Source organism: Oceanobacillus caeni, assembly GCF_042678465.1.
GTDB classification, from domain to species: Bacteria; Bacillota; Bacilli; order Bacillales; family Amphibacillaceae; genus Oceanobacillus; species Oceanobacillus caeni.
In genome coordinates, this window is record NZ_JBHTKV010000004.1 from 115,344 (window position 1) to 173,014 (window position 57,671).

Sequence of the window (57,671 nt, forward strand, 5' to 3'; positions counted from 1 at the left end):
TAGATGAAATAAGTCAATTTGTTGCGCAAAGTGTTAGTGTACAAATCAAAGCACCACAAGATGGCGCTGCATTAACAGACAGTGGTTGTGGGCATGGTGGAGCATGTGGGTGTAGCTTATAAATTATATAGAATTAGCCTTCAGTTATACTGAAGGTTCGTTATTTATCTCACGTAAACGGGCAAGTAAGACTCCCACCACAAGCCTTCTGAGGAACAAAGAAGGTAGTTGGGAGTCAACTGTGCTCGTAAAGGTCGATAAGTGCAGACTAACCATCAGTGGGGATGAAGGAAATTCCCGCTGATGGAAGTCTTCTTTATTATTTTTTTATACATAATCATAATATTATTTAGTGAGGATCAGAACATGAGGATTAATCGACAAGGTTTAATTGTTTGGTTTCAGCATATGAAAAATTTAAAACAAATTAAAAGACACGGTAATTTAATTTACGCTTCAAAAAAATTAAAATATGCGGTTATTTATGTTGATCAAGCAGATATCGAATATGTTGAAACAAAATTATCAAAACTACCCTTTATATCAAAGGTAGAAAGATCTTATAAGCCATTTGTTCGAACCGATTATGAAAATGCTAAACCTGATAAAGCAAAACAATACGATTACAAGATGGGAATATAGTTTAATAAAAGAGGCTGGGCGTAACAGCTTAAAGTGGTCTTTTTGAAGAAAAGATTAAAAAGCTATATTTCTGCTAAAAAATAAACCTGCAGAAACTCTATGTTCTGCAGGTTCCCTTTGTTTTTCAATGAAAAACAAATAGGCAAAGGGAGAGGAGAAACCGGAGGAAGAACTTATGGGGAAGTTTAAGTCTTCTCCGTGTTTGAAACAACCAATTATTAGTTGTATCAGTATGTATTATGTACATATGAGTTTTATATTATACATGATAAATATAATTTGTTAATTGTTTTCAGGGTGCTATTTTTATGGTAGGATTAAAACGAATAGTTACTAGGTTGTTCTAATAGAGGTGTGTACAACATGAGAGTTGTTGCTGGGAATTATAAAGGAAGGCAGTTAAAAGCTGTTCCAGGTAAATCTACAAGACCAACTACAGACAAGGTAAAAGAAGCTGTTTTTCAAATACTAGGACCCTTTTTTGATGGGGGAAGTGTGTTAGATTTATTTGCGGGAAGTGGATCATTAGGGATAGAGGCTTTAAGTAGAGGGATGACAAAAGGAATTTTTGTAGACAAGCATCCTAAAGCAATACATACAATAAAAGAAAATATTAAGTTATTAAAGTTAGATGATATGGTAGAAATTTACCGTACAGATGCATTTAGAGCGTTGAAAGCAGCGGCAAAAAGAGAATTGGTATTTGATTTAGTCTTATTAGATCCTCCCTATGGAAAAATGGATTATGTGAAATTAATAAATCAGCTATTGGAATACAATTTAATAAATGATAATGGTATTATTTATTGTGAACATGAATGGAATGAAGATTTTTCAGATATAGATTCTTCTTTAGAGATGATAAAACAAGATAATTTTGGTGGAACAATTGGAATAACTATCTATAAAAAAAGATGAAGTAAAAATAATAGGGGGTTATATGATGGGGAAGTTAGCAATTTGTCCGGGGAGTTTTGATCCGATTACTAATGGTCATTTGGACATTATTGAAAGAGCTTCGGGGATTTTTGACCAAGTAATTGTTGCAGTATTTAATAATGAAGCAAAGTCACCGTTGTTTTCAGTGCAAGAGAGAATGGATTTGATAAAAGAATCAACCAGTTATCTACCTAATATTTCTGTCGATTCTTCTAGTCATCTCTTAATGGATTATGCGAAAGAAAAAAATGCAGATGTTGTAATTAGAGGGTTACGAGCGGTAAGTGATTTTGAATATGAAATGCAAATTACATCAATGAATAGAAAGTTAAATCCAGAGGTGGAAACTTTATTTGTGATGACAAATAATCAATACTCCTTCTTAAGTTCCAGTATGGTTAAGGAAATCGCAAAATACCATGGGGATATTTCGGGTTTGATACCTGAAGTTGTACAATCGGCACTAAGAGAAAAATTCAAAAAGGTATGAAAGGATGTTGTGTTCATTTACGCAACATCCTTTTTTGCGCTCCTTTTGAATATGATTAATACTGCAATACCTAAGAATACCAATGTAATAAAGGGACCGGTGTCTTGTATTGTATTATAAACCGTAACCCATACATTATCCGATGCGGCCCCTGATACAGGCATATCTTTCATCTCTACAACTTGTCTATCAAGATAAAGTGGTTTATACAGAATGATAGCAAGTAGACTAGCGATAGTACCGTGGAGAATACGAGCGAAAAAATATGGTGAGAAACTAATATCTGTTTTTGCTAAAATACTAGCTACTTGCGCTTGTATGGAAAATCCGTTAAATCCTAGAATAAAACTGATTAAAATAGCTTGTTGAAATATAGAATCCGTTGTTATTTTAGAAATCATATCAGCACCGATAGTTATTTCAAATAAACCAGATAGAAGGGGTAATCCATAGTCTACCGGTAAAGCAACAATACTTAGTAAACTACCTAAAATACTCGCAATGACGGATGAAACTCCAACAAGAAAAAGAATCTTAATAAGGACAGAGAATAATACGATAAAACCACCGACCATAACTAAGGTTTTAATGGAATTTAAAACCGCGTCCCCTAAGATTTCTCCGAATGGACGCTTGTCCCTTACCCTTGTTCTATGCATTTCTTTAAACGCCTTTTTAAGCGATACGGCTTGTTTCTTATCTCTTGTGTGATGTTTATCATTTCTTTTGTAAAAACGCATGATAAATCCAACTATGGCATTACCGAAATAGTGACAAGTTGCTAATAATATACCTAACTTTGGATCGTGAAAAAAACCAACAGAGAGAGCACCAAAAATAAATAATGGGCTTGAGTTATTCGTAAATGACACAAGTCGTTCTGCTTCCACTTTACTAATTTGGTTTTCTTCTCTTAAGCGTGCTGCTATTTTAGCACCTGTTGGATAACCACTTGCCATTCCCATCATCCAACCAAAACTTCCTACTCCTGGAATGTTGAATAGAGGGCGCATAATGGGTTCAAATAATACACCGACAAATTTTACAACACCGAATGAAATAAGTAATTCTGCAGCAATAAAAAATGGCAAAAGAGAAGGAAAAACCACTTCCCACCACAGATTTAGACCACGGATGCTAGCTTCTAAAGCGGGGTCGGGAAATCTGATTAATGAAAAGGTTATAAAAACTGTTATTCCAGAAAATAATAAAGTTTTAAAGATTGATTTCAAGTATAATCCCCCTAGTTACTTTCCCTTTTGTTGACGGATGGGAAAGTATAAAACTTACTTCCTTAGACGGGAAAGATTTTTATATTTTCCTACCTTCTAAAAAAATGCATAAGCGCAACTTCCACTTTTCTGTACATAAGGATTGGACAGTAGTAGAATAATTCTAAATGAAAATCTTAAAGAGGTTGTTCAAAAAGTCCGTTGAAAAGGACACTTCGTTACTAAGGAGCTTCGACTAAGTTCCGTCACGCCCTTGAAAAAGAAAAGCACTTTTTCCGCGTGGAGTCACAGGACAGGACATTGCGATTTTAGTCGAACTGGGTCCTTTTCATCCTTCTCTTTGAACACGCTCTTAAAGTTTTGAGGTATTGAATTTTAATTTTGTACAAGTCTATACCAATATACGCACATACCTGCCATATTTATGCCATACACTTTTATAAAGAGATTAATTAGGAGATAAAAAAATATAATCTTTTATGGTTAGCATAAGTACAACTAAGGTACTTTTAAGTCTAATCGTGAGTGCCAGGTTTACTGAATAAAAGCAGGTATATATACTTGTGATACGAATGGAAGGGGACAGCCGTTAGAATGAATTTTTCTAGAAAAAATGTTATTAGTTTCATCCTCGTTATTTTAATAGCTTATTTTTTAGCTTCTTATAAACTGCCTTATTATATTCAAAGGCCAGGTGGGGCGGATGCCTTAAACCCAATCGTTAAAGTCGAGGATGGTTATGAAAGTGAAGGGGACATGCATCTGGTTACTGTTAGTGGTCTTCAGGCTACCCCTATTCAGTATGTACTTGCCAAAATCATGCCAAATACTGAAATTCTTCCATTAGATCAGGTCTTTCCAGAAGGGATTTCACAAAAAGAATATATGGAAGCCCAGTTACAAGTGATGGAGAGTTCACAAGAAGCGGCTACAGTAGTTGCTTATACTGCATCTGGAAGTGATATTACGATAGAATACAATGGAGTGTATGTTGTTTCTGTTGTAGAAGGAATGCCGGCGGATGGGGTTCTGCAAATGGGAGATCGTATTATCGGAATAGATAATAAGCCAATTAAGGAGGCAAACGATTTAATTCATTATGTAGAGCAAAAAAAGGAGAATGATGTAGTATCTATAAAATTTGTTCGAGATGATAAAACGTTGACGAAAGACATAACCTTAAAGAATTTTGATCAATTGGATGATAAAGTAGGGGTAGGAATTAGTTTGGTTACAGACCGAAACGTAACAGTAGACCCTGATGTGCACTTTGCTAGTGGAAACATCGGTGGCCCTAGTGCAGGATTAATGTTTTCTTTGGAAATTTACGACCAACTTACGGAAAAAGATTTAACAAAAGGATATCAGATTGCTGGAACCGGAGAAATTGACTATGATGGAAATGTCCATCGAATAGGCGGAATTGATAAGAAAATTGTTGCAGCGGATAGAGAAGGGATTGACATCTTCTTTGCTCCAAATGAACATGGAGCAAAGTATTCTAATTATGAAATTGCTAAGAAAAAAGCAGAAGAAATTGGAACAGATATGAAAATTATTCCAGTTGACACATTCGACGACGCTTTATCTTATCTAGAGAAATTAAAATAAAAAGTAGGCTAACTTTTTGCAGTTAGCCTACTTTTTTAAAATAATTGGTGCAGTAATTTCTTGATGAAATAAACGATTTCTCGGATTTGTTTGTAAAACACTATAATAAGCCCTCGTAGCCCTCTCCTCCATTATGAGCATAGGATCTGTATTTTTTTTAAATCCGAAAATAATAGGTATAGAGATTTCTTTTCTTTTCTCATTTAAATAAGCTTGTCCATTCTTTGTTAATCCAAGAATGCGGATATAAGGAGGAGTGCTATTTAACGATTTTAGAACTTCCTTTTTTGTTGTATTTGTCAAAATGTGCGTAAAAATCCTTTGAATTCGAGTCCAAGTATAGCGTTTAGTTTTAATTAATTCAATCCAATGATGTATTGAGGTTGCCTTGGTAGCTGTTTTCATAATGCGGTGCTCTATCCCTTCGTTGACACCATGGATCTCTTTTAATTCTTCCGATGACATCGTAAGGACACGGTATAGAAGAAGTTGAAAGTAATCTTCCCAAGTATGCCATAAACCAGAACTTTCTTTATATTGGAGAAGCTGTTCAATGGTTGCTTCAGGCATTGTATTTTTCACAGATGAATCGATTTGATTGTTTTCTGTAAGGTTCTTGCGTATACTAGTAGCACTGGCAATTTTATCAGTAATTATTTGATCGTGAAATTCATTTTTTGTTCGTTGAGTGGTGAATGGTTCGATAGCAAGTTTCTGATCCATAATTGTTTTTACATAACTGAATCCTAAAATATTATTTGGCTTCGCTAAATCCAACTCTTTTGTTGTTAAACCAATACGCTGATAAGCCAATTTACTAGCTTCTGGAAATGCTAGCCCTGCACTTAGGCCTAATTTTAATTCCTGCTGAAATATCGGTTCTTTTTCTTTATAGTTTTCATAGGCTTCTATAAAATAAGATATATTACCAGATTCACTTCCAAAACAAATATTAGAAACTCCTATCTCATTTAGTAACTGAACCGCACCACTAGCAAAAATATCACTATTTTGTACAGCGTAGGCATAAGGAAGTTCGATGACAATATCAATACCAGTACGAAGAGCCGCTCTTGTTCGGTGAAATTTATCAATAATTGCGGGTTCCCCACGCTGAAGAAAAGAACCACTCATAACTGTAATCATACAGTCAGATTTTGTAACCTTTTTTGCTTGATCCATGTGATAGACATGACCGTTATGAAAGGGGTTGTATTCGACAATTAAACCGCATGCTTTCATTAATCCCACTCCCGAATAGTTTGATAAACATTGTAACAAAAAAAAATCATTAATGCATCCTTACTCTAATATTCTTTGCTTTTAAAAAAGTGAAGTGATTACATCATTATAAATAGGGAATAATATAATCGGTGTAAAGAAAAACATATTGACAAAATCCTTTTTTTCTTTTAAAATTACTCTTGTTGCCTTGAGGTGAAAAAAATGAAATTTACTTTAGGTGAAATTAGAAAACACGCGAATCAAAAACCTTTCACATTTGATGATCATGTGGATGTTTCCGAACTTAAAACAATGAATAATGATATACGAAATATTGATTCTGTTCATGTTTATGGAGAATGTGTAAGAAGTGGTGGTGAACAATTCATTTTTACCTTTACGATTGAGGGAGAAATGATTTTACCAGATGCTCGTACACTAGTTGATGTTACCTATCCTTTTAATATAAAGGTAACGGAAATATTTACAACAGCTTCATATATCAGTGCAGAAGACGAGGATTTGGAAATCCATCCAATTACGGGAGAGTTGATTAATTTGACTCCGTACATAAAGGAGAACATCTTGTTAGAAACGCCGTATAGGGTTTTTTCTGATCAAGAAGTAGATGATTCTTCTTTAAGTGGAGAAGGATGGGATTTTCTCTCGGAAGATGATGAGAAAAGTAAGGTTGATCCACGTTTTCAAAAATTGCAATCATTACTTGATAAAAAAACGAAAGAAAATTAATTTCTTTTTCCGTTAAAGGAGGTGTAAGTCATGGCAGTACCTAAAAGAAGAACTTCTAAAAAGGTGAAGAATCAACGTCGTACTCATAAAAAATTACACGTACCTGGCATGGTAGAATGCTCAAATTGTGGTGAATTAACAAAACCTCATCATGTTTGCAAGTCTTGTGGACATTATGATGGAAAAGATGTTGTTAATGGCTAATCGTTAAAAAACAGATCACACATCGTGGTCTGTTTTTTATTTTTTGTAAATTTACCATATGAATATGTTATTAAATAAGTTCCATGTTATATGGTATTCTAAACATAATAAATACGCTTTATTTTGGGGGAATACTATATGTTTGTGGAATATCAAAAAAAGAAGGATTATGGTGTAATCTATCTTAATAGACCGGAAAAAAGAAATGCTATATCAAAAGAAATGGCAGCGATGCTCGGTACTATACTTGATAAAGCTAAAAAGGAAGAAATTAAATTTTTGGTTCTGACATCTAAGGATAATAAGATGTTTTGTGCAGGTGGGGATTTAACATATTTACATGGTAACTTAAGTCGGGAAGAAGCTTATGCAAGGTTAAATCCTATGAAAGAAATACTATACAAAATTGCTTTATTTCCTGTACCTGTTATTGCATTATTAAATGGTAACGCTTTAGGCGGGGGATGTGAACTAGCTACGGCTTGTGATATTCGAATTGCGAGAAAGAATACAAAGTTTGGTTTTATTCAAGCAAATTTAGGTATTTTACCTGGATGGGGAGGGGGAACCCTTTTATATCATAAAGTTTCCTCATCATTTGCTTTAGAATGGTTAACAGAAGCAAGAGTAATGGATTGTCATTTATTAGAGAAGAAAGGGTGGATCAATAGAGTAGTTAACGAACATGAAATAGATGATATGGATGTCCTATTAAAAGACTACATTTCCAAATCCTATCGGCAAATGAGATTACTAAAAGATCAACATATTAAAAGTTGGACGAATCGTAATTTATTTTTTGAAATGACAGAAGAAGTTAAGAAAACCGCTATGTTATGGGATTCTGAAGAACATAAACAAGCTGTAGAAAAATTTTTATTACGTAAATAAGCAAACAGTTATTCTAGTACTCCTATTTTTTGCATACATTTTATAGCAAAGAAATAAGGAGGGGTGTTATGAACGAAACACGTCAAGATGCATGGACAAATGATGAAGATATCATTTTAGCGGAAACGGTATTACGTTATATTAGAGAAGGTAAAACACAACTAGAAGCTTTTAAAGAAGTTTCTTCTCAATTATCGCGTACACCTGCAGCGTGCGGGTTTAGATGGAACGCAACGATTCGAAAGCATTATCAAGAAGCGATAGAACAAGCTAAAGAAGAAAGAAAAAATGGTTTAAAAAGCGATGTTTCTTCAGCTAACAAAGGTGAAGAAGATACAATCGAAACCGCTATTTTATTGTTAGAAAAAATGAAAGCGAACTTTCAAACGGAAGATAATGTGGCAAAAGAAAAAAATGAGAAACTTGTAACACAACTAGAAAATGAAAACAGACAATTACGAGAATATCTCAAACGCTATGAGGAAACAATTATCCAATTGGGTAGGATCATTTCTGAAGTTAATACTTTTAGAAATAATAAAATATGACTATATATAAATTAAGACATGAATGGGGTGACATTCATGTCTTAAAAGATTAATTTTCTATTTGTATTTCTCTTTCTTTCCCTTTTTCTTTAACCCCATCTGGTAGCCAAATAAGTGGATTCTCACCTAAATCACGATGCATGTCGTAGTGTGCTTTTTGGAACCCCATTTTCTCCCAAAAACCTTGAGAATTAATTAATGGATTTGTTTTTATTGGTAAATGAAAGCTTTTAGCGAATTCAACTAAAGCTTTACCGTACCCCCTTCCTCTATAATCTGGAAGTACTTCTAATTTCCAAAGTGTAAGATAGTCCTGTGGGGGCTCAAAATAGTGGTCATATTGTTTGTCCATTTCATATAGACACATTCTAGCTGCAAGATTATTCGCATAGTAAATGCCATAAAAAGGTGATTCGATATTATTCTCTATAAATTTATTTTGTAATTCTTCATGCATGGACAATTCCTGATTTCCATATGCCTTAAACCGTTTAAACATATCAAGTGTCTTGTAATTAATTAACAAACGTTCCACCTTAATATTCTCCATAAAACTTCACTCTCCCAGTCGTATTTTATAGGATATTAGAAAATTTCTCGTTATTAGCGCATGCCTTAATCGTAATTATACAGGAGACCGTTTTATTTCCCTGCTAAAATTAAATAGTGATTTATCATGACAATTTGGTGTAATGGCTAGAAAATCCATAGAATTAATTGTAGGGCTTACAGATTGGGTTCTTTATCTAATCCTATACTGTTATTATAATATAAAAGTGTTAATTTTTAAATAAAATTAATAATATAGTAAATTAGCTAAATAGTACGTATCGATAATTTATGAGTTTTTTTTCTTAACTTTTATGATAAAGTATTATCGGGTAATTGAAATAATTATCCCACCTAAACGTGCAGTAAGATTCCCACCTCAAGTTTCTGGGGAAACAAAGAAAGAGGTGGGATCAACTGCCCGTAAAGGTTTGATAAGTGCAACTAACTATCAGTGGGGGATGAAGGAAAATCTCCACTGATGGAAGTCTTCTTTATTTCACGCCTTTACTGAGTGGAAGTTTTGTTGGATGTTCTTGAGGGAAGAGGGTAATCTTATTAATATTATTATATATTTGTTATCATTCTTTATTACGGTTCCAATCATAGCTACTCTGACTTTATACATGATTGTTTTAAAGATACGGCGATCATCTAGAATGGCAGTTCATAAGGCTGTTAGTTGGTCGACCATTTTTTATATATTATCCGTATTTATTCTTATACAATATCTCTTTAATGTTTCTATAACAGGTTTTGTACTCATATTTATGATTATTGTATTAACCATTATTATCATTTATCAATGGAAAACAAATGTGGATATTAAAATAAAGAAGGCTTTTAAAATATTATGGAAAATTTGTTTTCTCCTATTTTTTATCCTTTATATTTCTTTCACTATTATTGGATTAATAATGGAAATCGTATGATAAAAATAAGTTTTATCCCACCAAAACAGGGAGTAAGAACCCTACTGGTGGAAGTCTTCTTTATGGGGTTTTGCATTCTCAAACAGATTAAATGAAAAAGAGTGGAGAATTGGGTAGAATGTATGAAGTGGAATAACTAAAAAAAGGAGAACAATAATCTATGCGGATACATCCAATAAAAAAAATGGGTTCTCAGAATAAGTTAATTTCTGATTATCGATTGGGAAAGCAAGAAATAATGGATTTCTTTGATTATATTCCAAGTGGAGATTTGGAAACTAGAGTAAAAGAATTACGAGAACGAACTTTTCAGAGAGAATCCTTGCAAGAAGTATTACATAAATTGAATAAAGCCTGGGATGCGCCAAATTCCACTTTACATAATATTAATCGATTTTCAAATAAAGATAGTGTTGTTGTTATAGCTGGTCAACAGGCTGGATTATTAACTGGTCCGATGTACACCATTAATAAAGTAATCTCTATTCTACAGTTAGCTAAGCAACAGGAAGAAGAATTAAACATACCTGTAATACCTGTATTTTGGATCGCCGGAGAGGATCATGATTTTGATGAAATTAATCATATATTTATGCAGGAAAAATCCCGTTTAAAAAAACTAAAGGTGGGGCAAGAAAATATAGATAAGTGCTCTGTGTCAGAAATACAATTGGAGAAAAATATAATTCGTAATTGGTTGGATAATGTATTTTCTTATTTAAGGGAAACAGAGAATACAAAGGACTTATATCATTCTATTTTACGATGTCTCGATCAATCAGAAACTTATACAGATTTCTTCGCTCGGTTAATATTTAAACTTTTCCCAAGTGAAGGTCTTGTATTGATTGATTCACACCACCCATTAGTTCGAAATTTAGAAAAAGAATATTTTGAACAAATGATTCTAAAACAACAAGAAATCAGTAGTGGGGTATATGAAATATTAAATAAGTTGAGAAAAAAAGACTATCAAGTTCCGTTAGAAGTAGATTTGAATAGTGGAAATTTATTTTATCATCATGATAAAGAACGAATTTTATTATTTAGAAATAAAAATGGTGGCTGGATTGGAAAACAGAATGAAATTGAATTAACAACTGAGGAATTAATTAATATAGCGACTAGCCAACCGGAAAAACTAAGCAATAATGTCGTGACAAGACCGCTTATGCAGGAATTGCTATTTCCATCTTTAGCGTTTATTGGTGGGCCAGGAGAAATCAGTTACTGGTCTGCACTTAAACCGGTATTCCATGTTTTTGGAATTAAAATGCCACCTGTATTCCCACGGTTATCTTTTACCTATATTGAACCTAAAGTTAGTAAAATGATAGAGCATTATACGATTACTCCTGAAGAAGTAGTGAATAACGGGGTTCAAGATTATAAGAGGAACTTGATTGATTCGCAAACAAATCCTCCGATTCATGAGTTAGCGAAGGATATAAAAGCGACGATTGAAAAGGCACATCGCCCCCTTAGGGATTTAGCTAAGGGAATACGGGCAGATATTGGAGAGTTAGCTGATAAAAATCTTTATTATTTACAAAAAGAAATCTCATTTATAGAGGGTAGAATGGTAAGAGCGGTTGAAGAAAAATATGATAAAGAACTAACGGAACTGGATTATATTAATGTGCATCTTTATCCAGATGGTTTACAAGAACGTATTTGGAATCCACTACCGTTTATTAATAAATTTGGTGTAGATTTTATTAAGAAAACAATAGACAGTCCCTGTTCTTTTTTACATGATCATTACTTAGTTTACCTATAGGTGCATGTTTAAAAAAGAGGATGAAGAGGACCGAGGTCGGCTAAATGCGCAACGTCTTTAGGCTCCGACTGTCAAGATTTGTTGCAACATTGCCCCTACACAGGGGTATGTCATTTTCACTGGATTTTTGAACGACCCCTATAGTGGGAAAATCCCCCCCACTATCCACCACCAAAACCATAAAAAACACTAAAACCTTGTCATTTATTGAAATGACAAGGTTTTTTTATGGTTGGTTTACATGGAATAGCAAGGGGGAGAAAAAATATTTATGATTTTATATAAATTAGGTGGTGAATTGTGGGGGGATGTGGTAATATAAAAAATATGAAAGTGGGGCGTACTATATGTTCATGGGTGAATTCCAACATAACATTGATCCAAAAGGGAGAATTATCGTCCCATCTAAATTTCGTGAGGATCTTGGAGAATCGTTTGTTGTAACCCGTGGACTTGATAAATGTTTATTTGCGTACCCAATGGAAGAATGGAAGGTTTTAGAAGAAAAGTTAAAAAAACTCCCATTAACAAAAAAAGACGCTAGGGCTTTCACTCGTTTTTTCTTTTCAGGAGCGGTTGAATGCGAAGTTGATAAACAGGGAAGAATAAACATTCCACAATCTTTACGGAAATATGCAGCCTTAGAAAAGGAATGTGTAGTCATCGGCGTATCGGACCGTATAGAATTTTGGTCAAATGATAATTGGGAAGAATATGTAACTAATTCTGAGGAATCATTTGGTGAAATTGCCGAAAATCTTATGGACTTTGATATCTGAGTCTTTTTAGATTAGGTTGGGCGAATGCCTTAGTTGACTTATGAAAAGCGGGGGTTACTATGTTTGAACATTATAGTGTATTAAGAGATGAATCTATTAAAGGATTAGCAATTAAAGAAAATGGTACATACATAGATTGTACATTAGGTGGCGGAGGCCATTCAGAACAGATAGCTTCAAGGCTAAGTGAAGAAGGATTGTTAATTGCTTTCGATCAAGATCAGGATGCCCTACAAGCTGCTAAACAGCGATTACAGAAATACCAAAATAGAATATTGTTCATCCATGCAAATTTTAAAGAAATGGAAGAAAAATTAAAAGAGCATCATATTGAACACGTCGATGGTATTTTATTTGATTTAGGTGTATCATCCCCTCAATTAGACAGGGGAGATAGAGGATTTAGCTATCAACAAGATGCAAAGCTAGATATGAGAATGAACCAATCAGCTGAACTTAGTGCCTATGATATCGTTAATTATTGGCCTTATAATCAATTAGTCTCCATTTTCTTTCGTTATGGCGAAGAAAAATTTTCTAAACAAATTGCTCGTAAAATAGAGGAATCTCGTAAAATTAAATCGATTGAAACCACATATGAGTTAGTCGAAATTATAAAAGATGCCATTCCCGCGCCAGCGAGGAGAAAAGGCGGACATCCGGCAAAACGGATTTTTCAAGCTTTGCGAATAGCGGTTAATGATGAGCTAGAAGCGTTTAACAGTGCGATTCATCAAGCTGCAAAAATAATAGATATTGAGGGACGGATTGCGGTTATTACGTTCCATTCATTAGAGGATAGGTTGTGTAAACAAGCATTTAAGAAATGGAGTACTCCGAAACCAACTCCTAGGAATTTACCTATTATTCCGAAAGAATTTGAAGCACCTTTTAAGCTTGTTACTAGAAAACCAATTGTAGCAGGTAACGATGAATTACAAGAAAACAGAAGATCACGTTCAGCTAAACTAAGGGTTGTAGAAAAGGTTAATCCATGGAATGAAGAATTTATATATAAAGAAGGGTGGAAGAAATAAAGATGAGTGCAAATCATGCTCGTAATTGGCAACAATTTAGCCCGCAGCAAACTCCAAATAAGGAACCAAAAACACAAGTAAAAGTTCAGAAAAAGAGTTGGATTACAAAGGGAGAAAAAGTTATTTATTCGATTGTTATCTTATGCTTTATAGTTTCCGGGATTTTTATGGTTTCATTTTCATCCGCCACTGATTCGTTAAACAGAGAAGTAATAGCATTAGAACAAACGGTAAAGCATCAAAAAGTAACAAATGAAGGATTAGTATTTGAAAAGAAAGAACTTAGCCGTCCTGAAAGAATCTTAAAAATTGCAAAAGAAAAAGGATTAAAAATCCAAGACGCAGATGTGAAACAAGCTCAAGCTTTAAACAACTAAGGGGATTTTTATGAAAAGGAATAAAACGACACACTTCATGACCGGCATGTTAATTATTTTTTTTACAATTATATTTATTATCTTGACTGGAAGATTCATGTATATTCAGGCAACAGGTGAAATTGATGGTGTGTCCTTAAAGGAATTTGCTGAACAAAAACGGACTTCTTCTTATACGATTCCTGCAGAAAGAGGGAAAATTTTTGATAAAAATGGTATGACGCTTGCTTATGATATGCCTATCTATCGAATGTACGCTATTGTTCGCAAGGAATACTCCGAGAATTCCAAGGATCCTAAACATGTTGTGGATCCTGAAAAAACTGCAAAAGTTCTAGCTCCGATTTTAGATGTTGATGAAAGCACCATACTTAAACCAATTAAGAACGGAATAGAAAAAAATAAATTCCAAGTAGAATTTGGTAAAGTCGGAAATGAAGTGTCACAACATGTAAAAGAACAAATAGAAAAATTAGATTTACCTGGAATAAATTTTGAAGAACATTCAAAACGCTATTATCCTAATGGTACATTTGCTTCTCATATTATAGGCTTCGCTAGAGAAGAAGAATTTGAAAAGGATGGACAAGTTACTAATGAAATTAAGGGAATAGCTGGAATGGAGCACGAAATGGATGATCTATTGCAGGGGAAAGATGGATATATTTCCTATCAACGTGATAAATATAATAAAAAATTATTAAATCCTAATGAGGTTATCAAGCAACCTGAAAATGGTGATAATGTTTACCTTACAATTGATCAAAAGATCCAAACATTAGTAGAAGATGTATTAACTCAAGTTGAAGAAGAGTATAGTCCTGAGCGAATCACTGCAATAGTCATGAACCCCAAAACTGGTGAGGTACTAGCAATGGGGAATCGACCAAGTTATAACCCAAACAACCCTTCCGATGTTGGAAACTGGTATAATGATGCAGTTTCAACACCTTATGAACCTGGTTCTACTATGAAAATATTTACATGGGCCGCTGCCATTGAGGAAGGCGTTTATAACGGAGAAGAGGGTTTTGCCTCAGGCAGTTATCAAGTAAATAAAAAAACCGCACCTATTAATGACCATAATAACGGTAAAGGTTGGGGAACCATTTCTTATGATGAGGGATTTGCTCGTTCATCTAACGTTGCTGCAGCTAAATTGGCATGGGAAAAAATAGGACCTGATAAGTTTCTGAAATATTTACATGCATTCGATTTTGATAAAAAGACAGATATTGATTTGCCGGGTGAAGTAGCGGGAAAAATACTTTATAACTGGCCACTTGAAAAGATCACGACCGCTTTTGGACAAGGTTCCACTTTAACTCCAATACAGCAAATGAAAGCTGCTACGGCAATTGCTAATGGTGGGAAAATGCTTCAACCATATGTAATTGATAAAATAGTAGATTCTACATCTGGAAAAGTTCTAGAACAGAAGGAGCCAACTGTTGTTGGTCAACCGATATCAGAAGAAACAGCAACAGAAGTTCTATCTTTAATGAATTCTGTGGTCAATAGTGAACATGGTACAGGTGAAAAATTTAAATTAGAAGACTATACAACTGGTGGGAAATCAGGAACTGCTGAAATCCCTAATCCAAATGGTGGTTACCTAAAAGGAAAAAACAATTATATTTTCTCTTTTCTTGGTATGGCACCAATTGATGACCCACAATTAGTAATGTATGTATCGGTGAAACAACCAGAATTAGAACCCCAAGAAGTTGGTTCTGATCCTGTATCATTCATTTACCGAAATGTTATGCAAAACAGTCTACATTATTTAAATATCAATCCTGATAAAGAAACAGAAGAAACAGAAGAATCCTTAATTAAAACGAAGGTTCCAAAAGTAATAGATGAAAATACTAAAGATGTAGAACAAAAATTAGTTGACAGTGGATTGCAGGTGACAGTAGTTGGCGATGGAGATAAAATTGTTTCTGCCAACGTACATGAAGGTGATATGATTATCCCACAAGAAAGGGTAATTTTAGTAACGAACCAACCTAAAATGCCTAATATCACAAACTGGTCCAATCGTGACGTTTCACAACTGGCTGATCTACTTGAACTCAAACTAGAAACCTTTGGCAATGGTTATGCCACATCCCAGAGTATTGAAAAAGGTGCTGAAATAAGTAAAGATGATTATTTAGCTGTAGAATTAAGTCCTCCGGGTCAAGATGAAAACAGTGAGAAACATAAAGAAAAAGAAAATAAAGATACAGAAGAACGAATTGAATAAATATCGTTATTGAACAACATCTTTTAATATGTACAGTGTTCTATTTAGTTTCTTAAAATCATATAGTTGATACAAGCCTACCTATGAAAAGGGGATTTAGAGAAATGAAGCGTGTATCCACTGTAACAGTTAGAAAACGAATAGTCACTGTATTTCTTTTTGCTATTTTCATTTTAACTATTATTGTTATCCGATTAGGTTATGTTCAATTTTTTTTAAGTGATGAATTAGTTGGACAAGCAACGGATTTATGGACAAGGGACATTGTTTTTGAACCGGAAAGAGGATTGATTCTTGATAGCGAAGGGGAAGTTCTGGCCGAAAATGTCACAGCGCCTTCTGTTGTCGTAGTCCCCAGACAGATTGAAGATGCAGATTCTACCGCTGAGAAAATAGCAAGTATTTTAAATATGGATAAAGACACCGTGTATAAATCCATAACTAAAAATGCATCAAGTGTAAATTTACGCCCTGAAGGTATTAAAATATCAACAGAGCAAGAAAAAGCAATCCGTAACCTAAACCTAAGTGGCGTATATCTATCGAAAGATTCAAAACGACATTATCCGTTAGGGGACGATTTATCACATGTTTTAGGATTTGCAGGAATAGACAATCAAGGGCTTATGGGATTAGAACTTTACTATGATGATAAGCTTAGTGGTGAAAAAGGCAATCTTTCTTTTTATTCGGATGCTAAAGGGAGGAGACTAGAGACGTTAGCTGATATATATAGTCCTCCAACAGATGGGTTGCATTTAAAGACAACTATTAATTCTAAGGTACAAACCATTATAGAAAGAGAACTTGATCTTGTAGAAACCAAATATAGCCCGGATTCCGCAATTGCCATAGCAGTTAACCCTAAAACGGGTGGCGTACTGGGAATGTCGTCAAGACCTAACTTTCACCCGGAAAAATATAAAGAAGTAGATCAATCGATATTTAATAGGAACTTACCTGTTTGGTCTACTTATGAACCAGGATCCACTTTCAAAATCATTACATTGGCTGCATCTTTAGAAGAGAAATTAGTTGATTTAGATAAGGATGAATTCAATGATAATGGTTCTGTGGAAGTCGGAGGTGCTACGATTCATTGCTGGAAAAGTGGTGGACATGGCCATCAAACTTATTTAGAAGTGGTACAAAATTCTTGTAACCCTGGTTTTGTAAATTTAGGTCAAAAATTAGGAACAGAACGATTGTTTTCCTATATTAAAGATTTTGGTTTCGGTCAGAAGACTGGAATTGACTTGCAAGGGGAAGCATCAGGTATTTTATTTAAACCAGAGAATGTTGGGCCAGTTGAGTTAGCTACCACTTCATTCGGTCAAGGAGTTTCCGTAACACCTATTCAGCAAGTAATGGCTGTTGCTGCAGCTATAAATGGTGGTTACTTATATGAACCATATATAGCGGATGAATGGATTGATCCTAAAACTGGAAAAGTTGTAGAAAAAAAGGAACCAATTTTAAGAGAACAGGTTATATCCAAGTCTACTTCTGAGGAAGTGCGTCGTGCTTTAGAAAATGTTGTTGCTAAAGGCTCAGGTAGGCCAGCATACGTGGATGGATATCGGGTTGGAGGTAAGACTGGAACAGCGCAAAAAGTAGGTCCAAATGGTGGTTATTTAGAAAACAATTATATTGTGTCTTTTATTGGATTTGCACCAGCTGACGATCCAGAAATAGTAGTTTATGTTGCAGTAGATAATCCTAAAGATACGATTCAATTTGGTGGTGTAGTGGCAGCACCAATAGTTGGAACCATTATTGGTGATAGTTTACGTGCCATGGAAGTAGAACCGCGTACTGGTGGATTAGACAAAGAATATCAGTGGCCTGAAGAACCAGCAGTTGAAGTTCCGGATTTAATTGGGCGTACGAAGGGCGACTTAATGGAAATGATGACTAATCTCTCAATAGAGACGAGTGGTTCTGGAGACGTAATTATTGATCAAGCTCCGAAAGCCGGAACGAAATTAGAACCAGGATCAACAGTTAGGATTTATTTAAGTGATGAGGAAAAAAATCGTGAAGAAGAATAATATTTGTTATAATAAATTAATATGATTTCCCATTTATTTTGTTTTTATTCTTTTTGATTACAATAAATGGTGATAAAATAAATTTTTTAGAGGGTGCCAACACCCTCTAAAAAAATGTATGGAATAACGTACATATATTTGGGATGTTATTATCTCTTACGTAGGATACTAAAACTAAAAAGGATGTTACGAAAAATGGATTTAAAAGATTTGCTCACGACTATACCGTTTTATCAAACAGAAGTTAATATTGATGGTATTGAAATAACAGAAATAGAAATGGATTCTAGAAAAGTGAGTGCTGGGAATTTATTTGTATGTATTTCAGGGTTCACGGTGGATGGACATGACTATGTTGAAGAAGCCGTAAATAATGGTGCAGTTGCAATTATTGCCGAAAAAGAAGTAAAAGCAAATGTACCTATTATTATGGTTAATGATACTGCAAGAGCTTTATCTATGCTTGCGGTTAAGTTTTATCATTATCCAACTACAGGACTTTCACTAATTGGTGTGACAGGAACAAATGGAAAAACTACTGTTACGTATTTACTAGAAAAAATATTTAACCATGACAAGAAGAAAACAGGCATAATCGGAACCATTCAAATGAAAATCGGTGAAAATGCTTTTCCAACTCAAAACACAACACCAAATGCTCTTGAACTCCAACGTTTTTTTAAGAAGATGGTTGATGAAGATGTGAATCAAGCCATTATGGAAGTATCTTCTCATGCACTTGATTTAGGTAGAGTTCATGGTTGTGATTATGATGTTGCCATATTTACTAATTTGTCTCAAGATCATCTTGACTATCACAAAGATATGGATGATTATTTACGCGCAAAAAGTCTCTTGTTTAGTCAACTAGGAAACAACTTTAATCAAGAAAAACAAAAATTTGCCATTATTAACGCGGATGATTCTTCTGCTGAATTATTAAAGAGAAGCACTGCACAACCTATTTTAACCTATAGTTGTCGTCAAGAAGCTGATATAGTTGCTAAAGATATCCAGCTAGATGCAGCGGGTACGTCGTTTTTATTAGTAACTCCGATTGGTGAAGTTGTAATCAAGAGTAAATTAATAGGGATGTTTAATGTCTATAATATGTTAGCTGCTACTGGGGCTGCAATAGCTAAAAATGTTTCTTTAGAAGTGATCAAAGAAGCTTTAGAAAGCATAAATGGAGTCGATGGTCGTTTTGAAGTAGTTGATGCAGGGCAAAACTTTACGGTTATTGTTGACTATGCACATACACCCGATTCATTAGAAAACGTATTACAGACTGTGAAAGAATTTGCGGAAAATGATATATATGTTGTTGTAGGTTGTGGTGGAGACCGTGATCGAACGAAGCGTCCTTTAATGGCCAAGGTTGCCATGGAATACTCAGATTTTGCAATTTTTACATCTGACAATCCAAGAACGGAAGACCCTGTTTCCATATTAAATGATATGACGAAGGGGTTAAACGGTGAAGATGAATATGAAGTCATCGTGGATAGAAAAGAAGCAATTAATAAGGCGATTCAGTATGCGAAGGAAAATGACATTATATTAATTGCTGGAAAAGGCCATGAAACCTATCAACAAATTGGTCATACCAAGTATGATTTTGATGACAGGGTTATAGCAAAAAGCGCAATAATTGCTAAGGGGTAATGCATATGTTGTTTACATTAGAAGATTTGTCCAAATGGTTTCCTAAAAATCAGGGAAACATAAATAAAGAAACAGCTATTAAAGAAATAACAACAGACAGTAGAAAAGAAGTCAAAGATTCCTTGTTTGTCCCGATTGTTGGGGAACACTTTGATGGTCATCAATTCGCAGAACAGGCGGTTGAAAATGGTGCCGTTGCTTTATTTTGGAATGAGGATAGGGATTTACCTTCTACTCTACCTAGAGATTTTCCGGTATTTCTAGTGAAGGATACATTACCTTCTTTACAGAAACTTGCAAGTCTTTACCGTGATCAAATCAATCCAATAGTTGTAGGTATAACGGGTTCGAATGGTAAAACGACCACAAAAGATTTGGTGACAACTGTTTTGAAATCTAAATATATTACTCACTCCACAAAAGGTAACTATAATAATCACATTGGTCTCCCGTTAACTATTCTTTCCATGAGCAGGGATACGGAAGTACTTGTATTAGAAATGGGAATGAGTAATTTTGGTGAAATAGATTTATTATCCCAAATAGCAAGACCTAATTTTGCTGTCATAACGAATATAGGGGAATCCCATATTGAATTCCTCGGTTCTAGGGAAGGTATTGCAAAAGCAAAAATGGAAATTATTAACGGTTTGCAAGATAATGGAACCATCATCATTGATGGTGATGAAGAGCTCCTAAAATCACTACATCAAAAGCCTAAAGTTATTAAATGTGGTTTTAAAGAACGTAATGATTTTAAAATTGAAGATTCCAAAGTAACTTCAAAGGAAACTATATTTAAATTATCAGATGGAGCCACTTACCATATCCCGTTACTAGGGAAGCATCATGCGAAGAATGCATGCTATGCCATTGCATTAGCATACTGTGTTGGAATTAATGCGAAGCAAAGACAACAAGCGTTGAAATTCGTACAACACACTTCTATGCGTTTTGAATTATTAAAAGGTAAAAACGAAGTATCAATTATAAACGATGCTTATAATGCATCCCCAACTTCCATGAAGGCTGCTATTAAAGTTGTCAAGGAATTGAATGGGTTTAAAGATAAGGTTTTAGTTCTTGGGGATGTCCTTGAATTAGGGGAGTTTTCCAAATCGTTACACGAAACTGTAGCGGAAGCAATTGGTGAGCCAATTACTACAGTATTTACTTTTGGTACGATGTCAAAGGTAATTTCAGATAAAGTTAAAAAAGATAAAGGTAATAAAATTAAAACCGCCCATTTTGACACAAAAGAAGAATTAATGGAAGCATTACAACCATTTTTAAATAATCAATCATTAGTATTATTTAAGGCATCAAGAGGATTAAAATTCGAATCCTTTGTAAATGAGTTAATTAATTAATTTTTAAAGTGCGTGTTCAAAAAGAAGGATAAAAAAGACTTCTACGTTGCTTGCGGGACGTGGGCAATCTTAGTAGAATTTCCACTATTGCCAACGGACTTCTTTAAAGGAAGGCTGACTAAAGATGAGCTTTGCGCCCAACTCACGCCTTCCCATTTGCACGAGGCATGTCAATTTCACCAGACTTTTTGAACAACCTCTTAAAGGTAAAAAGATCAAGTTTTAGTTTGGACGGTCCATGTAAGAGGAGGAAACACAATGGATTTAACAGGAATATTTGTAACGATAGCAATAGCATTTCTAATTACCGTCCTTTTATCTCCCATTTTCATCCCATTATTAAGAAGGTTGAAATTTGGCCAAAGTATACGAGAAGAAGGACCTAAATCCCACATGGTAAAGACAGGTACCCCTACAATGGGTGGCGTTATGATTGTATTGGGTATTGTCATAACTTCCATTATTATGGTATATAAAGTACTTGGAAATCATGTTGGTTATGAATTTTGGCTCTTAATTTTTGTATTGCTTGGCTATGGAGTATTAGGTTTTTTGGATGATTTCATTAAAGTTGCGATGAAGCGTAATTTAGGTCTAACTTCGAAACAAAAAATGTTAGGACAAATTGTTATTGCACTTATATTTTTCTTTATACTCAAAGGACAAGGATTTTCTACAGACATTCAAATTCCAGGTACAGACATTCAGTGGGATTTTGGTTGGTTTTATGCAATTTTTATTATTATTATTTTAGTTGGAGCTTCTAATGCTGTAAACTTAACAGATGGATTAGATGGTTTATTAGCGGGTACTGCGGCGATAGCCTTTGGGGCTTATGCAATACTTACACTTATCATAGGTGGATTTACGGAGGTTTCCATTTTTTCTCTAGCAGTTGTTGGAGCACTTCTAGGTTTTCTAGTGTTTAATGCACATCCAGCAAAAGTATTTATGGGTGATACTGGTTCATTAGCATTAGGTGGAGCTATTGGAGCAATTGCTATATTAACAAAAACAGAAATCTTGCTTGTTATTATTGGTGGAATTTTCGTATTAGAAACTTTATCTGTTATTATTCAAGTAATTTCATTTAAAACAACTGGTAAAAGAGTATTTAAAATGAGTCCATTACATCATCATTATGAATTATTAGGCTGGTCCGAATGGAGAGTTGTAACAACATTTTGGTTAGTTGGGCTTGTTTTTGCTGTGCTTGGCGTATATATTGAGGTGGGCTTAAATTGAAAAAAGTATTGGATTTTCCTTATTCAAATATTTTAGTCTTAGGACTTGCAAAAAGTGGAACGGCAGTTGCTAATTTATTGTTGAACCACGATAAAGGTGTTCGTATTAATGATATGAAAACAGAAAAAAATGATCCAATAATAAAGGAATTAAGGAATCTTGGTGCAGAAGTAGTAGTAGGTTCACATCCATTATCCGTATTGGATGGTATAGAAATCATTGTAAAAAATCCAGGAATTCATTATGATAATCCAATTATTGTTGAAGCAAGGAAAAGAAATATTCCTGTAATCACTGAGGTAGAAATTGCGTATATGCTTGCAGGTGATTCTATTATTGGAATTACTGGTTCCAATGGAAAAACGACAACAACAACTTTAATAACTAAAATGTTGGAAGAAAGCAGAAGACCAGTTAAAGTTGCTGGAAATATTGGCGTTGTTGCATGTGAAGTCGCCGAAAACCTTGAGGATGAGGAAACATTAGTATTAGAATTATCATCTTTTCAGCTACAAGGTGTTGAAAAGTTCAAACCAAATATTGCAGTATTATTGAATATATTTGAAGCACATATAGATTATCACAAAACATTTGACAACTATAAACAAGCGAAATTTAATATTTTCAGAAACCAAACAAAAGAGGACTTTTTAGTATATAATGCTGATGATACAATTATTACTTCAGAAGTGAAAAACCTTAAATCTACGCTCGTTCCATTTTCCATAAAAAATAAAATGGAAAATGGGGCATGGCTAGACGATACATTTATTTATTTTAAAAATGAAAAAATAATTTCACGAAATGAAATTGTTTTAGTTGGTGATCATAACCTTGAAAATATTTTAGCTGCAGTCGCGGCTGCGAAACTTAAAGGTGCAACAAATGAAGGAATTATCAAAGTTCTTACTACATTTCAAGGTGTTAGGCATCGATTACAATTTGTAGATAATATTCATGGTCGTTTATTTTATAACGATTCTAAAGCAACCAATATATTAGCTACTCAAAAGGCTTTATCTTCATTCGAGAGGCCTGTCATTTTACTTGCTGGTGGGTTGGACAGAGGAAATGAGTTCGATGATTTAGCTCCCTATTTGAAAAATGTAAAAGCTATGGTTGTATTTGGTCAAACGAAAGATAAATTAAGAAGAATAGCTGAAGAAAATGGCATTTCAACTATTTTACAAGTGGAAGATGTCAAAGAAGCGGTCAGCAAAGCTTTTGAAATTTCAAATGAAAAAGATGTTATACTATTATCACCAGCTTGTGCAAGCTGGGATCAGTATCGAACGTTTGAAGAAAGAGGAGACATGTTTATACAAGCCGTGCATAAACTAGTTTAGAGGGGCTTGTATATTAAATTAATAATAAGAATGTTCAAAAATGCCCCTGTCTATATTTTAGTCAAAGGGGTGTTTTTTTGTTTAAAAAACGTCTAAACGATCAAAGTAAACCAGATTACATTCTATTATGGGTTATTATAGCACTGTTAATTGTCGGTGTAGTGATGGTTTACAGTTCGTCCCATGTTTGGTCAGAGTATAAGTTTGGTGATGGGTTTTTTTACTTAAAACGTCAGTTATTATTTGCTGGTGCGGGAGTTTTCGCTATGTTTTTCTTTATGTTTATACCTTATAGCACTTGGAAAAACTACTCGAAAATTCTATTAATTGTATGCTTTGCTTTACTAATACTTGTATTAATACCAGGAATAGGATTAATTCGTGGTGGAGCGCAAAGTTGGATTGGAGTTGGGGCATTTAGTATACAGCCATCTGAGTTTATGAAACTAGGATTAATTATTTTCTTAGCTAATATGCTTGCCACGAAACAAAAGTACATTACATCTTTTAAAAAAGGCTTCTTACCATCTTTATTATTAGTTTTTACAGCTTTTGGTTTGATTATGCTTCAACCAGATTTAGGGACTGGAATGGTACTGGTCTTAACCTGTATGATTATGATTTTTGTGTCAGGTGCCAGACTATCTCATTTTATTGGACTAGCTGCTTTAGGAGTATTAGGATTGGTTGGATTGATTGCTTCAGCCCCATATCGAATTAATCGAATAACAGCTTTTTTAAATCCTTGGGAAGATCCATTAGGTGATGGGTTTCAGATTATTCAATCCCTCTATGCAATTGGGCCTGGGGGGTTGATGGGACTTGGATTAGGGAATAGTTTGCAAAAATATTTCTATTTACCAGAACCACAAAATGACTTTATTTTTGCTATTGTGGGAGAAGAATTAGGATTTATCGGCGGCACCTTTGTTATTCTATTATTTTTACTCCTTTTATGGAGAGGGATTAAAGTTTCATTAGAAGCTCCAGATCTTTTCGGAAGATTATTAGCTTTAGGAATTGTCTCGATGTTAGCTGTACAAGCAATGATTAATATAAGTGTAGTAATTGGATTAATACCTGTTACAGGTATAACATTACCTTTCCTTAGTTACGGAGGGTCTTCATTAACTTTAACCCTTTGTTCCGTTGGAATATTATTAAACATTAGTATTTATTCTAAAATATAGTGGGAATGGCAAAAATGGAAAATATTACCCATTAAATATGAGAAAAAACTTGCTAATCTAATGCTTGGACACTATATGTTTATCTATATTTTATGATATAATTCATGTAACTGAATAAAGGCGGCATAATTTATGCCGTTTTATTCTTTTAATTTCTGAAAAAGGAAGAAATGGGGATGAGTAATAAAAATATTGTTTCAATTGAGGATCGAATTCCCAAATTAAAACAAGCCCGTAAGAAAAAAGCTAACCGACGTTTGATTTTTTATCTATCAATCTTTTTCTTCTTGATTTCAATTATTGTTTATTTGCAATCACCATTAAGTCATGTTAAAACAATAAATGTTCAAGGTAATGTGCATACAACGGATGAGGAAATAATAAACTTATCTGAAATTACTGCTAAAACGAATATTTGGATGGTTAATTTTGATGCCATTGAAAAGGCAATAAAAACAAATCCTATCGTTAATGAAGTAGAAGTTAATCGTAAGCTTCCTTGGACTGTTTCAATTGAAATAACAGAACATAATGTAGTTGGTTATGTAAAAGAAGAAAGGAAATACTATCCAATTTTAGCTAATGGGGTATCATTGAAGCAAGAAGGACAGGATACATATCATGGTAACTCACCAATGTTAATCGGCTTTACAGAGGATGAGTATTTACAACGGATGGCTGAAGAATTAAATAAATTACCCAAAAATATAACAAATCTCATCTCTGAAATTCATTGGGAACCAACTGACAATAATAAAAATAAAATCCAACTTTTTATGACAGATGGATACATAGTTGATGGAACGATTCGAAATTTTTCTGAGAAAATGGTAGTTTATCCTTCGATAGTTTCTCAATTAGAACCAGGTGTTGATGGGATTATCCATATTGGTGTGGGTGTATATTTTGAATCTTTTAATGATGAGTCTGAAGAAACGGATGAAACAGAAGAATAAGATTCTATTTTGTACACTAAGAATGAGCGATTGTGAGTTTTTCTAAAAAGCCCAAAGTAATTCTAAAAATTTGATTTAACGAATAATCTTTCAATCTATTAAAATATATGTATATAGGAATATTTTTCTTGAAATTTAAAGGAATCCAGTTTTTTTTGTGGAAATAGTACCTATATATATCTATTTTAGTCGAATGAACAAAGGCGGAAGCGCCCGTTTAGCGACGTACGGACTGGACTGAGCCGTAGGAGATAAAGGAAACACGACGAACGGAGTAAGTCGATGTTGACTTTCACCGCAAGGGTATAAGTGCGACTAAGCCTCTGGTTTCACCATCGGCAAGTCTTCTTTATCGTACGGAGGTGAAGGAAGTCTCGCTAGTCGCTGGGCGCTGGAGCCGGACGTGGCTGTTCTTTAACAACTAGTTATCCACAGTCATAAATTTTATAATTTCCTAAGCAATGAAAGTAGGATTGTATGAAATGTACAATTATATGATCCATTTTGTATGGATGTGTTGAATTTGGAGGTGCCTTTCTTTGAATAATAGTGAAATACTAGTAAGTCTTGATATAGGAACATCAAAAATTAAAGTTATAATTGGAGAAGTTTTAAATGATTCTTTAAATATTATTGGTGTAGGTACAGCAAAATCTAATGGAATGAAAAAAGGTGCAATTGTTGATATTGATCAAACAGTGCAATCCATCAGAAATGCTGTCGAACAAGCTGAACGCATGGTTGGCATGCATATCGAAAGGGTTGTTGTTGGTATAAACGGAAACCACATCGATTTACAGCCATGTCATGGTGTTGTAGCGGTTCAAAGTGAAGATCGTGAAATTACGGATGAAGACATTAGAAGAGTAATTGACGGTGCACAAGTAGTTTCCATTCCACCAGAGCGTGAGATTATTGACGTCATACCTAAGCAATTTATAGTAGATGGATTAGACGAGATTACTGATCCAAGAGGGATGATCGGTGTTCGCTTAGAAATGGAAGGAACGATTATTACTTGTTCAAGGACCATTTTACATAACATTCTTAAATGCGTGGAACGTGCTAATTTAGAAGTATTGGATATTTGTTTACAACCTCTTGCCACTGGTACGATAGCACTTTCACCCGATGAAAAAAATATGGGTGTAGCTTTAATCGACGTTGGTGGTGGTTGTTCTACCATTTCCGTTTTTGAAAATGATTATTTACAAGGTTCAAGTGTTGTTAGCCTTGGTGGAAATAATATTACCAAAGATATATCCATTGGTTTACGTACTACGACTGAAGAGGCTGAAGATGTTAAATTAAATTATGGTCATGCCTTTTATGATGATGCACAAGAAGATGAAACTTTTGAGGTTTCTGTGATCGGAAGTAATCAAAGAGAAACATACAATCAGCTGGAAATTTCTGATATGATAGAAGCAAGAATGGAAGAAATTTATGCTTTTGCTGAACGTGAAATTCGTAAAATGGGATATCAGGAACTACCGGGAGGTTACGTGTTAACTGGAGGAACAATGGCAATGCCAGGTGTATTGGAATTAGCTCAGGATTTATTCCATTCTAATGTTCGTATTGCAATTCCGGATTATATCGGTGTTAGAGAACCCCAGTTTACAGCTGGAGTAGGAATTCTACAATTTGCTTACCGAAACGCAAAAATTCAAGGTAAAGAATTATACCCAGCTGTTCGAAATGACATGGACGAGCCTAGTCCTAAACGTCATACGAAGCAAGCAAATACTGAGCAACCGAAAAGGAAAGAGAAAAAAGAAAGTGGGAAAGTTAGTAGTTTATTCAAATGGTTTTTTGATTAAACTCTTGAATGTTTAAATCTATAAAACTCGTGAGATTTGCGTAGAAATTAGGAGGAACGAAAATGTTAGAGTTTGATACAAATATGGATGAATTAGCGACGATAAAAGTTATCGGTGTCGGCGGCGGCGGTAATAACGCTGTTAACCGAATGATTGAACACGGTGTGGAAGGTGTTGAATTTATAGCTGTTAACACAGACTCTCAAGCACTTAATTTATCTAAGGCCGAGTTAAGAATTCAAATTGGCGGTAAACTTACTAGAGGATTAGGAGCGGGTGCGAATCCTGAAGTTGGTAAGAAAGCAGCTGAAGAAAGTAAAGAACAGATCGAGGAAGTTTTACAAGGTGCGGACATGGTATTTGTTACTGCTGGTATGGGTGGTGGAACAGGTACAGGTGCCGCTCCGGTTATTGCACAAGTTGCAAAGGATTTAGGAGCTTTAACGGTTGGAGTTGTAACAAGACCTTTTTCATTTGAAGGCAGAAGACGTTCGACCCAGGCGATTTCTGGTATTGAAGCTCTAAAAAATGCTGTTGATACGTTAATCGTTATTCCAAATGATCGTTTGCTTGAAATTGTTGATAAAAACACACCTATGTTAGAGGCTTTCCGTGAAGCTGACAATGTATTACGACAAGGTGTTCAAGGGATTTCAGATTTAATTGCAAAACCAGGTTTAATTAACGTTGACTTTGCAGATGTAAAAACAATTATGTTCGATAAAGGTTCGGCATTAATGGGGATTGGTATCGCAACAGGAGAAACACGTGCAACAGAGGCTGCGAAAAAAGCAATTTCTTCACCTTTATTAGAAACTTCAATCGATGGGGCACACGGTATTTTAATGAATATTACTGGTGGAACAAACCTAAGCCTATATGAAGTACAAGAGGCCGCTGATTTAGTAACTTCTGCTGCGGATAAGGAAGTAAATGTTATTTTTGGTTCCGTTATTAATGAGAATTTAAATGATGAAATTGTTGTTACAGTAATTGCAACTGGTTTTGATGAGTTGAATAAAAAGCCAGAAATGCCATCTAAGCAACAACGTCCAACCTTAAATCAAAAACAACATGCAGCAACTAAAGAAGAAGCGCCTATCCAACAACAACAGCAACAACAAAGAGAGCAAGTTCAACGTCCAAGAATCCAAGAAGACGATGAACTGGATATACCAACATTCTTAAGAAATCGAAATAGAAATAGAAGATAATTTACCTCTAAAAGCAGACGACTTATACTCGTTTGCTTTTTTTATAAGGAAATTTAGCTTATTAGATCTATTCTTAAGAAATGCCCCGCTCCAGCTCTAGCTCCAGCGACTAGCAAGATTTTCTACACCTACGTACATCCCCTTTGTTCATTCAATAAACTTTCCTTCGACAATTTTTTTATCCCACCGAAACGGTTAGTAAGACTCCCACCTCAAGCTTCTAGGGAAACAAAGAAGGTGGGAGACCGACTCCCCTTGGATGAAGGACCATATGCTCCTTCTAAACCTACTTATTTCATTCCTCCGACAAACTTTTCGATAACTAGTTAAAATTAGCTTTGTTCTGCATACAAGAAGTGACAGACTTTGCTTAATATATCGGATATACTTTTCAGTAAATCTAACCAATTAGAACATACAAAATTAAATGTTAAGGAGAAACCATCTTTTATAGAAGGAAGAATAAAATGGAAATATATGTAGATGCGGTTTGGGCACTCAACTTCTGTTTAGATTTCATGTTACTTTTATTAACTAAAGCCCTAGCAAGAGATGATACTAAAACAAGACGAGTTATTCTTGGAGCATTCATTGCTTCTTTAATTGTTCCAATAACTTTATTTTATCCGAATTCCTTTATTACTGGTTTGATTGGAAAAATTATATATTCTCTTCTTATTATATTTTGTTCTTTTGGTTTTATAACAATTTATCGTTTTTCTAAACTAGTTTTATTGTTTTATTTTACGACCTTTGCTATTGGAGGTGGACTTGTAGGGTTACATTTTCTATTTTCTAATCCAATATCCATGTCTTCTAGCGGATTCATTACGTATAACAATGGTTATGGTGATCCGGTAAGTTGGCTATTCGTATTCATTGGATTCCCTTGCGTATGGTATTTTACGAAGAAACGTATGGACAAGCATGCTTCTGAAAAAATCCGTTATGATCAACTTTATTCTGTATCCATTAAAATGAAGGATAAAAGCTTTTCGACTATGGGATATATTGATAGTGGAAATCAATTAGTAGATCCATTATCGAAAAAGCCAGTTATTATTTGTGATCAAATATTTTTAAAAAAATGGTTTACAGAAGAAGAATGGCTTAGTTTGAAAAATGCGTATGAAACATTTGATATGGAAAAGATTCCTAAAGATTGGGAAAGTAGTATTCAAGTTCTTCCTTATCAAGGAGTACAAGGGAATAATATGTTTCTTTTCGCGTTACGACCTGAACACTTAATTGTGTATTATGGAGAACAACAAATTAAAACTCGCAAACTATTAATTGGGATTCAATTTGCGGAGCTTACGAAGGATAATAGTTATCATTGTTTACTTCATCCTCAAATTATTCAATTAGCTACCATTAATACTGCATAAAAAGGGGAGATAAGGTGTGAAATTTTGGAAGCTACGATTACATTTACGATTAAAGTGGTATAAACTACTGATTCGTTTGGGGCTTAAATCAGACGAAATCTATTATATAGGAGGAAGTGAAGCACTGCCACCACCCCTATCTAAACAGGAGGAGCAAGAATTACTTTTGCTATTACCAAAAGGGGATAAGTCAGCACGTTCTATTCTAATAGAACGAAATTTACGATTAGTCGTGTATATTGCCAGAAAGTTCGAAAATACGGGCATAAATATTGAGGATTTAATCAGTATAGGTACTATTGGACTGATTAAAGCAGTTAACACATTTAACCCAGAAAAGAATATTAAATTGGCAACTTATGCATCGAGATGTATAGAAAATGAAATTTTAATGTATCTACGTAGAAACAATAAATTAAAATCAGAAGTTTCTTTTGATGAACCTCTTAATATTGATTGGGATGGAAATGAATTATTATTATCCGATGTTTTAGGTACAGACGATGATATTATTACAAAAGGTTTAGAATCCGATGTTGACAAGACCTTATTGAAAACCGCTTTATCCAAACTGAATGATAGAGAGAAACAGATTATGGAGTTGAGATTTGGATTAATAGGAGAAGAAGAAAAAACACAAAAAGATGTTGCTGATATGTTAGGGATTTCACAATCATATATTTCTCGTTTAGAAAAGAAAATAATTAGGAGACTGAAAAAAGAATTTAATAAAATGGTTTAGCCTTATTTCACAAAGGTTTTACAGTAATTGGTATTTATTTCAAAAATCTGTTACTGCATAAAAACCCTCCCTGGGGGAGATACTGTCCTTGAACAGCATCACCATCTGGGAGGGTTAACATATGACTAGACATAAAGTTGAGATATGTGGTGTTGATACATCCAAGTTACCAGTACTCACCAATGAAGAAATGAAAAAATTATTCATCAGAATGCAACAAGACGGAGATATTTCCGCACGTGAAGAGCTAGTAAATGGAAATCTCAGATTAGTACTTAGTGTAATACAGCGGTTTAACAACCGTGGGGAATATGTAGATGATTTATTCCAAGTAGGTTGTATTGGATTGATGAAATCCATTGATAATTTTGATTTAGGACATAATGTAAGATTTTCTACCTATGCTGTTCCCATGATAATCGGAGAAATTAGAAGATATCTCCGAGATAATAATCCAATAAGAGTATCAAGGTCGTTAAGAGATATTGCCTATAAGGCTTTACAGGTTAGGGAGAAGTTGATTAATAAAACTTCAAAAGAACCTACACCAGCAGAAATTGCCGAAGAAATGGGTATCCCACATGAAGACATTGTTTTTGCTATGGATGCAATTCAAGACCCTGTGTCATTATTTGAACCTATTTATAATGATGGAGGAGATCCGATATTTGTAATGGATCAAATAAGTGATGAAAAAGATAAAGATTCTACATGGGTTGATAAGCTTTCATTAAAAGAAGGTATGCATAAACTTAATGAAAGAGAAAAAATGATATTAAATAAACGCTTTTTTCAAGGTAAAACACAAATGGAGGTTGCTGATGAAATTGGTATTTCACAAGCCCAGGTATCTAGGCTAGAAAAAGCAGCCATTAGTCAAATGAATAAACAGATGTTTGAAGGATAAAAAGGGAGAGGTTTAATACCTCTTCCTTTTTTGGCAGGTAGGAAAGTATAAAAATCTTTCCCGTCTACATAAGTGCAACTAAGGCATTCGCCCAAAAGCATGGCGAATGCCTTAGTTCTAATGGTTTAGGGAAAATAACTTACTTATTGTTGGAATACCAAGTCACCTTCGTCTTTCGCTGAACGATGCTAGTTTCCTAAGAGCTTTTTACTTATAGGGCAAGTTTTCTAATATAAATACTTGTTAGTGCATATAGTGTAATAAGGTGGGTGATTTGTATGGTTACTTTAACAGAATTACAACTAAAAGAAGTCATTCTAATGGAAGACGGGCGAAGGTTGGGGAATATAGCGGACCTTGAAATTAATCCTAATACCGGGAAAATTGAGGCAATCATTTTATTTGTAAAAGACAAAAAAGGTAATTTTTTTAGTAAATCGGATGAACTTATCATTGCATGGAATCAGATTGTTCGTATCGGATCAGATGTTATATTAGTTAGAGAAGCAAATGGTCCGCTTTTACTAACCCAATGACATTTAATAGCAAATTTTTCAGTAAGATATGATAAAATATAACAAATAAAAGATTTCGGGAGGATAATAATGTCTGAAGTTTTTCAACAAAAAGACCAATCTTTTTTACAAATTGAAAAATGGCGTCAATTAAATGAAAAATTAATAGTAGGTTTTACAACTAGAAATGGAGGAGTAAGTGATCCTCCATTTCAGTCACTTAACCTTGGATTGCATGTTCCCGATAATCAAGAAGATATAATAAAAAATAGGGAAACTTTAGCTAATAAGTTAAACATACCTCTTGAAAATTGGGTTGCTGGTGAACAAGTACATGATACTGCAGTACAATTGATAACAGTAGACGATAAAGGCAAAGGATCACGTGATTATTCTAATTCGATTCATGGGGTTGATGGATTAATTACTGGTCATAAAGGTATTCTACTTACCGCATTTTTTGCTGATTGTGTCCCACTATTCTTTTTTGATCCCGTTACTGAAATGATTGGGATTGCACATGCTGGATGGAGAGGGACAGTTAATGGAATGGCAAGGTCAATGGTACAAGCCATGAAAGATCAGGGAGTCAATGAATCGAATCTCTTAGTTGTAATTGGGCCATCTATTTCCCAAGAAATGTATGAGGTAGATGAAAAGGTTATAGACAACATAGAAGACAAGATTCGCCAAAAATGTGTAGTACCTAGTAGAAATAAACGGTATTTATTAGATTTAAAGAAATTAAATGTAGAAATCCTTTTACAAAGTGGCGTATTACGTCATAATATAGATGTGACAAATTATTGCACTTATAAAGATAAATCGTTATTTTTCTCTCATCGAAGGGATAAGGGAAAAACGGGGAGAATGTTAGGTTTCCTTGGGATTATATCTTAATACAAGAGAGATCCTTTTTGAACACGTAATACTAGGGGGATTATGGATAACAATGGATGTAGTTTCAAATTTAAAAGAAATTCAAGAAAATATAAAATTGGCTTGTGAAAAAAGTAATCGGAAAATAGATGAAATAACGGTTATTGGTGTAACGAAATATGTTACAATAGAACGAGCGGAGGAGACAATTGACGCAGGAATTAAAAATCTTGGTGAAAATCGTAATGAAGGATTTATAGAAAAGCATGAAGTCATTGGCAAAAAGGCTACATGGCACTTTATTGGAACATTACAAACTCGAAAAGTAAAAGACATTATTGAAAAAATAGATTATCTTCATTCGCTTGATCGTCTATCTTTAGCAAAAGAGGTAAATAAAAGATCCGAAAAACCTGTGAATTGTTTTGTGCAGGTGAATGTTAGCGGCGAAGAGTCTAAACACGGACTAGCACCTGAAAACGTCTTAGACTTTATTGAAGAAATTAAAAATTACGAAAACATCTATGTCGTTGGCTTAATGACCATGGCACCTCATATTAAAGACAGAGAAAAAATAAAAGAAGTTTTTAAACGGTTGGCAAAATTAAGGGATCAAATTAGTCAGAAAAATTACTCACACGCTCCTTGTCATTATTTATCTATGGGTATGAGTAATGATTATGATATTGCAATTGAAGAAGGTGCAACCCATATAAGAATTGGAACGAAATTAGTTGGAAATTGATTTAAAAACATTGGATAGAGCTTGGTGAATACGATAAGCATTAAGATAGTTTTATACTTTCCAATCTGCTAATAATAAAATGGGGTGAAAGGCTTGAGTATTAAAAATAAGCTGAAAAGTTTCTTTGTAGAAGAAGACTACGAGTACGAATATGTAGACGAAGAGGAAATTCCGGAAAATAAATTTGTGGAAAAGCAAAAGAAAAACCAAAATGTCGTTAGTTTAGCAGCTATTCAGCAACCTAATTCTAAAGTAATTCTTTGTGAGCCGAGAACATATAACGAAGCACAAGAAATTGCAGATAATATTGTAAGTAAACGTGCTGTTGTAATAAACTTACAAAGGGTTGATCGAAATCAAGCTAAACGAATTGTGGATTTCCTAAGTGGTACTGTTTATGCTTTAAATGGAGATATTCAAAAGCTAGGTTCCGAAACATTCCTATGTACACCTGAAAATATTGATGTATCTGGCACGATAACAGATACTTTAATTAATGAAGATGACTATGATAAAGGATGGTAGTAGATGTATCAGTTGTTACAAATTTTAAATTTAGCCCTCAATATATATAGTTGGGGAATTATTATTTATATTTTCATGTCCTGGTTTCCAGAGGCAAGAGAATCTACTTTTGGGGAACTCCTAAGTAAAATTTGCGAACCTTATTTAGAAGTATTTCGAAGATTCATACCACCGCTTGGGATGATAGATTTTTCACCGATTATCGCAATCTTTGTTTTGCATATGGCTAGAGTAGGGTTATTTGAATTCTTTAGAATGTTCGTATTCTAAAAAGTAAATGATGTGATTTTAGGAGTTTACAATGGATATATACCAGCATTTTCGAAAAGAAGAACATGGATTTATCGATCAAGTCCTGTCATGGAAAGAGCAAGTTGAAAGAACATTTAGCCCAAAATTAACAGATTTCCTTGACCCTAGAGAACAACAAATTATTGAAATGCTGATCGGAACGAATCATGATGATTTGAAATTGTCATTTTTCGGTGGCAGTAATCATAATGAAAGAAAACGAGCGATTATTGCTCCATTTTATGAAGAAATTACACAAGAATCTTATCAGCTTAGTCTGCTACAAGCTAACTACCATGAAAAATTTATCACCCTGGAACATCGCGATGTAATGGGAACATTTTTGTCATTAGGCATTAAAAGAAAAAAATTAGGTGACATTTTTGCAGGGAATGGAAAAATTCAAATTGTAGTAGCGAAAGAAATTTCTACATATGTTCTAACAACTTTACACTCTATCAAGAAAGCTAACATAACGTTTGAGGAAATTCCGTTAATTCACTTCATTCAAATGAAAAACGAATGGACTGAATCCGAAAAAACGGTATCCTCGTTACGTTTGGATGCAGTTTTAAAGGAAATTTATCATATTTCTAGGAAAGATTCAGCTGAATGTATAAAAAAGCAACTTGTTAAAGTGAATTATAAGGTTGTGGAAGAAGTTAATTTTCCATTACAAGAAGGTGACTTAATTTCACTCCGTGGTAAAGGTAGAAGTAAGATAGTAAAAATGAATGGTCAATCAAAAAAGGAAAAATGGAAAATAACGATTGCTATTTTAAAGTGATTTTATATTTTTTGCAGGATAAAGGAATTTTTTGTCGAATAATAAAACTAGATTAAACTATTTTTAGTAACGTATTTTATTTACTTTAAGGAGGTGGCCAATGTGCCATTAACACCACTAGATATTCATAATAAAGAGTTTACGAAAAGTTGGCGGGGTTATGATGAAGATGAGGTCAATGAGTTTTTAGATCAAGTTATTAAAGACTATGAAATGGTTATTAGAGATAAAAAAGATTTACAGGAAAAGCTAAACCAATTAGAAGAGAAATTGGGTCATTTTACTAATATAGAAGAAACCTTAAATAAATCCATATTAGTCGCTCAAGAAACAGCTGAAGAAGTAAAGAACAGTGCTACCAAAGAGTCCAAATTAATTATTAAAGAAGCAGAAAAAAATGCGGACCGCATAATAAACGAAGCACTTAGTAAATCACGCCGAATCTCCATCGAAGTGGAAGAACTTAAAAAACAGGCTAAAGTTTTCCGTACACGATTAAAGATGTTAGTTGAGGCGCAATTAGAAATAGTTCAAACCGACGATTGGGACAAGCTTTTTTCAGAGGAAATGAGCGAAGAGCTTGAATTAGTTGAAAATAAATCTTAAATCTTGACGAATAAGAATATATTACATATAATTCTTAAAAAGGTTTTAAAAATGTGTGTTCAAAAAGGAAACTGGACTTTTTGAATAACCGCTAAAAAAGTTGAAATACGTTGAAGGAGACAGTATAAAGGCAAAATTACTGTTTAGCGATCTAGGGATGGTGGAAGCCTAGAGAGTAATGCTTTTAGAACATCACTCCAAAGTATCCATTATGAAACAAAGTAATTTTGGACGTGTTATTCCACGTTACGGAAATTGAGTGAATTTAAAATAACGTTTATTTTAAATTTATAAGGGTGGTACCGCGAGTCTTCTCGTCCCTTTTTGGGATTTGAGAGGGCTTTTTTTAACAGGTAAGAAAATTAATCTTTCACTATGTATAATTGAATTAGGACATTTGCTAAAGTTTATTTCTTTTCAGCAGACAAACTAAATAAGGAGGAAACCAAATGGATTACAAAGAAACGCTATTGATGCCGAAAACAGCATTTAAAATGCGTGGAAACTTACCAAATAAAGAACCTAAAAGACAAGAACAGTGGGAAGAAAATAACATATATGAGAAAGTACAAGAAAGAACGAAAGGAAGACCTTCATTCGTTTTACACGATGGCCCACCGTACGCTAATGGTAACTTACATATCGGGCACGCGATGAATAAAATCTTAAAAGATTTTATTATTCGTCATAAATCCATGACTGGCTATCATGCACCATATGTCCCAGGATGGGATACACATGGTTTACCTATTGAAGTGGCTTTAAGTAAGGGTAAAAAAGTAGATCGTAAAAAATTAAGTACCGCCGAATTTAGACAAATGTGTGCAGAGTACGCATTAAGACAAGTTGATGGGCAACGTGAACAATTTAAACAATTAGGTGTTCGTGGGGATTGGGATAATCCTTATCTGACCTTAACAAAAGATTTCGAAGCGGCTCAAATTCAAGTATTTGGTGAAATGGCTAAGAAAGGGTATATTTACAAAGGATTAAAACCTGTTTATTGGTCCCCTTCATCTGAATCTGCTTTAGCCGAAGCAGAGATTGAATACTATGATAAAAAATCACCTTCTATCTATGTTGCTTTTACGATTCAAGATGGGAAAGGCGTTCTTGAAGAAGGCGATAAAATTGTTATCTGGACAACTACACCATGGACCATCCCTGCAAACTTAGGTATTAGTCTCCATCCTGATATAGAATATGTTCGTGTACAAGTTGGAGACAACCGCTTCGTTGTTGCACAGGAATTATTAGAAACCGTTGCAGCAGAACTTGATTGGGAAAATCCAGAAGTTGTTAAAACTTTTAAAGGAAAAGATTTAGATAGAGCAGTAGCTAGACATCCGTTCTATGATCGTGATTCTATTGTAATGCTAGGTAAACATGTAACAACTGATGCAGGTACAGGCTGTGTTCATACTGCTCCAGGCCATGGGGAAGATGACTTTTATGTTGGTAAAGAGTACGGTTTAGAAGCTCTATCACCATTAGATGATAAAGGTGTATTTACGAAAGAAGCGCCTGGATTTGAGGGACTATTTTACGACGATGCTAATAAAGCTGTTACCGAGAAACTTGAAGAGGCTGGGGCTCTATTAAAACTAGGATTCATTAAACACTCGTATCCTCATGACTGGCGTACGAAGAAACCTACTATTTTCCGAGCAACATCACAGTGGTTTGCATCGATTAAAGATTTCAGACAAGATATTTTAGATGAAATCAAGAAAATTAACTGGTACCCAAGCTGGGGTGAAACAAGACTTTATAATATGGTCCGTGATCGCGAAGACTGGTGTATTTCTCGTCAACGAACATGGGGTGTACCAATCCCAGTATTTTATGGGGAAGATGGGACACCGATTATTACGGACGAAACGATTAATCATGTTTCTAAATTATTTGCTGAACATGGTTCCAATGTTTGGTTTGAAAGAGAAGCGAAAGATTTACTTCCAGAAGGCTTTACATCCGAACATAGTCCAAATGGTAAATTTACGAAAGAAACAGATATCATGGACGTATGGTTTGATTCAGGTTCTTCTCACCAAGCAGTTTTACTTCATAGAGAGGGACATAGAAGACCAGCTGATGTTTACCTAGAAGGTAGTGACCAGTATCGTGGTTGGTTCAACTCGTCTATTTCTACAGCTGTTGCAGTTACTGGACATGCACCATACAAAAACATCGTAAGTCATGGTTTTGCTCTTGACGGGGATGGACGTAAAATGAGTAAGTCTCTTGGTAATGTTATATTACCGTCTAAAGTATTAAAACAATATGGTGCAGATATTTTACGTCTTTGGGTAGCATCTGTAGACTACCAAGCTGATGTACGTATTTCTGATGATATATTAAGACAAATCTCTGAAAGCTATCGTAAAATCCGTAACACGTTCCGATTCATGCTTGGCAATTTAGCTGATTTCGATCCTAAGACTGATCTTGTTCAAGAAGAAGATTTAGAAGAAGTGGATCGTTATATGCTAAACCGACTACAGAAATTAATTTCCTCAGTTCGTGAAAGTTATGATAGATTCGAGTTTTCTCCAATCTATCATAGTATTCATAATTTCTGTTCTGTTGAATTAAGTTCTTTCTATTTAGACTTTGCAAAAGATATTTTATATATCGAAGCGAAAGATAATAAACGTAGAAGAAGTTTACAAACAGGTTATTATGAAATTCTTAAGTCTTTAGTTCAACTACTTTCACCAATTATCCCGCATACAGCGGATGAGGTATGGGAATTTATTCCTGGAGTAGAGGAAGAAAGTGTTCAATTAACGGATATGCCTGAGCCAAGAAAAATTTCTAATTTCAATGAAGAAAAATGGGATCAATTTATGAAGATTAGGGATGATGTACTAAAAGCTTTAGAAGAAGCTCGTAATAATAAAGTGATTGGTAAATCTTTAGAATCTAAGGTAACGATTGTCCCGAAAGACAACGAAACAAAAGAAGTATTAAATTCTATGGAACATTTACATCAACTGTTAATTGTATCAGAGGCAGTTGTTGCAGAATCCGCTGAAAATGCGAAGGAATATCGCTATACGGATGTTTTTGTTGAAAAACATCCTGCAGAAACTTGTGAACGTTGTTGGGTTTCCTCGGACACGGTTGGCGAGGATCATGATCATCCACATCTATGTACGCGTTGTGCAAGTATTGTTAAAGAGAACTATAGTGCATAAAGGAAATAAAAATACTCTCCATTATGGAGAGTATTTTTTAACAGTTAGGAAAGATATAAAAATCTTTACGTCTATATAAGTATAACTAAGGGACCTAACCTAATAGTGAATGCCAAGTTTTCTAATCCTATTCGACGATGGTTCTCTCACACTTGAAAATAAATGGATTAACATATAAGATGAAAAAGAACTTTGTATAGAATCGAGGGATGATGAGATGTATTGGTATTACATCATAGCTCTTTTCCTTATTGGAATGGATCAATTAACAAAATGGCTTATAGTTCGATCTATGGAAATCGGTGAAAGTATACCTATCATCGATGGCTTTTTTTACCTTACGTCACACCGAAACCAAGGTGCAGCCTGGGGTATCTTACAAGGGAAAATGTTGTTTTTCTATATTGTAACAGTAATTGTCATTATCGCTGTCGTATATTACATGAATAAATTTGCTAAAACTGATAAATGGTTAGGATTAGGGTTAAGCTTTATATTGGGTGGAGCACTTGGTAATTTTATTGATCGCATATTTCGAAAAGAAGTAGTAGACTTTTTTGATTTTTACATAATAAATTACAATTTTCCAATTTTCAATATTGCAGACTCGGCACTAACAATCGGTGTTATTTTTGTTATTATTGCTACGATTCTTGATGAAAGAAAGAAAGGAAGAACAAATAAATGAGTTCTTTTCGTCATATTATTACAGAAGAGCAAGCTAAAAAAAGAATAGATAAAGTTTTATCTGAACTTAACCTTGAAAATTCGCGTTCCCAAGTACAGTCCTGGATTCAAGATGGTTATGTAAAGGTGAACGGGATACAAGTAAAAGCAAATTATAAATGTCAACTTGATGATGAGCTTTCATGGGAAATCCCTGAAACAGAACCGTTAGAGTTAATACCAGAAGATATTCCTTTAGATATTATTTATGAAGATAGTGATTTGCTTGTAGTTAATAAACCAAAAGGAATGGTAGTCCATCCATCTGCTGGTCACCAAACAGGTACACTCGTTAATGCACTCCTTTATCATTGCCAAGATTTATCAGGTATTAATGGAGTAGAAAGACCAGGTATTGTTCATCGTATAGATAAGGATACAAGTGGTTTATTAGTAGTAGCTAAAAATGATCTATCCCATACTAATTTATCCGAACAAATGGCTTCAAAAACGATTAAACGTAAATATGAAGCAATCGTACATGGCCAAATCCCACATGAAACAGGTGTAATAGATGCACCGATTGGTCGAGATCCTAAAGATCGTCAGAAAATGGGGGTTGTTGATAAAGGAAAACCAGCTGTTACCCATTTCACAGTACTTCAAAGCTACCCAGACTATTCCCATATTGAATGTCAATTAGAAACCGGTAGAACACACCAAATACGGGTCCATATGAGATATATTGGTTTCCCGCTTGTAGGGGATCCAAAGTATGGTCCTAGAAAAACATTAGAAACAGATGGTCAAGTTCTTCATGCCAAAATTCTTGGGTTCCAACATCCAAGGAAGAATGAGTGGATGGAATTTGAAGTGGAGCCGCCAGAATCCTTTATAAAAGTATTACATTATATTGAAAAAATATATTGACATGTTAACTAAAGTTTGAAATAATAATAACAGTTAAATAAGACCTTTTAACAATAGTCCTGTGAGGCTAGAAAAGGAATCGTGAATCATAGACAAGTGTATTCATTATAAAATGGATAAGTCTATCGAAGTGAATCCTTTACCTCATGGTAAAAGGATTTTTTCGTTTCCTAGAGTACAAAAGGGAGTGAGTTATGTTGAAGAAAAAAGCAGATATTTTAGATGAAGCTGCGATGAATCGGGCTTTGACTCGGATGTCCCACGAAATACTAGAAAAGAATAAAGGTGGAGAAGAACTTATACTAGTAGGGATTAAAACAAGAGGAGTTCCAATTGCTAAGCGACTTCAAGATAAAATAAAACAAATTGAATCGATTGAAGTTCCAGTGGGCGAAATTGATATTACCTTATATCGAGATGACTTAGAAAAGGTTTCAACGAATTCCGATCCTGAAATTAAGTCAGCAACGATTGATGAAGATTTATCTGGAAAAAATGTAATCTTAATTGATGATGTTTTATACACGGGGAGAACTGTACGGGCTGCGATGGATGCAGTTATGGATATAGGAAGACCTGCTTTAATTCAGTTAGGGGTATTAGTAGACCGTGGACATCGAGAGTTACCAATCCGAGCTGATTATGTAGGAAAAAATATCCCAACATCAGAAAAAGAAATTATTGTTGTACAATTGAATGAAATCGATGGAGATGATCGAGTATCGATTTATGAAAAATAAAGAACAAAGGCGCAAGCGCCCGTTTAGTGACGTATAGACTGGACTGAGCCGTAGGAGATAAAGGAAACACGGAGAGCGTAAGCGAGTCGATGTTGACTTATCGTACGGAGGTGAAGGAAGTCTACTAGTCACTGGGCGCTGGAGCCGGACGTGGCTATTTCTGTATCTAAGTTATCCACAGCCACAAATTTTATAATTTCCTAGACAAGAACAAAAGCGCAAGCGCCGGACGTGGACTTTCTTAAAAAAAGAAATAACAAGCTGAATTTTATACTTTTTAATTCAATGAAATAAGTCAACTTTTAATTAAATCCAGAGAGATTTAAAAGGTTGTATGTAGTGGTGTGCTTTAAATATGATTTTTTGGCATGCTTACCTCTTTGCAACCTTTATGCAAAGAGGTTTTTTTATTGGAAAACTTAAATGGGGTGGAATGATGAAAAACTTTATTTCCGTCAGTGATTTAAATGAGGAAGATATTTATAAACTTTTAATTAGAGCAGAGTATTATCGTGAAAATGATTTCTCGTTAGCGGAGCAACTATTTGTAGCGAATTTATTTTTTGAACCAAGTACAAGAACGAAAATGAGTTTTACGGTTGCTGAAAGAAAATTGGGTTTAGAAGTACTGGATTTTCACTCTGAATCTTCAAGTGTTCTAAAAGGTGAAACACTTTATGATACGGCAAAAACGTTTGAGTCGATAGGTGCCAACATGCTAGTAATAAGACATCAGTCAGATGATTGGTCAAAGGAATTAAAAAACCTTTCCATTCCAATGATTAATGCTGGTGCAGGTAAAGCAGATCATCCGACACAATGCATGCTAGATCTACTTACCATATACCAAGAATATGGAACTCTTGATGGACTAAATATTGCTATCGTAGGCGACATCAAACATAGTCGAGTTGCTAGATCAAATGTTTGTGCTTTGCAAAAATTAGGAGCAGAAGTTTATCTTTGTGCAGCCCCTGGTTTTGAGGATGAGGAATTGGAAGTTCCCTATATCTCTCTTGATCAAGCAGTTGAAATTTGTGATGTCATTATGTTACTAAGAATTCAACATGAAAGACATCTCCATAAAGCTGAGACATCAAATTATTTAGATATGTATGGTTTAACCAAAGAGCGAGAACAAAGAATGAAGGAACATGCTATTATTATGCATCCAGCACCGGTTAATCGAGGAGTGGAAATTGATACCGACTTGGTAGAATGTTCTAGATCACGTATATTTAAGCAAATGACTAACGGGGTATATGTAAGAATGGCTATTATGATGCATTTATTAGAAGAGTGGGGGACAATCAATGAAAATTATTTTAAAGAATACCAAACGTTTACTGCCATCAAATGAATTAGAGAACTGTGAAATTTTGATTGAAGATAACCAAATTAAAGAAATAAATTCTACAATATCAGAAGTAGCTGATCGTGAAATTGATGTTAAAGGGAATCTGGTATTACCAGGTTTTATCGATGTTCATATTCACTTAAGAGAACCAGGTGGAGAGCATAAAGAAACCATTCTATCTGGTACAAAGGCCGCAGCGCGAGGTGGATTTACTACTGTTTGTTCAATGCCAAATACAAATCCAGTTCCAGATGATGTAGAAACAGTTAATGCTCTTTTTGAAAAAATAAAACAAGATGCACAAGTTCGTGTACTACCTTACGCTGCAATTACAAAGAACTTAAAAGGGGAAAAGTTAGTAGAATTTGAAGAACTTGCTGAACTAGGCGTATTTGCCTTTACGGACGATGGTGTAGGAATTCAAACTGCGGATTTCATGTTACAAGCTATGAAACGTGCTAAAAAAGCTGGGCGTGCCATTGTAGCCCACTGTGAAGATAATTCTATTGTGTATGGCGGAGTTGTTCATGATGGAAAAGTAAGTAAAGCTCTTAATCTTCCTGGAATTCCATCTTTAAGTGAATCCGTTCAAATAGCTCGAGATGTATTATTGGCAGAAGCAACAGGTTGCCATTATCATGTCTGTCATGTAAGTACGAAAGAATCTGTAAGGGTGATTCATGATGCCAAAAGAGCTGGAATTAATGTAACAGCCGAAGTGTCACCACACCACCTTATTCTTAATGAAGAACATATTAAAGAGGATTCTGGAGACTTCAAAATGAACCCTCCACTACGCGCTAAAGAAGATCAACAAGCATTACTAGAAGGATTGCTAGATGGGACGATTGATTTCATTGCAACAGATCATGCCCCACACTCAGCTGAAGAAAAAGCACAAGGCATGTTAAAGGCTCCATTTGGAATTGTAGGATTGGAAACGGCATTCCCACTACTATACACCAATCTCGTTCTAACAAATAAAGTTACTCTTAATCAATTAGTAGATTGGGTGACAATTAAGCCTGCAGAAGTGTTTGGCTTACCATACGGAAGATTAGAAGAAAATGCTATTGCAGACATCACTGTAGTTAACTTAGAAAAAAATAGTGTAATCGATAAAAACACATTCTATTCAAAAGGAAAGAACACACCATTTCATAATTGGGAAGTAAAGGCACAACCAATCTTAACCATGGTTGATGGAGAAGTTCGTTATATCGATGAGGAGGAGATACAACATGGCTAAACGACAATTAGTATTAGAAGACGGCTCATTCTTTATAGGAGATGGTTTTGGTAGTGAATGTACACAATCAGGAGAAATTGTGTTCAATACTGGTATGACCGGATATCAAGAGGTAATTACCGACCCATCCTACTGTGGGCAAATTGTTACCATGACATATCCACTTGTAGGAAACTATGGTATTAATAGAGACGACTTCGAAACAATCACTCCATTCATTCATGGATTAGTTGTAAAGGAAGTAAGTACATACCCATCCAATTTCAGAAATGAAGAAAGCTTAGATCATTTCTTAAAGGCCAACAACATACCTGGAATTACTGGGGTGGATACTCGCAAACTAACTAAAATTATTCGCAAGTATGGTACGATGAAGACCAAAATTTCTGATATGGGTAAGTCGATAGAAGAAATTGTTAACGAACTTAAAGACACAAGTTTTCCTACTGACCAGGTAAAACAAACTTCTACTATAAAACCTTATGTTGTTCCTGGACGTGGCATGAGAGTTGTCATGGTTGATTTTGGTGCAAAACACGGTATTCTAAGAGAATTAACGAAACGAGATTGCCATATTACAGTTGTTCCTTATAACTATAGTGCGGAAAACATCTTAAGATTAAAACCGGACGGAATTATGTTGACAAATGGTCCTGGAAATCCAAAAGATGTTCCAGAAGCTATTGAAATGATTAAACAAGTTATTGGGAAGATACCAATTTTTGGAATATGTTTAGGTCACCAACTGTTAGCACTTGCCAATGGTGCTGATACAGAAAAACTTAAATTTGGTCATCGTGGGGCAAATCATCCGGTTAAAGATATACTTAGAAATAGAACATACTTAACATCACAAAATCACAGTTATGCGGTGAGAGCAGCCTCTCTAGAAGGTACTGGCCTAGAATTAACACAAATAGCGTTAAATGATAATACGGTTGAAGGGATTAAGCATAGTCTATATCCAGCATTTTCTGTTCAATATCATCCAGAAGCTTCACCAGGACCAGAAGATACAAACTACTTATTTGATGAGTTTTTAAACATGATGCAAGAGAATCACAAGAAGAAAGAGGTTGAAGCATATGCCTAAAAATACCGCAATTGAAAAAATCCTAGTTATTGGATCAGGACCGATTGTCATTGGTCAGGCAGCGGAATTTGATTACTCTGGAACACAAGCTTGCCAGTCTTTGAAAGAAGAGGGTTACACAGTAATTTTAGCGAATTCCAATCCGGCAACCATCATGACAGATAATACCGTTGCGGATAAAGTATACATGGAACCTTTAACGGTTGAATTTTTGACAAAAATTATCCGTAAAGAAAAACCAGATGCTTTGCTTCCAACTTTAGGAGGGCAAACAGGTTTAAACCTTGCGAGTTCCCTGGAAGAATCAGGGGTTCTCGATAAATATCATGTGACACTCTTAGGTACTTCACTCGAAGCAATTCAGAAAGCTGAAGATCGTGAACAGTTTAGAAATTTAATGTACGAATTAAATGAGCCAGTACCTGAAAGTAGTATCGTTCATACGGTTGAAGAAGCATTAGATTTTGCAAGTGAGATAGGCTTTCCATTAATCGTTCGTCCTGCTTATACCCTTGGTGGTACTGGTGGCGGTATGTGCTACAACGAAGATGAATTAAAAGAAATTACAAGAAATGGTCTATCCTTATCGCCAGTTAATCAGTGTTTAATAGAGAGAAACATAGCTGGTTACAAAGAAATTGAATATGAAGTGATGCGGGATAAAAATGATCAGGCAATTGTGGTTTGTAATATGGAAAATGTTGATCCAGTAGGTATTCATACAGGAGATTCCATAGTTGTTGCACCATCACAGACTTTAAGCGATCGTGAATATCATCTACTTCGAAATGCGTCTCTTAAGATAATCCGTGCATTAGAAATTGAGGGTGGATGTAATGTTCAATTAGCGCTAGATCCAAATAGCTTTAATTACTATATTATTGAAGTGAACCCTAGAGTAAGTAGATCTTCTGCACTAGCATCAAAGGCTACAGGTTATCCAATCGCGAAAGTAGCGGCGAAGATTGCAGTTGGTTATACACTAGATGAAATAATCAACCCGATTACAGGTACAACATATGCAATGTTTGAACCAGCCTTAGATTATGTGGTTTCTAAATTACCTCGTTTCCCATTCGATAAATTTAACACTGGTGATCGAAAACTAGGTACCCAAATGAAGGCAACTGGGGAAGTTATGGGGATTGGTCGTAATTTTGAAGAATCTTTATTAAAAGGAATTCGTTCATTAGAAAGTGGTACAGAGGAACTTTGGTTAAGAAGTTTAGTTAATGAAGAAAATGATGTTCTGGTGAAACGTCTTAAAAAAGCAGATGATGAAAGAATATTTGTCATTGCTGAAGCCTTCCGTCGTGGAATGACTGTTGATGAACTCTTTAACCTTACGAAGGTTGATCGCTTTTTCTTAGAAAAACTTAAAAATCTAGTTGAATTCGAAATGGAAATAAGGGAGAATCGATTCTCTAAAGAAATTGTTCAAAAGGCAAAAGAACTTGGCGTAGCTGATGCACAAATCGCAAGACTATGGGATGTTTCCCTTGATGAAGTATACGAATTTAGAGTAAAAGAACAAGTGACACCGGTCTATAAAATGGTAGATACATGTGCAGCGGAATTCGAATCTGAAACACCGTACTTCTATAGTACCTATGAAGAGGAAAATGAATCTATCGTATCCGATAGAAAGAAGATTCTTGTGTTAGGTTCTGGACCGATCCGTATCGGACAAGGTATAGAATTCGACTACGCTACGGTTCACTCCGTACTAGCAATTAAAGAAATGGGTTATGAGGCAATTATTATGAACAATAATCCAGAAACAGTTTCAACAGACTTTAGTGTTTCAGATAAGTTGTATTTCGAACCATTAACATTAGAAGATGTTATGCATGTTGTGAACTTAGAAAAACCTGAAGGAGTTATTGTTCAGTTTGGTGGACAAACTGCGATTAACCTTGCAGCTGGACTTAAAAGAAGAGGCGTTCAACTACTAGGAACTTCACTTGAATCCATTGATTGTGCAGAAGACCGTGATAAATTTGAGGAACTTCTTGATGATCTTAACTTACTTCGTCCAACAGGTAAAGCTGTTCGTAAACTTGATCAAGCTATTGACGTAGCAAATGAAATTGGCTATCCTGTATTAGTTCGTCCATCATATGTAATTGGTGGAAGTAAGATGGAAATTGTTTATAGTGATGAAGAACTTCAAAACTATTTACAAAAATCTGATAAGGTCGACCCAGAACATCCTATCTTAATTGATAAATATTTAACAGGTATTGAAGTAGAGGTAGATGCTATCAGTGATGGCGAGACTACGATCATTCCGGGTATTATGGAACATATTGAACGTGCTGGCGTTCACTCTGGTGACTCGATGGCAGTCTATCCACCACAAAGACTTAGCCAAACCGTAAAAGAAAAATGTTTAGCAGCGGCGAAATTAATTTCGGAAGCTCTAGCGGTAAAAGGACTTATCAATATTCAGTTTATCATTCGCGGTGAAGATGTTTATATTCTTGAAGTTAACCCTAGAGCAAGTAGAACTATTCCTTTCTTAAGTAAAATAACTGGCGTAACCATGGCAAATATTGCTACTAAATGTATATTAGGAACTAAGTTAGTAGATTTAGGATTTGAGACTGGCATTCTACCGGAACAAGATCTTGTTTCAGTAAAGATTCCTGTCTTCTCATTTGAAAAACTACGTAGTGTCGATACCATCTTAGGGCCTGAAATGAAATCTACTGGTGAAGCGATTGGGTATGATAAGACATTGGAAAAAGCATTATATAAAGGTTTAATCGCTTCCGGAATTAAGGTACCACAAGAAGGTGGAGTGCTTTTAACCGTTGCCGATAAAGATAAGGAAGAAGTTCGAGAAATTGCTGAACGATTTAATCAGCTTGGATTCCAGCTTTATGCAACGAAAGGAACAGCAGGGTATTTAGGGCAATTTGGTATACCAGTGACGAAGGTTGAAAAGGTTGGTTCTAATCAGCCGAATGTTCTATCTACCATCGAAAGTGGACATGTACAATTTGTTATTAATACGTTAAACTCTGGTAAAAAAACACGTTCCGATGGATTCTTAATCCGTAGACAATCAGTGGAACACGGTATTCCATGCTTAACTAATTTAGACACGGCAAATGCCATTTTAAACGTGATTGATTCGACAACTTTTAGTGCTAAACCAATGACTGGTAAAGAGGCAGTGATACTATGATTAGCAAGCAACGTATGAAAATTGTTTCCACTAATCAAATTGCAAAAGACACGATAGAAATGGTTTTAAAGAATAGCTACATTAGTGAGAATGCCATTCCTGGACAATTTATTCATATTTTGGTAGAAGGTCATACACTTCGTAGACCAATATCGATAGCCGATGTAGATAAGGATAACGAAACGGTAACCATTCTTTTTAAAAAGTTAGGATCTGGAACAGAAAAATTGTCCGAGTCGAAAGCTGGAGACTTTTTAAATGTTCTAGGCCCTAGTGGCAATGGATTTGAAACCAGTACAGAGGGAATTCATACAGTGCTATTAATAGGTGGAGGGATTGGAGTCCCTCCTATGTATTACTTAGGAAAGTCCCTAGCTAAACAAAATATTCATGTCATTTCTGTTCTTGGTTTTCAATCGAAAGAACATGTATTTTATGAAGAGAAATTTCAACAATTTTCTCAAACCTATGTCGTAACAAATGATGGTTCTTACGGTGATAAAGGATTTGTTACAACGGTCATTCCCCAAGTTGAACAATTTGATCGTTACTACTCTTGTGGACCACTTCCTATGTTAAAAGCAATAACCAATGAACTCTCAGAAAAGGAAGGATTCATTTCATTAGAAGAACGTATGGGATGTGGAGTTGGAGCATGTTTTGCTTGTGTGGTACCTACTAATACTGAAAAAGGCTATAAAAAAATCTGTAGTGATGGTCCTGTATTTGCAGCCAGGGAGGTTATATTATGAGTCTATTACAAGTGAACTTACCTGGACTTCATTTGAAGAACCCTATCATGCCAGCGTCAGGCTGCTTTGGTTTCGGTAGAGAATATAGTCAGTTTTATGATTTAAGTAAATTAGGTGCTGTTATTATGAAGGCAGCTACAGGGAGTGAGAGATTTGGTAATCCTACTCCACGTGTTGCTGAAACAGCATCAGGGATGCTTAATGCAATCGGGCTTCAGAACCCCGGAGTAGAGAAAATTATTGAAAATGAAGTAACATTTCTCTCTCAATATGATACGAGTATCATTGCAAATGTAGCTGGAAGTACGATAGAGGAATACGAATATGTTGCCAGAACATTTAACAATACTAAGGCTGTTCATGCACTTGAATTAAATATTTCTTGCCCAAACGTTAAAGAAGGCGGTATCCAATTTGGAACAGATCCCAAGATGGCAGCTAAAGTAACAGAAATCGTTAAGAAGGCTAGTAATCTTCCTGTATACGTTAAATTATCGCCAAATGTAACGGACATTGTTGCGATGGCAAAAGCAGTTGAAAGTGCCGGAGCGGATGGGTTATCTATGATTAACACATTAACTGGTATGCAAATTAATCTTGCCTCTAAAAGACCGATCATTGCTAATAAAACGGGTGGATTATCTGGTGTTGCCATTAAACCTATCGCTATACGAATGATTTATGAGGTAAAACAGCATGTCCATATTCCAATCATTGGGATGGGTGGTATAAGGAGTGCAGAAGATGTTCTAGAATTTTTATTAGCGGGGGCAAGTGCTGTTGCTGTCGGAACTGCTAATTTTTCTAATCCTCTCATTTGCTCAGATATCATTGATGAATTACCTAGAGCATTAGAACGATATGGTTTTAACGCTGTAGAGGACGCAATTGGAAAGGCGGTTATGAATGAGTAATCAATTAATTTATATTGCACTAGACTTTGAAAACTGGAATGAAACGGAGAAATTTCTAGTAAATAATGATCTAACAGGTGTTCCGGTTAAAGTAGGAATGGAATTATTCTACCGCGAAGGCCCAGCTGTTATAGAAAAACTAAAAGAAAATAACCATCCCATTTTTCTAGATTTAAAATTACACGATATACCGACTACTGTGAAGAAAGCGATGCACAACTTAGGGAAATTAGGTGTAGACATCGTCAATGTTCATGCATTAGGTGGAAGTGATATGATAAAAGCTGCGAAAGAAGGTCTTTTAAGTAGTAATACAGAAACTAAATTAATTGCAGTTACCATTTTAACTTCCATGGATAAACAAGTATTGAACAATGATCTTCTTATTCCTGGAGATGTATTAAGTAATGCGATGCATTTTGCAAGCTTGGCTAAACAAAGTGGAGCGGATGGAGTTGTATGTTCGGTTCATGAAGCAAACGACATCAAAAAACAATGCGGGAATGACTTCTTGACAGTGACACCAGGGATTCGTTTAGAAAATACAGATGTGAATGACCAGAAGCGAGTAGCTACTCCTTCCTATGCGAAGGAAAATGGAGCTGATATATTAGTCATCGGAAGAAGTATTACCAAAGCCCGGAACCCCCGTGTTGCGTACGAAACAGCATTAAAGGAGTGTGGATTAACATGACATTAAGTCAAGACCTAGCGCGTGATTTATTAGAAATGAAAGCAGTACAAATTAATCCGAATGAATATTTTACTTGGACTTCAGGTATTAAGTCACCAATTTATTGTGACAACAGATTAACGATGTCTTATCCAACCATACGCAGAAAAATTGTAGAGGCATTTGTTCAAAAAATAAAAGAAATGGATGAACAACCCGAAGTTATTGCTGGTTGTGCTACGGCAGGTATTCCACACGCGGCTTGGCTAGCTGAAAGACTTGATCTTCCAATGGTATATGTACGCTCTAAGCCAAAAGGCCATGGGAAAGGTAATCAAATCGAAGGAGAAATTAAAGAAGGACAAAAAGTATTGGTCATTGAAGATCTAATATCAACAGGTGGTTCTTCCATTGAATCAGCTAAGGCCCTTGAAAAAGAAGGGGCTAAGATTTTAGATGTATTTGCCATTTTTTCCTATGGTTTGAAAAAAGCAACACAACAATTTGAAGCTGCAAACCTTTCTTTTTCAACGATTACTAATTTTGACGAATTAATTGACGCGTTAGTTGAAGATGATAAACTAAATAATCAACAAAAGAAAGAATTACTAGAGTGGCGTGATAATCTATAATAATCAGCGTTCATGGGACATTGTCACATGAGCGTTTTTTTATTGCGATATTGAAATTGGATTAAGTGAAACATATCCCATATAATTAGTTCTAAATAATACGATTAAAGGATAGACTGCTATGAAAATAGAAGATTATGAATTACTGTTAAAGTTGAATGAAATTGGAACGATTAGAGGTACAGCTAAAGTAATATTAGTTTCACAACCAGCTGTAACGCAAAGGCTTAAATATATGGAAGATTATTTTGGAGAACAAATATTCATTCGTACATCTAAAGAATTGTTACCTACACCAAGTGGTGAGATTATATTAAATTATGCGAAAGAGATTGTTGACAATGAAAAAAAATTAAAAAATGAATTAGCCAAATCCAGTCATGATGTCCAAGGAACATTATCCATTGCTTGCTCTTCCCTTATAAGTCAACGTTTTTTACCGGCTATTTTAGGAGAATACATAACAAAGTATCCAAAAGTAACGATTGATCTAGTCACAGGGATTAGTGAAGACATTATGCGAAACTTTAAAAAATACCATGTAAGCATTATTCGAGGTGAAAAGTTAAAAAATAGTACTTGTATTCATTTGTTTTCTGACCCACTTTATATTTTTGATACGGAAGAATTCCCGAAAGACAAATTAAAGGAACGCCCGTTAATCTCATTTAATAGTGATGATAGTATGCATGATCAAGTGGATAATTGGTTATATTTTCATCAAGATAAAATTAAGCCATTGAAAATGATGACAGTGGATCAAATTGAAACGTGTAAACAGTTTATGAAACAAGGTATTGGAATGGCCGTATTACCAGAGAGTGTTTCGGATTCAATGAAAGATGAGTATCCGCATGTCCCATTGGAAGTAGACGGGAAGCCGGTTACACGTGATACATGGATCTGTTTTCAAGAAGGGGTAAGGAAATTACCACAAGTGGATCGTTTTATTACTGCCTTAACGTCTACAAATTTTTTGTAGATCGGGAAGTGTAAAACTTTCTTCTTGCCATAGAATTCTAATAAATAAGCAAGCATTCTTTATTAGAATGCTTGCTTATCAAGCTTTTAACCCATTAACAATATCCTTCGATGGTGTTACGAATAACGTTTTCTGATTTTCATATATAACAAAGCCTGGTTTGGCTCCGTTTGGTTTTTTAACATGTCTTACCTTCGTATAATCTACAGGGACAGAAGAGGAATTCTGAGATTTACTGAAAAATGCTGCAATGACGGCTGCTTCTTCCAACGTTTTTTGACTAGGTTCAGATGAACGAATAATCACATGGGAACCAGGGATGTCTTTCGTGTGAAGCCAAATCTCATCGCGTCGTGCTAGTCGCATTGTTAAGTATTCATTCTGTTTATTATTTTTTCCTACAAGAATTTCCGTATCGTCGGAAGATATATATTTTTCAGGGACTGGTTTAGAAGGCTTGTTTTTCTTCTTATCTTTCTTTTGTTTCTTTAAATAACCTTCTTCTCTTAATTCCTCCCGTATTTCTTCAATATCTTCTACACCTGCAACATCCATCTGCTGAAGTAATTGATCGAAGTAAGAAATTTCCTCTTTCGTTTTTTCAATTTCTTTTTCTACAACATGTTTAGATGTTTTTAATTTATGATAGGTCTTGAAGTAATTCTGCGCATTTTCACTAGGTGTTTTATTAGGATTTAGGGGAATTATCCGTTCCTTTTGTTCAGGATCATAATAATCTAAAACTTTTACTTCTTTATCCCCTTTAGAAATAAGATGCATGTGGGCTGTAAGTAATTCTCCTAGTCGTTGATACTCTTCAGCATTCTCTGCTTTTTTAATGGTCTTTTCATGCTTCTTTAATTTTCTCTCATTTTTGTTTTTTTCATTATGGATAAATCGATATAAATCTTTTGCTTGTTGTTTTACTCGGTCTCGCTCTGCTTTACCTGAGTAAAAGGCATCTAGCATTTTGTTCACATCTTCAAAATACTCTACATCTCCCGAAAATGACGAGATAGGGATAACGTGAAAGTCTTCTTTATTGTTTCGATAAATGGCAGGTACATATTTGTTCTCAATTAATTGTTCTTTAATCTCGTTAAATTTATCCGTATAAACTGAAGTGGAGCCAAAGCCAATTCGGTGTAGCAGCTCTTTAGCTATAAAAGGTGAAAACCCTTCTAGTGTTTGAACAAATTGCATATCCATTTTTCCAGCATTAAAATCTAAACGTTTTATGAAATCTTCACTATTAATCTCTAATGGATTCATTTTATTTTGATCAGGAGGTAATATATACTTTTGACCTGGTAAAATGATTCGGTGTCTATTTTGTGAGATAGGGATATGTTTCAAACTATCCAAGATATGTCCCTTTTCTTTATCGACAAGCATCACATTACTATGCTTACCCATTAGCTCAAAAATGAGTAATTTTTGACTAATATCGCCAATTTCATTTTTAGATTGTATGGTAAACGTTATAATTCTTTCCATACCTTTTTGTTCTATTGCTTCAATGATTGCTCCCGACAAATATTTCCTTAATACCATACAAAACATGGGTGCTTCTTTAGGATTTTTGTAAATATCTTCCGTAATATGAAAGCGAGCATAAGTAGGGTGAATGGATAATAGTAATGAATGATTTTTACCCTTACTACGAACGGTGAAAACAAGTTCGGTTGGAGTTGGTTGATATATTTTCGTAATCCTTCCAGGAATAAGGTCCTTTTTAAGTTCCTCTGTTACAGCTCTAGTGACAATACCATCAAATGGCATTTCATTCACCTCCCTCAGCAATTATAGCATTTTTTGGGACAAGTATGCATAGATATCTAATAGAGGTTGTTCGAACACACATTGATAGAACTATGAACAAATGGATGAATTTCATGTACTATAATGATCGCGGAGGAATGAGGATGAATTGGTATCAATTAGATGTAGAAAAGGTAGAACAGAAGTTACATGTTTTATCAAGTAAAGGATTAAACAAAAAACAAGTAGAGGAACGTCGGAAACAATATGGTGAGAACGAGCTTAAATCACAAAAACATACACCAAGATGGCTTATTTTCTTAAAGCAGTTTCAAGATTTTATGGTCATTGTATTGCTTGCGGCGACATTGATCGCTGGTTTGCTAGGTGAATACGTCGATGCTATTGCGATTATGATCATTGTATTAGTAAATGGGCTAATAGGCTATTTCCAAGAGCAAAAAGCAGAAAAATCATTGGAAAAACTCAAGGAATTATCTGCACCAATGGCAAATGTTCTAAGGGAAGGAAAATGGGAGAAGATTCCTTCAAGAGAGGTAGTAGTTGGAGATATTGTTCGAATGAATAGTGGGGATCGGGTTCCTGCAGATGTACGAATTACGAAGTCAAATAGCATGGAAACAGAAGAATCTGCTCTTACTGGGGAATCACTCCCAGTTGTTAAGCATGCCACAGCCATTCGGAAAGACCACTTAGACGCTCAAGACCAAACAAATATGGGATTCATGGGAACGCTTGTAACTAGAGGGTCGGGAATCGGTGTTGTTGTTGGTACAGGTATGAACACCGTTATGGGTCAAATTGCTTCATTAATGGCCAATACGAAGAAAACCCCAACCCCATTAGAAAGAAGACTAGCGGAATTAGGTAAAATACTCATAGTGGTAGCACTATTGTTAACCGCATTAGTTGTTGTATTAGGGGTTCTTGAAGGAAAACCAACATATGATATGTTCTTAGCCGGTGTATCCCTTGCAGTTGCAGCTATCCCAGAAGGTTTACCTGCAATTGTGACGGTTGCTCTGTCATTAGGTGTACAAAGAATGATTAGAAAAAAAGCTATCGTAAGAAAATTATCTGCTGTAGAGACTCTAGGTACAGCCTCCGTTATTTGTTCTGATAAAACAGGAACGATGACAGAGAATCAAATGACTGTAAAAGAATTATTCTTAAATGGTAAACATATATATGTAAGTGGTGACGGTTATGATATCCATGGAGATTTCTTTTTAAATAATAAAAAGGTAGAAACTGATTATCCGAATTTAAGAAAAATGCTATTATATGGAACACTGTGTAATAATTCTTCTTTAATGGTTAAAAAGGGGAAATATTTTATAGATGGTGATCCTACAGACGGAGCATTATTAGTTGCTGCTAGAAAAATAGGGTTAAAACCAATTGATGAGGAAAAGTTTAAAATTATAAAGGAAATTCCCTTTGATTCAGATAGAAAAAGAATGAGTGTCATTGTGGAAGATGAGAATGGAAAGCGATTATTAATTACAAAAGGTGCACCAGATGTATTGCTACCTCGAACTTCTTTTCAATTAAAAGATAAAAATAGAGAAGTTCTAAAAAAAGAAGATAAAGTGAAAATTGAAATGGCCATTAAAGATATGGCGAATAACGCATTAAGAACAATAGCTATTGGTATCCGACCCTTAACCACAAAAGATACACTAGATGATGCGTTTTTAGAAAAGGAATTAACATTTATTGGTCTTTATGGAATGATTGATCCACCAAGAAAAGAAGTGAAAGCTGCGATTGAAGAATGTAGACAAGCCGGAATTAAGACAGTTATGATTACTGGAGATCATGTAAATACAGCAAGTGCTATTGCTAGAAATTTAAATTTGTTACCAGAAAATGGACTAGTTTTAGAAGGGCATCAATTAAATCAAATGTCGGTAGAGGAATTAGAAGATATTATCGATGATACGTATGTATTTGCTAGAGTAACCCCTGAGCATAAATTAAAAATTGTTAAAGCCTTTCAAGAGAAAGGTCATATTGTAGCTATGACTGGTGATGGCGTAAATGACGCACCAGCAATTAAAGCTAGTGATATTGGCATTAGTATGGGGATCAATGGTACGGATGTAACAAAAGAAGCATCCTCCCTTGTTTTAATGGATGACAACTTTGCTACTATTAAATCAGCCATTAAAGAAGGTAGAAATATTTATGAAAACATAAGGAAGTTTATCCGTTATTTATTAGCTTCCAACGTCGGGGAAATATTAGTGATGTTATTTGCTATGTTACTCGCATTACCACTACCTTTAGTACCGGTGCAAATTTTATGGGTGAATTTAGTGACAGATGGACTTCCGGCGATGGCGCTTGGACTAGATAAAGCGGAAGAAAATGCGATGAAACAACCGCCACGAAATCCAAAAGAAGGAGTTTTTTCAAGGGGATTAGGTTTCAAAATAATTAGCCGAGGGATATTAATTGGTTTGGTTACATTGATAGCCTTTATGGTTACGTATCAAAATACTCCTGAAAATCTGGTATACGCACAAACCGTTGCATTTACAACTTTAGTTATGGCACAATTAATCCATGTATTTGATTGTAGAGCGGAGAATTCTATTTTTGATAGGAATCCCTTTGGTAATATATACCTTGTTGTGGCGGTACTATCATCTATTTTACTACTATTAGTTGTTATTTATTGGGAACCATTACAACCTATTTTCCACACTACAAGCTTACCGTTAAAAGATTGGTTATTAATCGGTGCACTTAGTGCAATACCGACTGTGTTATTTGCTTTCAAAAGATCAAATAAAGAATAAAAGAAGGGTTCGAGAAATCTATTATTTTCTCGAACCTTTTCTATTGAATACAAATATCCTGTTTTCATATTTATTCTGCATTATGCTATAATAATTGAGAGTGAAATAATTTAAAAATGTACGATACATATTTTATTTATTTTTTTATTAACTATTGTATAATAAATTATCACGTTTTGACTGGCTGGGTATCTACATAGAAGGATATAGGGGGAAAAGT

At 34.8% G+C, this 57,671-nt stretch carries 52 protein-coding genes and 1 other annotated feature (1 of these 53 only partly in view); of the genes, 48 read left to right on the plus strand and 4 right to left on the minus strand.

Going from position 1 to position 57,671, the window contains the following annotated elements:
• From ACFQ18_RS05010 to coaD, 4 genes are all read left to right on the plus strand, one after another.
• Positions 1 to 122, plus strand: partial view of a YlbF family regulator gene (locus ACFQ18_RS05010; protein WP_047186385.1) — the final stretch only. 310 nt of this gene lie to the left of the window's left edge; the window shows 122 of its 432 coding nt (coding positions 311–432); the start codon falls outside the window, past its left edge; the stop codon is at positions 120 to 122.
• 244 nt (positions 123 to 366) lie between these two features.
• The gene (locus ACFQ18_RS05015; protein ID WP_047186419.1) at positions 367 to 642 is read left to right on the plus strand and encodes a YlbG family protein; all 276 of its coding nucleotides are present in this window, start codon (positions 367 to 369) and stop codon (positions 640 to 642) included.
• Between the two features lie 354 nt (positions 643 to 996).
• The gene (gene rsmD, locus ACFQ18_RS05020) at positions 997 to 1,560 is read left to right on the plus strand and encodes a 16S rRNA (guanine(966)-N(2))-methyltransferase RsmD (protein ID WP_338113680.1); all 564 of its coding nucleotides are present in this window, start codon (positions 997 to 999) and stop codon (positions 1,558 to 1,560) included.
• Positions 1,561 to 1,585: 25 nt separating this feature from the next.
• Positions 1,586 to 2,071: a pantetheine-phosphate adenylyltransferase gene (gene coaD, locus ACFQ18_RS05025; RefSeq protein WP_204797819.1), complete on the plus strand. Its 486-nt coding sequence runs from the start codon at positions 1,586 to 1,588 to the stop codon at positions 2,069 to 2,071.
• Positions 2,072 to 2,088: 17 nt separating this feature from the next.
• Here coaD and ylbJ read toward each other — a convergent pair whose 3' ends face one another.
• Positions 2,089 to 3,303: a sporulation integral membrane protein YlbJ gene (ylbJ, locus tag ACFQ18_RS05030; protein WP_204797818.1), complete on the minus strand. Its 1,215-nt coding sequence runs from the start codon at positions 3,301 to 3,303 to the stop codon at positions 2,089 to 2,091.
• Positions 3,304 to 3,897: 594 nt separating this feature from the next.
• Between ylbJ and ACFQ18_RS05035 the strand changes: the two genes are divergently transcribed.
• Positions 3,898 to 4,914 carry a SepM family pheromone-processing serine protease gene (locus ACFQ18_RS05035; RefSeq protein WP_047186381.1) on the plus strand — a complete coding sequence of 339 codons (1,017 nt, stop codon included), beginning with the start codon at positions 3,898 to 3,900 and terminating at the stop codon, positions 4,912 to 4,914.
• A 27-nt stretch (positions 4,915 to 4,941) separates the two neighbouring features.
• Here the strand turns inward: ACFQ18_RS05035 and ACFQ18_RS05040 are convergent, their stop codons facing one another.
• Positions 4,942 to 6,156, minus strand: coding sequence for a nucleotidyltransferase (locus ACFQ18_RS05040; RefSeq protein WP_047186380.1), 1,215 nt, complete (start codon positions 6,154 to 6,156; stop codon positions 4,942 to 4,944).
• Between the two features lie 204 nt (positions 6,157 to 6,360).
• Between ACFQ18_RS05040 and ACFQ18_RS05045 the strand changes: the two genes are divergently transcribed.
• The 4 genes from ACFQ18_RS05045 (at position 6,361) to ACFQ18_RS05060 (ending at position 8,531) form a co-directional block, all read left to right on the plus strand.
• Positions 6,361 to 6,888, plus strand: coding sequence for a YceD family protein (locus tag ACFQ18_RS05045; RefSeq protein ID WP_204797817.1), 528 nt, complete (start codon positions 6,361 to 6,363; stop codon positions 6,886 to 6,888).
• A 30-nt stretch (positions 6,889 to 6,918) separates the two neighbouring features.
• Positions 6,919 to 7,092: a 50S ribosomal protein L32 gene (gene rpmF / locus ACFQ18_RS05050; protein WP_047186378.1), complete on the plus strand. Its 174-nt coding sequence runs from the start codon at positions 6,919 to 6,921 to the stop codon at positions 7,090 to 7,092.
• Between the two features lie 138 nt (positions 7,093 to 7,230).
• A complete protein-coding gene (locus ACFQ18_RS05055) occupies positions 7,231 to 7,983 on the plus strand; it encodes an enoyl-CoA hydratase/isomerase family protein (protein ID WP_145523566.1) in 753 nt (250 codons plus the stop codon).
• A 68-nt stretch (positions 7,984 to 8,051) separates the two neighbouring features.
• Positions 8,052 to 8,531 (plus strand): RsfA family transcriptional regulator, encoded by a 480-nt coding sequence (locus ACFQ18_RS05060; RefSeq protein ID WP_204797816.1) that lies wholly within the window; start codon positions 8,052 to 8,054, stop codon positions 8,529 to 8,531.
• 49 nt (positions 8,532 to 8,580) lie between these two features.
• Here ACFQ18_RS05060 and ACFQ18_RS05065 read toward each other — a convergent pair whose 3' ends face one another.
• Positions 8,581 to 9,081 (minus strand): N-acetyltransferase, encoded by a 501-nt coding sequence (locus ACFQ18_RS05065; RefSeq protein ID WP_047186375.1) that lies wholly within the window; start codon positions 9,079 to 9,081, stop codon positions 8,581 to 8,583.
• 529 nt (positions 9,082 to 9,610) lie between these two features.
• On the opposite strand from ACFQ18_RS05065, the gene ACFQ18_RS05070 reads away from it, so the two are divergent.
• From ACFQ18_RS05070 to ACFQ18_RS05255, 38 genes are all read left to right on the plus strand, one after another.
• A complete protein-coding gene (locus ACFQ18_RS05070; RefSeq protein WP_145523564.1) occupies positions 9,611 to 10,012 on the plus strand; it encodes a DUF3397 domain-containing protein in 402 nt (133 codons plus the stop codon).
• Between the two features lie 160 nt (positions 10,013 to 10,172).
• Complete coding sequence (gene bshC, locus ACFQ18_RS05075) at positions 10,173 to 11,792, plus strand: bacillithiol biosynthesis cysteine-adding enzyme BshC (protein WP_145523563.1); 1,620 nt, start codon at positions 10,173 to 10,175, stop codon at positions 11,790 to 11,792.
• Positions 11,793 to 12,139: 347 nt separating this feature from the next.
• Complete coding sequence (gene mraZ / locus ACFQ18_RS05080; RefSeq protein ID WP_047186372.1) at positions 12,140 to 12,571, plus strand: division/cell wall cluster transcriptional repressor MraZ; 432 nt, start codon at positions 12,140 to 12,142, stop codon at positions 12,569 to 12,571.
• A gap of 59 nt (positions 12,572 to 12,630) precedes the next feature.
• A complete protein-coding gene (gene rsmH, locus ACFQ18_RS05085) occupies positions 12,631 to 13,608 on the plus strand; it encodes a 16S rRNA (cytosine(1402)-N(4))-methyltransferase RsmH (RefSeq protein ID WP_047186371.1) in 978 nt (325 codons plus the stop codon).
• A gap of 2 nt (positions 13,609 to 13,610) precedes the next feature.
• A complete protein-coding gene (ftsL, locus tag ACFQ18_RS05090; protein ID WP_204797815.1) occupies positions 13,611 to 13,985 on the plus strand; it encodes a cell division protein FtsL in 375 nt (124 codons plus the stop codon).
• Between the two features lie 10 nt (positions 13,986 to 13,995).
• A complete protein-coding gene (locus ACFQ18_RS05095) occupies positions 13,996 to 16,236 on the plus strand; it encodes a penicillin-binding protein (RefSeq protein ID WP_204797814.1) in 2,241 nt (746 codons plus the stop codon).
• Positions 16,237 to 16,340: 104 nt separating this feature from the next.
• Complete coding sequence (locus ACFQ18_RS05100) at positions 16,341 to 18,287, plus strand: stage V sporulation protein D (RefSeq protein WP_204797813.1); 1,947 nt, start codon at positions 16,341 to 16,343, stop codon at positions 18,285 to 18,287.
• A 195-nt stretch (positions 18,288 to 18,482) separates the two neighbouring features.
• The gene (locus tag ACFQ18_RS05105; RefSeq protein WP_204797812.1) at positions 18,483 to 19,952 is read left to right on the plus strand and encodes a UDP-N-acetylmuramoyl-L-alanyl-D-glutamate--2,6-diaminopimelate ligase; all 1,470 of its coding nucleotides are present in this window, start codon (positions 18,483 to 18,485) and stop codon (positions 19,950 to 19,952) included.
• Between the two features lie 5 nt (positions 19,953 to 19,957).
• Positions 19,958 to 21,322 (plus strand): UDP-N-acetylmuramoyl-tripeptide--D-alanyl-D-alanine ligase, encoded by a 1,365-nt coding sequence (locus tag ACFQ18_RS05110; RefSeq protein ID WP_379565867.1) that lies wholly within the window; start codon positions 19,958 to 19,960, stop codon positions 21,320 to 21,322.
• Between the two features lie 258 nt (positions 21,323 to 21,580).
• Positions 21,581 to 22,567 (plus strand): phospho-N-acetylmuramoyl-pentapeptide-transferase, encoded by a 987-nt coding sequence (gene mraY, locus ACFQ18_RS05115; RefSeq protein WP_047186365.1) that lies wholly within the window; start codon positions 21,581 to 21,583, stop codon positions 22,565 to 22,567.
• A complete protein-coding gene (gene murD, locus ACFQ18_RS05120; protein WP_204797811.1) occupies positions 22,564 to 23,913 on the plus strand; it encodes a UDP-N-acetylmuramoyl-L-alanine--D-glutamate ligase in 1,350 nt (449 codons plus the stop codon). The genes mraY and murD overlap by 4 nt, the downstream gene beginning before the upstream one ends.
• A 77-nt stretch (positions 23,914 to 23,990) precedes the next feature.
• Complete coding sequence (gene spoVE, locus ACFQ18_RS05125) at positions 23,991 to 25,103, plus strand: stage V sporulation protein E (RefSeq protein ID WP_204797810.1); 1,113 nt, start codon at positions 23,991 to 23,993, stop codon at positions 25,101 to 25,103.
• A 176-nt stretch (positions 25,104 to 25,279) separates the two neighbouring features.
• Complete coding sequence (locus ACFQ18_RS05130; protein WP_047186362.1) at positions 25,280 to 26,059, plus strand: cell division protein FtsQ/DivIB; 780 nt, start codon at positions 25,280 to 25,282, stop codon at positions 26,057 to 26,059.
• A gap of 539 nt (positions 26,060 to 26,598) precedes the next feature.
• A complete protein-coding gene (gene ftsA / locus ACFQ18_RS05135) occupies positions 26,599 to 27,882 on the plus strand; it encodes a cell division protein FtsA (RefSeq protein ID WP_204797809.1) in 1,284 nt (427 codons plus the stop codon).
• A 62-nt stretch (positions 27,883 to 27,944) separates the two neighbouring features.
• Entirely contained in the window at positions 27,945 to 29,096 is a 1,152-nt protein-coding gene (ftsZ, locus tag ACFQ18_RS05140; RefSeq protein WP_047186360.1) for a cell division protein FtsZ, read from the plus strand.
• A 467-nt stretch (positions 29,097 to 29,563) separates the two neighbouring features.
• Positions 29,564 to 30,484 carry a sigma-E processing peptidase SpoIIGA gene (gene spoIIGA / locus ACFQ18_RS05145; protein ID WP_204797808.1) on the plus strand — a complete coding sequence of 307 codons (921 nt, stop codon included), beginning with the start codon at positions 29,564 to 29,566 and terminating at the stop codon, positions 30,482 to 30,484.
• 16 nt (positions 30,485 to 30,500) lie between these two features.
• Complete coding sequence (gene sigE / locus ACFQ18_RS05150) at positions 30,501 to 31,226, plus strand: RNA polymerase sporulation sigma factor SigE (RefSeq protein WP_047186358.1); 726 nt, start codon at positions 30,501 to 30,503, stop codon at positions 31,224 to 31,226.
• Positions 31,227 to 31,347: 121 nt separating this feature from the next.
• Entirely contained in the window at positions 31,348 to 32,133 is a 786-nt protein-coding gene (sigG, locus tag ACFQ18_RS05155) for an RNA polymerase sporulation sigma factor SigG (protein ID WP_047186357.1), read from the plus strand.
• 278 nt (positions 32,134 to 32,411) lie between these two features.
• A complete protein-coding gene (locus tag ACFQ18_RS05160) occupies positions 32,412 to 32,669 on the plus strand; it encodes a YlmC/YmxH family sporulation protein (protein ID WP_060667905.1) in 258 nt (85 codons plus the stop codon).
• Between the two features lie 69 nt (positions 32,670 to 32,738).
• Positions 32,739 to 33,548 (plus strand): peptidoglycan editing factor PgeF, encoded by an 810-nt coding sequence (gene pgeF / locus ACFQ18_RS05165; RefSeq protein WP_047186355.1) that lies wholly within the window; start codon positions 32,739 to 32,741, stop codon positions 33,546 to 33,548.
• 52 nt (positions 33,549 to 33,600) lie between these two features.
• A complete protein-coding gene (locus ACFQ18_RS05170) occupies positions 33,601 to 34,272 on the plus strand; it encodes a YggS family pyridoxal phosphate-dependent enzyme (protein WP_047186418.1) in 672 nt (223 codons plus the stop codon).
• Between the two features lie 93 nt (positions 34,273 to 34,365).
• The gene (locus ACFQ18_RS05175; RefSeq protein ID WP_047186354.1) at positions 34,366 to 34,797 is read left to right on the plus strand and encodes a cell division protein SepF; all 432 of its coding nucleotides are present in this window, start codon (positions 34,366 to 34,368) and stop codon (positions 34,795 to 34,797) included.
• 3 nt (positions 34,798 to 34,800) lie between these two features.
• Positions 34,801 to 35,067 carry a YggT family protein gene (locus tag ACFQ18_RS05180; RefSeq protein ID WP_204797807.1) on the plus strand — a complete coding sequence of 89 codons (267 nt, stop codon included), beginning with the start codon at positions 34,801 to 34,803 and terminating at the stop codon, positions 35,065 to 35,067.
• Between the two features lie 31 nt (positions 35,068 to 35,098).
• Positions 35,099 to 35,875: a YlmH family RNA-binding protein gene (locus ACFQ18_RS05185; protein ID WP_047186352.1), complete on the plus strand. Its 777-nt coding sequence runs from the start codon at positions 35,099 to 35,101 to the stop codon at positions 35,873 to 35,875.
• 102 nt (positions 35,876 to 35,977) lie between these two features.
• Positions 35,978 to 36,481: a DivIVA domain-containing protein gene (locus tag ACFQ18_RS05190; protein WP_047186351.1), complete on the plus strand. Its 504-nt coding sequence runs from the start codon at positions 35,978 to 35,980 to the stop codon at positions 36,479 to 36,481.
• A gap of 101 nt (positions 36,482 to 36,582) precedes the next feature.
• Positions 36,583 to 36,806, plus strand: a binding site (T-box leader).
• A 124-nt stretch (positions 36,807 to 36,930) separates the two neighbouring features.
• Positions 36,931 to 39,681: an isoleucine--tRNA ligase gene (gene ileS, locus ACFQ18_RS05195; RefSeq protein WP_047186350.1), complete on the plus strand. Its 2,751-nt coding sequence runs from the start codon at positions 36,931 to 36,933 to the stop codon at positions 39,679 to 39,681.
• 217 nt (positions 39,682 to 39,898) lie between these two features.
• Positions 39,899 to 40,369 (plus strand): signal peptidase II, encoded by a 471-nt coding sequence (lspA, locus tag ACFQ18_RS05200; RefSeq protein ID WP_047186349.1) that lies wholly within the window; start codon positions 39,899 to 39,901, stop codon positions 40,367 to 40,369.
• The gene (locus tag ACFQ18_RS05205; protein ID WP_047186348.1) at positions 40,366 to 41,277 is read left to right on the plus strand and encodes an RluA family pseudouridine synthase; all 912 of its coding nucleotides are present in this window, start codon (positions 40,366 to 40,368) and stop codon (positions 41,275 to 41,277) included. Before lspA ends, ACFQ18_RS05205 begins: the two co-directional genes overlap by 4 nt.
• Before the next feature lie 197 nt (positions 41,278 to 41,474).
• A complete protein-coding gene (gene pyrR / locus ACFQ18_RS05210; protein WP_047186417.1) occupies positions 41,475 to 42,017 on the plus strand; it encodes a bifunctional pyr operon transcriptional regulator/uracil phosphoribosyltransferase PyrR in 543 nt (180 codons plus the stop codon).
• Positions 42,018 to 42,453: 436 nt separating this feature from the next.
• Positions 42,454 to 43,377: an aspartate carbamoyltransferase catalytic subunit gene (locus ACFQ18_RS05215; protein ID WP_204797806.1), complete on the plus strand. Its 924-nt coding sequence runs from the start codon at positions 42,454 to 42,456 to the stop codon at positions 43,375 to 43,377.
• Positions 43,331 to 44,623 (plus strand): dihydroorotase, encoded by a 1,293-nt coding sequence (locus tag ACFQ18_RS05220; RefSeq protein WP_204797805.1) that lies wholly within the window; start codon positions 43,331 to 43,333, stop codon positions 44,621 to 44,623. The genes ACFQ18_RS05215 and ACFQ18_RS05220 overlap by 47 nt, the downstream gene beginning before the upstream one ends.
• On the plus strand, positions 44,616 to 45,716 hold the full coding sequence (locus ACFQ18_RS05225; RefSeq protein WP_204797804.1) for a carbamoyl phosphate synthase small subunit: 1,101 nt from the start codon (positions 44,616 to 44,618) through the stop codon (positions 45,714 to 45,716). Before ACFQ18_RS05220 ends, ACFQ18_RS05225 begins: the two co-directional genes overlap by 8 nt.
• Entirely contained in the window at positions 45,709 to 48,909 is a 3,201-nt protein-coding gene (carB, locus tag ACFQ18_RS05230) for a carbamoyl-phosphate synthase large subunit (RefSeq protein WP_204797803.1), read from the plus strand. Before ACFQ18_RS05225 ends, carB begins: the two co-directional genes overlap by 8 nt.
• Positions 48,906 to 49,661, plus strand: coding sequence for a dihydroorotate dehydrogenase electron transfer subunit (locus tag ACFQ18_RS05235; RefSeq protein WP_204797802.1), 756 nt, complete (start codon positions 48,906 to 48,908; stop codon positions 49,659 to 49,661). The genes carB and ACFQ18_RS05235 overlap by 4 nt, the downstream gene beginning before the upstream one ends.
• Complete coding sequence (locus tag ACFQ18_RS05240; RefSeq protein ID WP_060667899.1) at positions 49,658 to 50,575, plus strand: dihydroorotate dehydrogenase; 918 nt, start codon at positions 49,658 to 49,660, stop codon at positions 50,573 to 50,575. The genes ACFQ18_RS05235 and ACFQ18_RS05240 overlap by 4 nt, the downstream gene beginning before the upstream one ends.
• On the plus strand, positions 50,568 to 51,269 hold the full coding sequence (pyrF, locus tag ACFQ18_RS05245; RefSeq protein ID WP_047186342.1) for an orotidine-5'-phosphate decarboxylase: 702 nt from the start codon (positions 50,568 to 50,570) through the stop codon (positions 51,267 to 51,269). The genes ACFQ18_RS05240 and pyrF overlap by 8 nt, the downstream gene beginning before the upstream one ends.
• Positions 51,266 to 51,880 carry an orotate phosphoribosyltransferase gene (gene pyrE / locus ACFQ18_RS05250; RefSeq protein WP_047186341.1) on the plus strand — a complete coding sequence of 205 codons (615 nt, stop codon included), beginning with the start codon at positions 51,266 to 51,268 and terminating at the stop codon, positions 51,878 to 51,880. The genes pyrF and pyrE overlap by 4 nt, the downstream gene beginning before the upstream one ends.
• A gap of 121 nt (positions 51,881 to 52,001) precedes the next feature.
• Entirely contained in the window at positions 52,002 to 52,862 is an 861-nt protein-coding gene (locus ACFQ18_RS05255) for a LysR family transcriptional regulator (RefSeq protein WP_047185994.1), read from the plus strand.
• A 78-nt stretch (positions 52,863 to 52,940) separates the two neighbouring features.
• Here the strand turns inward: ACFQ18_RS05255 and ACFQ18_RS05260 are convergent, their stop codons facing one another.
• A complete protein-coding gene (locus ACFQ18_RS05260; protein ID WP_204797801.1) occupies positions 52,941 to 54,644 on the minus strand; it encodes an Rqc2 family fibronectin-binding protein in 1,704 nt (567 codons plus the stop codon).
• A gap of 143 nt (positions 54,645 to 54,787) precedes the next feature.
• Here ACFQ18_RS05260 and ACFQ18_RS05265 point away from each other — a divergent pair, with 143 nt between their 5' ends.
• Entirely contained in the window at positions 54,788 to 57,451 is a 2,664-nt protein-coding gene (locus tag ACFQ18_RS05265; protein WP_145524102.1) for a calcium-translocating P-type ATPase, SERCA-type, read from the plus strand.
• The last annotated feature ends 220 nt before the right edge of the window (positions 57,452 to 57,671 follow it).

Coding starts and splice junctions, on each gene's coding strand:
- ACFQ18_RS05015 (WP_047186419.1), top strand. CDS start 367: ATGAGGATTAATCGACAAGGTTTAATTGTTTGGTTTCAGCATATGAAA.
- coaD (WP_204797819.1), top strand. CDS start 1,586: ATGGGGAAGTTAGCAATTTGTCCGGGGAGTTTTGATCCGATTACTAAT.
- ACFQ18_RS05035 (WP_047186381.1), top strand. CDS start 3,898: ATGAATTTTTCTAGAAAAAATGTTATTAGTTTCATCCTCGTTATTTTA.
- ACFQ18_RS05040 (WP_047186380.1), bottom strand. CDS start 6,156: ATGAAAGCATGCGGTTTAATTGTCGAATACAACCCCTTTCATAACGGT.
- ACFQ18_RS05045 (WP_204797817.1), top strand. CDS start 6,361: ATGAAATTTACTTTAGGTGAAATTAGAAAACACGCGAATCAAAAACCT.
- rpmF (WP_047186378.1), top strand. CDS start 6,919: ATGGCAGTACCTAAAAGAAGAACTTCTAAAAAGGTGAAGAATCAACGT.
- ACFQ18_RS05055 (WP_145523566.1), top strand. CDS start 7,231: ATGTTTGTGGAATATCAAAAAAAGAAGGATTATGGTGTAATCTATCTT.
- ACFQ18_RS05060 (WP_204797816.1), top strand. CDS start 8,052: ATGAACGAAACACGTCAAGATGCATGGACAAATGATGAAGATATCATT.
- ACFQ18_RS05065 (WP_047186375.1), bottom strand. CDS start 9,081: ATGGAGAATATTAAGGTGGAACGTTTGTTAATTAATTACAAGACACTT.
- ACFQ18_RS05070 (WP_145523564.1), top strand. CDS start 9,611: ATGTTCTTGAGGGAAGAGGGTAATCTTATTAATATTATTATATATTTG.
- bshC (WP_145523563.1), top strand. CDS start 10,173: ATGCGGATACATCCAATAAAAAAAATGGGTTCTCAGAATAAGTTAATT.
- mraZ (WP_047186372.1), top strand. CDS start 12,140: ATGTTCATGGGTGAATTCCAACATAACATTGATCCAAAAGGGAGAATT.
- rsmH (WP_047186371.1), top strand. CDS start 12,631: ATGTTTGAACATTATAGTGTATTAAGAGATGAATCTATTAAAGGATTA.
- ftsL (WP_204797815.1), top strand. CDS start 13,611: ATGAGTGCAAATCATGCTCGTAATTGGCAACAATTTAGCCCGCAGCAA.
- ACFQ18_RS05095 (WP_204797814.1), top strand. CDS start 13,996: ATGAAAAGGAATAAAACGACACACTTCATGACCGGCATGTTAATTATT.
- ACFQ18_RS05100 (WP_204797813.1), top strand. CDS start 16,341: ATGAAGCGTGTATCCACTGTAACAGTTAGAAAACGAATAGTCACTGTA.
- ACFQ18_RS05105 (WP_204797812.1), top strand. CDS start 18,483: ATGGATTTAAAAGATTTGCTCACGACTATACCGTTTTATCAAACAGAA.
- ACFQ18_RS05110 (WP_379565867.1), top strand. CDS start 19,958: ATGTTGTTTACATTAGAAGATTTGTCCAAATGGTTTCCTAAAAATCAG.
- mraY (WP_047186365.1), top strand. CDS start 21,581: ATGGATTTAACAGGAATATTTGTAACGATAGCAATAGCATTTCTAATT.
- ACFQ18_RS05130 (WP_047186362.1), top strand. CDS start 25,280: ATGAGTAATAAAAATATTGTTTCAATTGAGGATCGAATTCCCAAATTA.
- ftsZ (WP_047186360.1), top strand. CDS start 27,945: ATGTTAGAGTTTGATACAAATATGGATGAATTAGCGACGATAAAAGTT.
- spoIIGA (WP_204797808.1), top strand. CDS start 29,564: ATGGAAATATATGTAGATGCGGTTTGGGCACTCAACTTCTGTTTAGAT.
- sigG (WP_047186357.1), top strand. CDS start 31,348: ATGACTAGACATAAAGTTGAGATATGTGGTGTTGATACATCCAAGTTA.
- ACFQ18_RS05160 (WP_060667905.1), top strand. CDS start 32,412: ATGGTTACTTTAACAGAATTACAACTAAAAGAAGTCATTCTAATGGAA.
- pgeF (WP_047186355.1), top strand. CDS start 32,739: ATGTCTGAAGTTTTTCAACAAAAAGACCAATCTTTTTTACAAATTGAA.
- ACFQ18_RS05170 (WP_047186418.1), top strand. CDS start 33,601: ATGGATGTAGTTTCAAATTTAAAAGAAATTCAAGAAAATATAAAATTG.
- ACFQ18_RS05180 (WP_204797807.1), top strand. CDS start 34,801: ATGTATCAGTTGTTACAAATTTTAAATTTAGCCCTCAATATATATAGT.
- ACFQ18_RS05185 (WP_047186352.1), top strand. CDS start 35,099: ATGGATATATACCAGCATTTTCGAAAAGAAGAACATGGATTTATCGAT.
- ileS (WP_047186350.1), top strand. CDS start 36,931: ATGGATTACAAAGAAACGCTATTGATGCCGAAAACAGCATTTAAAATG.
- lspA (WP_047186349.1), top strand. CDS start 39,899: ATGTATTGGTATTACATCATAGCTCTTTTCCTTATTGGAATGGATCAA.
- ACFQ18_RS05205 (WP_047186348.1), top strand. CDS start 40,366: ATGAGTTCTTTTCGTCATATTATTACAGAAGAGCAAGCTAAAAAAAGA.
- ACFQ18_RS05215 (WP_204797806.1), top strand. CDS start 42,454: ATGAAAAACTTTATTTCCGTCAGTGATTTAAATGAGGAAGATATTTAT.
- ACFQ18_RS05220 (WP_204797805.1), top strand. CDS start 43,331: ATGAAAATTATTTTAAAGAATACCAAACGTTTACTGCCATCAAATGAA.
- ACFQ18_RS05225 (WP_204797804.1), top strand. CDS start 44,616: ATGGCTAAACGACAATTAGTATTAGAAGACGGCTCATTCTTTATAGGA.
- carB (WP_204797803.1), top strand. CDS start 45,709: ATGCCTAAAAATACCGCAATTGAAAAAATCCTAGTTATTGGATCAGGA.
- ACFQ18_RS05235 (WP_204797802.1), top strand. CDS start 48,906: ATGATTAGCAAGCAACGTATGAAAATTGTTTCCACTAATCAAATTGCA.
- ACFQ18_RS05240 (WP_060667899.1), top strand. CDS start 49,658: ATGAGTCTATTACAAGTGAACTTACCTGGACTTCATTTGAAGAACCCT.
- pyrF (WP_047186342.1), top strand. CDS start 50,568: ATGAGTAATCAATTAATTTATATTGCACTAGACTTTGAAAACTGGAAT.
- pyrE (WP_047186341.1), top strand. CDS start 51,266: ATGACATTAAGTCAAGACCTAGCGCGTGATTTATTAGAAATGAAAGCA.
- ACFQ18_RS05255 (WP_047185994.1), top strand. CDS start 52,002: ATGAAAATAGAAGATTATGAATTACTGTTAAAGTTGAATGAAATTGGA.
- ACFQ18_RS05260 (WP_204797801.1), bottom strand. CDS start 54,644: ATGCCATTTGATGGTATTGTCACTAGAGCTGTAACAGAGGAACTTAAA.
- ACFQ18_RS05265 (WP_145524102.1), top strand. CDS start 54,788: ATGAATTGGTATCAATTAGATGTAGAAAAGGTAGAACAGAAGTTACAT.